Source organism: Acidocella aminolytica 101 = DSM 11237 (assembly GCF_900129125.1).
Lineage (GTDB): Bacteria > Pseudomonadota > Alphaproteobacteria > Acetobacterales > Acetobacteraceae > Acidocella > Acidocella aminolytica.
Window position 1 is genome coordinate 1 of sequence record NZ_FQVJ01000030.1, and the last position, 44,370, is coordinate 44,370.

A 44,370-nucleotide genomic window follows, 5' to 3' on the forward strand; every position below is an offset into this window, starting at 1 on the left:
GATCCGCAACTGGTTCGTCAAGCGGCCACGCTGGCATGTTCACTACACACCCACCTCAGCGTCTTGGATCAATCAGGTCGAACGTTTCTTCGCTTTGTTGACAGATCGAGCCATCAGACGCGGCGTGTTCCGCTCCGTCGCAGAACTCGAGCGCGCCATCACAGCCTATATCGATACCAACAATGCCAATCCAAAGCCGTTCAGATGGACCAAGAGCGCCGACGATATCCTCGCCTCAATTCAACGCTTCTGCCTGCGGTCCCTCACAAAAATGCCCAAAATGAAGACAAATTCCGAATCAGGACACTAGGGACATTGCATCGTCTTGTGGGATGAGCACGATCTACCCCTGCACGATACCTACTTTCTCTACGACGAGCACCCGTCCCGCTCCGATCAGTGTGGCATAGTCATCGTGCATAGGGCTAGGCTCACTGCCGATACGTACAACGCAGGGCGCATAAGCCGCCTGCACTATCTCATGGTAGCCACTTTGCGCGGCTTGATCGGTCATGGCAGGCTTTCTCGCCGCGGTTGCGCCATTTACGAACTGTTTCATCGCTGAGGCCATCCCGTTTGGCCACAACGCTCCTCGGGTCAAGAGACCGCGCGATCTCCGCTCGAACTGCTGGAGTCGTTCGTGCTTGCAGAAGGATCTGCATCATCACAGCTTTTTGCTTTTGAAGGGCGTAAAGCGCCACGCACTATGGGCGATAGCCCAGCTTACTTGGCGCCAAGGACATTCCGCAACCAGACACATACTCAAGGGACAGATTGGGGCCCCGTCAACATGCCTCCCGCCCAGTCTCAGTGGCCTCACACCCTGCTGACGAGATCTGCCGGGCAAGCCACCAAGGTCGAGCACTGTTGCAGCGTAATGATGTGTGTACTCCGCATAACCAACGTCCGCTACCGGAGATCAACAAAAATGCCGACCGACTGTTTGAGATCAGCGCCCTAGTCTTTCTGTTGATAGCCAAGCAGCATATGTTGGCAGATTAACCCCGCCCCGGTCGCATTAGGCTCGTCCTGTGATCAGGCTTATTCAGCAGGACACAGAAATTGCCGATTTATCCGGTGGATCCTTAGCCACAAAGGTTAACAAATCAATCTTTTTTTAAGGATTTAATGTATTAGACTTAATAGCAATATCGACAAGTAGATTAGATTTGAAAGTGAAGATAGGTGGGATCAGTTCATGGAATTTTTGGAAACCGAGGCTCATGGTGTTTCCTCTTTGACGAACTTGACTAGCCAAGAAAGTCCAGAGAACGTCTTTCTCGGGCGACAACCTATTCTTGGACGCGACCGCGAACTTATTGCCTATGAACTGCTGTTTCGTACTAGCTTCAATAATGCTGCGATGGTCGTCGATGACTTTGCTGCAACAGCACATGTGATCGACAGCGCTTTTCTCTCCCTTGGTATCCAGCAGGCTATCGGTAAAAAGACGGCTTTTATCAACGTCAATGCCGATATTCTTAAAAGTGATATCATCAACATTCTCCCACGCGAACAGGTAGTGCTTGAAATCCTCGAGCATGTCGATCTATCGGACGAACTGATCAAGCATTGCCAACAGATGAAGCAGAATGGCTATCGTTTAGCATTAGACGACGTAATAAATTTACGACCAGAGCATATATCGATGTTATCAACAGTCGACTATGTAAAATTCGATATCCGTGAAATCCAACTTGACGAAATGCGGCCGCTGATCGAGATGGCTCACGCCCATAGCGTGAAAGTAATCGCGGAAAAGGTAGAAACCGAAGAAGAATTCCAGACTTGTCATGATTCCGGAACGGATTATTTCCAGGGATATTTCTTTGCCCGTCCAACCGTTATTAGCGCTCGCGCCGCCCGGCCGCCGAGGCCAATTCTCATTTCCCTTCTAAAATATCTACACACGGAAGTTGATGTCAGAATTATTGAAAGCATGATCAAAGGGGCTCCTGATCTTACAGTGAGGCTGCTGCGGCTTGCCAATGCTGTCGGAATGCGATCACCAGTCAAGATCAGTAGCATTCGAGGCGCCATTCTACGCGTCGGCATAACACAGATCCGGCGTATGGTTTCGATCTCGTTGCTAGCGCGCTCCCAGTACAGCGACATTTCTGTCGATCCGATCGTGCAGGCTGCCGCCATACGCGGTCATCTTATGGAGAATCTCGCGTTGGCGAAAGGTCTTAGCGCCCTGCGTGAAGAAGCCTTTATGGTTGGTATCCTGAGCCTCGCCGCGCCGGTATTCGGTGCGTCGATGACAGAGCTCTTGCAGGTACTGGATCTTGATGACTCTCTACGGGAGGCACTGGTGTCGAGGTTGGGCCCGACCGGGGAACTGCTTACCTTTGTCGAAGCTTGCGAAAATTTTGATGCTCCAGAATCGCAAACTCTTCTTAGGCGTCTTTCGCCAGCCGAGTTAAAGGAAATCAACCGTATGCAGGCCGAAGCCGTTATCTGGGCAAGCAGCCTCTAATTATCGATTTGGGCTGAGACTTGTTGGGCCGTTCCAACATAACAAATCTCACCCCAAATTAACCGCCAGACCACATTAGACGCAAAATCTCTCGCATATGGCACATGCGCACTCTTCTCGCTGGTATCAATCCCATTATCCGCAACAGTCAAAGAGGCAAACCAGACGTAGCTAACAAAGCTGCCATAACCACCTGATCGCCAGGGTGGCATCAAATCAGAATCATGGCCGAGAATACCTCCGTCTCCCTGGTCACAATCATTCCAGCATGGCGGACACATTCATCTCGAAACCAAAAGGCGGCATGCTCCGGAATCATCACCAATGACTTCCCCAAACTTCGTTATCGGCGCGGGCCTCCCAATTAAATATCCCTGCAACAGAGAACACCCCGCCGTCCGAAGAATTGTCGCTTGCTCCTCGGTTTCCACTCCTTCAGCGACCACTGAAACGTTCAACGCGCGGCCCAGCCCCAAGACAGCCATCACGATCGCCTCTGCTTCACCGAGCCGACCGAGATCACTTACGAAAGATCGGTCGAGTTTAATTTTGTCGAAAGGGAACATTCGCAGCGTTGCCAGCGATGAGTAACCAGTTCCGAAATCGTCAATGGATATCTTAACTCCCAACGCCTTAATGCGTGCGAGTACGTTGGTCGCCGCATGGACATCGGATAACAAGAGCGACTCAGTCACCTCAAGTTCGAGCCGCTCGGGCTCGAGCCCACTTTCGGCTATTGCTGCGGCGACCAAGTCAGGAAGCCCGCCATCCTGGATCTGAATAGCAGAGATGTTTACAGCAACTCTCAGCTTTTTCGCCCAACCGGCCGCTTCGCGGCAGACCTCGCGTAGTACAAAGGTCCCAATCTCGATTATACTGCCTGTTTCCTCGGCAATTGGGATGAATACTGCAGGCGACACCTCGTCCCCGCTCCTTCTCCAACGTACCAGCGCCTCAAAGCCTACAATACGGTCAGAGGAGATTTCGAATAGAGGTTGGTAATGCACAGCCATTTCCCCTCGTTCGCAAGCACCGCGTAAATCGGCCTCCATCCGTCTGCGGTTGAGCTGTGTATCATTGATATCAGCGTTGAATACCGCGAAGTCATTACGTCCGGAAGACTTAACTTGGTAGAGCGCCATATCAGCATGCGACAGTAGCAATTCGGCAGTAGCTCCGTGATCTGGTGCCAACGCGATACCGATTGAAATCGAGCCAGCCAGTGTATGGCTCTCGGTTTCAGCCAGTCGATTCCTCACTGCGCCAAGAAGGCGCCCGGCCAGCGCACAGGCGTCCCCTACATCATCCACGTTTGCCTGCAGGACGACAAATTCGTCACCGCCGATGCGAGCTATCAGGTCGTTTGCTCGAGCTTCCTGCTTCAAGCAATTAGCTAGGTCTATAAGCAGGCGATCACCTACCGCATGGCCAAGCAAATCATTAACACTTTTGAAACGATCAACATCAATGATGTGAATAGCAAATTTATTACCTTGACGACGGCTAATTTCGAGCGAAACCTCGATTAGTTCATTTAAACGTCTACGGTTGGCGAGGCCAGTCAGAGCGTCGTGATCGGCGAGATAGCGGATTCGTTCATTGGCGCGGCGGCGATCCGAGATATCTTGGGTAATCACGAGGTACCCAGAAATGTCTTCCTCATCGCGCAGAGCGGCAACTTCGGTGCGAAACCAAGAATTGCCATTTTCTTCCGGCCATTCAAGCGCACCGCCATTACCCTGAAAGAGTTCGGCGACAGCCTGACGGTAGCCAATAGCCACGCGATCGACAAACCACTTGGTCCCGTACATCGATGCAGCACTAACATCCGGCAAATGACGCATACGACCGATGGGTACTACTTCCTCATGAGGCAGGAGCAATTGCCACGCAGAAAGTCCGGCGATCCTCTGGACCTCATCTAGCGCACCGGCATAAGCGTGGCTACGCTCGACTCCGCGTTGTGCAGTTTCGAGCATGAAATTCGTCAGCAGCGTCAATTTTTGGACAGTTAGATCTGTACTCTCTGTCTTTAACCGAACAGAGAGATCCCCTGTAACAACGCCGCACATCGATTGGCAAAGCTCCTCGATCGCAACGCGGTCAACCTGTTCCATATTATCCATGCGGGCTAAACCGCTTGCGCAGGTTTGAGTCGCACTTCGATGACAGAAGCAACTGAGTCGTGATCTCCATCAACAAAGATAATTTCGGCTATTTCGCCGCGACGGGTGGCAAGGCTACGGGCCAGTGCACAGTAGAAGTAGCTCAGCCGATTACTTGAACGATATTGAAGCCTAACTCCATCAGGTAAAGCAACAACTCGGAATTTGTCCGCCACCTTGCGCTGCGCGCTAGACCGTAGACCACAGGCGAGGCTGTTGTGAATGTCTGGCTGCATTAGCAGAAATCCTCGGGTATCAGGAGCCGCTTGAAAAAAACCTGAAAAATTCTGTTCAGCCCATTCGATGAAAAACTCGGCGATACTGTCAAAAACGCTTTCTGTCGTTGTGCCCATTTCGACCGCAGCGGCGCCAACCAGCGCGCAGCAAGCCTTGTCATCATATTCGGCATCAATTCTGAATGTATGCCCGTAGGGAAACCCTGCCCTCACGAGAATTGCCTGCCTCGTATCTAAAGCAACTTCCTGCTTGAGATACTGATCGATTGTGTGAGGAATGATACCTAGCATAGAAACACTATGCTCACAAATTATTGATCTTCTATTAGCAAGCTAAGCCGGTTACCTCGCAGAGAGCATCCCCAGTAATCGCGCAGGGATTCCGGCTTAATATCAGCCACCGTTCGGAGATGAAATCGGCTACCGGGCGGCAATTCAGGCAATTTCTTCAGGGGATTACACTCTAGATCCCATGTTTTGCTTTCCAATAAGAGCCGGCAGGGGAAGGCCGGATTTTTCCGCTGAGATTTGTCCCCTACGTACATTTGCTGATGAGCCTTGCTCAAGCACCGACCACTCTAGCCTGAAACAGGCGAGTTTCGCGCCCGTACATCAACCGCTAGTGTCTTGATCGACAAATAGTCTAAATTCTGACTAAACCTTGAACGCGGAGAGGCTGGAATGGCCAAGGGGCATGCGACTTCTGTCATGTATGATGCTATTTAAACAGTTGTCCTGACCGGGCTGATTCGCAAACATGGAGCACCACAGTTGCTCGCCTTGCGCGCCCGCATTGTGCTTGCTGCGGCGGAGGGGCTGACCAACAAGGAAATTGCGATGCATCTGAATGTCTGCGCCTATACCGCTGGCGTGTGTCGAAATCGATTTGCCCGCGATGGTCTGGATGGGCTGTACGATGAGCCCCTTCCCGGGGCACCGCGCCAGATTGGTGACGATGAAATTGCCCCCACAATCCGTAAAACCCTGGAGACGTGGCCGCAGGTAGCCAAACATTGGAGCTTGCGGACTATGGCGAAAGCTCGTGGGTCATTCACCATCCGATTCCCCCAACCCGGCCGATAAGGCAACGACCACGAGTGTCGGATTTGAGTATGCCCCCATCCGGGTTGGACGACTAGGAAAGACGCATACAGTCCATCTAATATTTTAGACGATATAGACAGAAGCCTGTTCTACCGCTCTAGCTAGAGCACTTTAATCCATCCGGCCATATAGCCATCACGGTCGGGACCATCGAAGCCGTGGGACATCGCCCAATGGCTTGGTCCATCGCATTGAAATATACAGTGCCAGCGGAAGTTGCCAGCTTTCTCAGGAGTGAAGGTATAAGTTGTGATGGCAGGCTTAATGCTGCCATTTGGCTCGTCAGTACCGGGCTTGATCATGATGTTCATAAGCCCCGGCGCGGTCATTGAGTGGTGGCCGTCATCGAAATTGATCACTGTAAACGTAACCGGCACCCCTACCTTAAGCACGAAAGATGATGGGGCGATCGTGTCATGATGCTGCTTATCCGGGCCGATGAAACCCATGCTACCCGGTAGGACATAAACTGTATAATGCTGTCTCGTTACATTGGCGAAGGCTGTCCCAATTGCTGTGGGAGTTCCAGGCTGACTGGCTGCCAGAGCAGGTTGTACTACTGCAACGCCCAAACCTAATACCGCGCAGGCGATAAGACCTGTTTTCATCTCATTTCTCCCATGAATTTATACCCAAAATTTTCGCGATTATACACCGTCAGAACCTCAGAGAAGAAGGGTTTATATCGATTATGCGCCTTAGTATTGACTTCAACCCCCGGGCGTCATCAGAATCAGCTTCCCAATACTTACGCCGTCCACGAGCACTAGGGTCAAAACCCAATAAATCTATTGTTATTTCCTTAGTTTGATGATTCGCTACTCCCGATTCGGGGGGCGCATGCGACGGAATTTATTTTGGCTGTCTGACAAGCAATGGGCGAAGATTGAACCGCTTTTGCCAACTGACGTGCGCGGCAAAGCGCGTGTCGATGACCGGAAGGTGCTGAGCGGCATCTTGCATGTGCTGAAAAGCGGTTGCCGCTGGTGCGATTGCCCGCCGGACTATGGCCCTCCGACGACGATTTACAATAGGTTTGTGCGCTGGGCCGAGCGGGGCGTTTGGGAGAGATTGTTTCAAAATCTTGCCAAGCGTGGCCGTTCGACTGGCACGCAAATGATTGATTCCACTCATATTAAGGCGCACCGCTCGGCATCGGGCGGAAAAGGGGGGAGCAAAAACAGGCGATTGGTCGGTCACGCGGCGGCCGCAACACGAAAATCCATGCAATCGCAGATGCTAAAGGACGTCTTCTTTCCCTCACCCTGACAGGCGGCGAGGCGCATGACTGCCCGGTCTCTGAACCGCTGATCGACACAACCAAGGCGCCCAAGAAATTCCTCGCCGACAAAGCCTATGACAGCGCTGAACTACGCAAGGCGCTGAAAAAGCGTGGTACAAAGCCAGTTATTCCAAATAAGTTCAACCGCAAGAAGCCTTTCAGCTTCAGCAAAAAAGCTTACAAAGAGCGCCACCTTATCGAAAATGCCTTCTGTCGACTGGAAGACTTCAGACGTATTGCAACGCGTTACGACCGGCTCGCCAGAAATTTCGCCGCGTCAATCTATCTCGTCGCCGCAGTTGTCTGGTGGATATTATGAGTCTGGGCCCTAATAACATCTGCGATCATTGTGCAGTGATCAGGATCTCCAGCTAAATATACAATAGGTAGGGCGTCGTTCATCATCATACAGAGGATATTAGCAATTAGCCTCGCGTCGATACTTGCCGATCCAAGCACCTGGCGATTGTCCGCGATGCTGAGCACTATCTCTAAGGTCACAGCAAGAGCATCATAACGGAAGATGGTTGGGAAATACATCACTTCGCTACGACTGACAAAACAACAAATTCGCTTGACCCTAGCGGCTAGAAGGCCAAGGTCTAGAACCTGATTACACACCTCCTGCACGGCGATCAGCTTGTGTTTCGTGTCTACGGCAAGCTGGGTATTGTAGCCGACTCCCACCTTCGTCATGCGCGCCATGGCGCGAGCATCGGGATCGGGCAGTGATATTTGGTCTTCGCCATTGCGGCCTAGTTCATACAACAGGGCCTGACGCCGTTCGCGTTTACCCTTGATTGCTGTGATCTTTTCGGCAAGCTTCCCGTCTCCACGGCCAGAGCCGCCACTATTGCCGCCAACGCGCTCTTCCGCGGCGTCGCCGTCATCAAGACGCTTTATGTAACCGGCCAGCTTCTTGTCGGCCTCGCGGATGAACTTCGACAGCGAGGCGCGGGGAAATTCTTCTCCTTGTTTTAACTGCCTTAATCCGTGCGCCATCGACGTCCAGCAGTTCCCGTCCAAACAGGTCCAACTCGCGGCATAGGAAGACGAACTCGCGGAATACCTACCCGGATGGCCAGCGACGGCAGGTAAGGACAAACGCTGCTGTAAGGTGGGGTATGGGCAGCGTCCCATTTGGAATGGATCATCCAATGCCTCAGGCTCCGAGAATCTACTATGTTTCTTCTGCGCTGGAATCCTGACCTTTCAAGCTGTGCGTAGATGACGGAGGTGTATCCTTTTTCTTAAAAACAGCGCGATGGTTAGGCGGAGGCAACAATGTTATTAACCGAGCAATTACAATCGCGACATAAAATTGACCAGTAACGGCTTCGAATGCTGTTAGGATTCGAGCAAAAGGATTGACCGGCAAGATATCTCCGGATCCAAGAGTAGTTAAGGTCTGCAAGCTAAAATAGATCGCGGCATTTGGATTTAGGGCGAGATGCGAATTGTTCGAAAAAGCCCCAGGATCGCCCGCGCTAATCAAAAGATATATATTAGACCAGATGCAACCGATAATTAGATACCCAGCCATGGCAGCACTTATTGTTTCCAGGTTAACTTCGTCGGCTATCAGAGTTTTCCGACCGACAAGAAGCAACACGGTAAAGAGTAAGGCAGTCAGGAGAGCAGATGACACCCATGTGTAGTCAACAACTCCGAGCTCTGGCTGGCTTACCAGCCAGCCTAAAGCTAAGGCTAGGACAATGAAGAAAGTCGAACGCTTTTTTCTGGTATGATGAATTGTGCCAACGACGAGAAGGGCAACGGCAGGGGCCAATATAAAACTACTTCTATTCCACGCGTCCATAATGGGATTGATGGCGATAAGCATCACAATGGACGACAAAAACAAACTGGCTCGATGGGCATTAATCCAATGCAAAAGTCGCTTCCGGTAATGGTCTAATATCAGTGTCCTCATGTAGTCTCCTTCCGCCGAAGCTGCTCGGCGCAGATGGTGTGGACGGGTGTCCTGAAGCATCCTCACCTGTTCCAGCAGGGGTACGAACACGCAAGTGTTTTTATGCATGCTAGCCGTGAACAGATATAAGCCGCAGCGTAAAGGTCGTCCATCTACATCCTTTCAGCGGATCGCAAAGAGGGCTGGTGGTTTTGCGTGACAAGATGAAGAGTAGCCCGAAAAATCTATAATGAATGGCCGCTTACCTAATTTTTCGTTCCAGATCAGCCAGACTGTTCACGGGTCGAACTCACCCGTTCGGTTGGCCGCATGACCATCAAGGTGATCGTCGCCGTAACGGAGTTCGAGCAAGATCTGCTGACTGACCGCACATAAGCTAGAGTCCACTAAGCCAGAGCGAGCGGCAAGATGATCGGTTGGCCTTCATCTTTGACGAATGAACCAAAAGCTACCGTGAGTGCGAAGGCGGGGTATCAATTTCATCTCTGGTGTGGAAATATATTGTTAACCGTCAAGCGATGGGGAGTGTCTTTGAATGAAGTATGCCCCATCAACGTATCACCCGGAGAATCTTATTTCCGAAATCGACTCTGTATTTTTCACACATTTCGGATGTGGCTTGGTAAAGCGCTTGTACAGCATTGCGGTCTGTACCGGCCGGAAGATCAAATATGACGATTTCGATGATCATGATATTCGCTCCGGCTGAATGAAACGACGCTCCTCCTGCGTGACTCCTCCATAACCATAGGCTGAAGCTCTACAATCGATGACATGAATATTTGAGTGCGGGTGCAGATTGCCAATCATCTCAGACAGTAGAGCGAATGCCTGCCTGTGAAATGCCGCCTTTTCCGCCTTGGTGTTGGTTTCATCTGTGATTGTCACCTCAAGCTTAAAAGCGTTTTTACCAAGAGCAGAAAGTGACTGACCTCCAATAAACCAGTCCTCGTGGGGGAGATACCAAACTTGCACGGCAGTCCGCTCTAGCTCTTTTTTTAAGATTTGACAGGTAACTTCCGCGACTTTGGCCGCTAACTTTTCACTCAATTCGCGGTTTGGGTGACCTGCGACAGTCAGAATGATCCCGGGCATGCTCGGCTCCTCAAGGTAATTGCCGACCCGGCTTGAAGGAAAACTTGCCATTTGAAAAGCCGGAAATTAAGGTGTCAGCCATCGGCATTTCCGGTTGATGACTATGGCCCGCCCTTTTGACCTTGAACTTCTCAACACTCTCATCGCCGTCTCGGAAGCTGGAAGCATTTCGACAGCTGCACCTCGACTTGGGCGATCACAGTCGGCGATCAGCGAACAGATCAAGAAACTAGAAGAGATGTGTGGGCTTTCGCTTTTCATCCGAGGCAAAAATGGAGTGAAGCTGACGCCCGCGGGCGAGCGGCTAGCGGAGCACGGACGCCGACTCCTGGCCCTAAGTGACGCAGCCCACCGGGATCTCCATGGTCTGCAGCTTGAGGGCGATCTGCGATTTGCCATCACCGACTATTTCCGCCCCTTAGCACTTCCAAGAATCCTTCGGCGAATCCGGGATCAATTTCCTAGGCTGCGTTTGCACGTTTCCATCCGCAAGAGCGCGCTGATCGAGCACGAAGACTCCACCGAAGATTTCGACATCGGCCTGTCAATGACCATCCTAGACACCGAAGCCAGGCGAAAAGAAGCCGCGCGACGCATCATTCTTCGAACTGAGCCATTATCGTGGGTTGCACACAAGGCTTTTCGCCTTCCGAATGACGGCGTGCTGCCACTCGTGGTGATGCCAGACTCGTGTTCTCTCCACCGCTTCACGGTCAGACGGTTAGACCAAAGCGGTGTTCAATACTCAGTGATGCACTCGGCCTCGGGCATTGCGGGCTTGCAACTGGCTCTGGCGGCTGGTCTTGGCGTGACATGCCTAAACGCTTCCGCCATCCCTGAGGATGCCGAACCTTACGGCGGCTCGACGCTGCCGGCATTACCACAGGTCGCCTTTACATTGGCGCCGCCACGAAACGGAGAGGCCGATGTCGTTTCTGGCGTACGAAAATTACTGATCGAACAAATGAGATAGGCTTGGCATACCGTCAATTAATTAAGAGGCGGCACAATATGTGTTGCCGACGACGTTACTGGTCATTTTTGCAGGACCAGGGGGGGCGCGGGCACGGCGCCAATCTGCGGGGTAACGGTCCCGATACTGCTTCTGATCCTCGATCCACCGGGCTGCCAGCTGCGCCATAACCGCCTCGATCGCGGGTTATTGCGCGGCGATTAGCGGGCCAGCAACTGCAACGCATCTCGCTCCCGGCGCTGCGCCCGTGCGCAGATGGCGCGTTTACGCGATGTATCGTTAAACGGCTCGATACAATAGTCGGGCTTGAATCTTGTAGCCGGGCCTCCCCATCAATGGGAAGCCGCTCCAAACGGCCAAGTTGTAATTCCCGTAGGCTTGTCCGACCAGACAATTCGACACACCCTGCAAATCTGCATGAACCACACTCTTGCTGCCCGCAGGCGCAGCAGCAGCGTTTTGTCTCACCTGTCGGAGATACGCCGAACTGGATGCATATGCGCGAGGCGGCAAGAAGATCTCGGTGATAATCGGGGCGCCGAGAAACAAGGCCAACCATCCGGGCCAACTTCGATGCGACATCGCGTCCTCTCCTGCTTGTCGCCTTTTATTCCCGTCGACTATCCGGTGATCGCAACGATCGCCCACACTGAAAGGTAGGTGATGAAAAAACCGGCGGCAGGCCCGATCAGCCAGCCTCGAAGGATTCCGAAGACCTGTTTCGTCTGGATCGTCTGCCGCCCACGCGCGAGGCCAGTGCCAGCCATGGCGCCGATCAGTGCCTGATTCATCGAGGTGAAATAGCCGAAGCTCACCGCGACAAGCACCACCAACGCCTGAACGGACTGCGCCGCCGTCGCCATCACGCGGTCCATCCGGACGACATCGAAGGCCACGCGTTCAAGCAGCGGCCGTCCCCAGGTCAAGACACCGAGGGCAAGTCCAAGTCCGCCGAGCACGCCCGAAAAGAGCGGCCCCGCCATGTGGATCGACAGGAACACGGCGGTCGCGTTCGAGACATCGTTGGCTCCCATCGCGACGGACGCTACCGCGCCGACGATCACAAGCAGACGAGAGATGACCAGCGCCATGCCGTCGCCCTCGAACCGGCAAATGCGATCGAATGTCCGCGTCAGGACATAACCGAGGACGCAGGCGACCAGCGGTGCCATGATCCATAGGACGACAAGGACGAAGATGCTGCGCCAGCGGATGCCCAACCCTAGCTGCACCGCCGCCCCGATGAGGCAGAAGACCAGAATCTAGATTGTAGAGGTCGGTATTCGAAGCTGCGTGAAGAGGGTTGTAAGAAGGAAGGCGACAGCAATCACGGTAATTGCGCCGATCATGCCGAGTTGATCGGTCACGATGCCATGACCAACCTGCTCAAGGACACCGCGACTGAGGAAGCTGGCTCCGAGCAGCGTCATGAGCGCCATCAGAAGCAGGGCGGGCCGCAGCCTTATGCTTCCGGAGGCGTAAGGCATGCCCATGCAGGCGCCCGTATAGTGTGCGCCCATACTCCAGGCGAAAGCGAACGCGATGGCAGCGAGACTGAATGTGCTGATGGAGATCACGTTACCTGCCCTGCTTGAGACACAAGAAATTCGGCCCATCGTTTAATATCGGTACCTCGATAATGACAACCGCTGAACCCGAATTCCACGACCTTCTGGGCGGCTTCATCCGGCTGCACATCCTCCACCGCACTGCCGCTGTTGAGATCAGCGCCGGGACGATAAAGGCGTTGGTAGCAGATCCGGCGGGCTTTCGAAGTGGCAGAGACTTTGCGGCCTGGCTGGGCCTGACGCCGAAATCGAACTCTTCCGGCGGCAAAGAATAGCTGGGGAGAATCTCCAAGTGCGGCAGCAAACAACTACGGACCTTACTTGTTGTCGGAGCCACATCGATCATCAAGCAGGCCCGACGCGGCTTGGCAGTAACAAATGGATCACCATGCTGCTGGCGCGACGGCCCTACAAGGCTGTTGCCGTGGCATTAGCCAATAAGATCGCACGCACGATTTGGACATTGCTCGTCAAAGGAGGAACATAATCGAGTGGAAGATCAGCAAAGCTGCCGTTACCAACAAAGGCCGCACACAAAATAACGGCCATGCGGTCATTCAATGCCAGACCTGTCGCTCATTCCAACTCATCGCGCACTAGGCTGCGGTTTTTTCTGGAAGCTTTCCCGATAGCGCACCGGCGTAATGCCGAGCCGTCGCTGGAAGGCGGCCCGCATCTGTTCAGGCGTGGTGAAGCCGCAATCGAAAGCTACCGCCTTCATCGCCCGGTCGGTCCCTTCAAGCAAGTTGCGCGCTTGATCGAGGCGAACGCTCTCGACGTAGTCATGCGGCGTTATGCTCAACTCCCTTATGAATATGCGCGCGATGCTGCGCGGACTGGTCCCCGCGATCTCAGCAAGCCGCTCGACTGAGAGCGGCTCGGCAAGATGCTCCAGGACGTAGGCTTGCACGCGGCCGATCGGCGTTTCCGGATCAGTGCGCGGCTGGAGCAGTGGGCTGAACTGCGATTGGCCGCCCTGACGCTGCGCCACCACCACCAGCCGCTTGGCACAGGCTAGTGCCAGTTCGGCGCCGAAATCCTCGCTCACCAGCGCAAGTGCGAGATCGATCCCGGCCGTGACGCCCGCGGACGTCACCAACGCGCCGTCGCGGATGTAGATCCGGTCCAGCTCGATGTGTGACGCTGGGAACATAGCGGCGAGTTGACCGGCATTCTGCCAGTGCGTCGTCGCTATCCGGCCGTCGAGCAAGCCGGCATGGCCGAGCGCGAAGGCGCCCGTGCAGATCGACCCGTAACGCGTCCCGCGCACCCCCCATTGCCGCAGCCACGACGACATCGCCTCATCCTCAGGAGCGTTCGGCAGCGCTGGACCGCCAGCGACCAGGACTGTGTGGAAGGGCCTGCACGCCTGCGCGAATGTGACATGCGCCATCATCATCATGCCGTTCGACGCCCTCAGCGGTCCCGCCTCGGCGGCGATCAGATAGCAATCATAGCCATCCACGGCGGGGATTCGCGCATTCGCCTCGGCGAAGACATCGAGCGGTCCCGCTACGTCGAGCGCCTGTACACCGTCATGGACAATCAAGGCGACGTTTTTCCTGCCCAAGGTTGCAGCTCTCCCATGCGCTCAACTCATTTCGCAATCTTCGCGATCAACACAACCCGCCGCGCGGACCCATCGGCAGCTTATCCACCAAGATTGGCAGGATATCAATGATTGTGATGTTTGCCGCCAATCTGAGGTGATGCGACAACGATCGGGCCAGGCGCAGGGATCATCCCCTTACCGAGACGCTGCTTCATCCCCTGCGCCGGCACCGACTTCAACAACGGACGATTAGCGCGTCCACCGTTCGTGCGGGGCCCGTTCGCGGCAACCTGGCGTGCGACCGCAAGGCTGGAGAGCTACCATGGCTGAAAACAGACGCTTTACCACCGCCGCCGGCGTTCCGGTGGCCAACAACACAGATATCATGACCGCGGGTCCCCGCGGTCCGGCACTGCTTCAGGATGTCTGGTTGATTGAGAAGCTCGCGCATTTCGATCGCGAGGTTATCCCCGAGCGCCGGATGCACGCCAAGGGCTGGGGCGCCTACGGCACCTTCACCGTCACCCACGACATCACCCGGTTCACACGCGCCAAGATCTTCTCGGAAGTTGGCAAGAAGACCGACCTGTTCACGCGCTTTTCGAGCGTGGCGGGCGAGCGCGGCGCCGCCGATGCCGAGCGCGACATCCGCGGCTTCGCGGTGAAATTCTACACCGAAGAGGGAAACTGGGATCTCGTCGGCAACAATACGCCGGTTTTCTTCTTCCGCGACCCGTTGCGCTTCCCGGACCTCAACCACGCGATCAAGCGCGATCCGCGCACAGGTCTGCGTTCGGCCGACAACAACTGGGATTTCTGGTCGCTGCTGCCCGAGGCGCTGCACCAGGTGACGATCGTTATGTCCGAACGCGGCCTGCCGAAGAGCTTCCGGCATATGCACGGCTTCGGCAGCCACACCTTTTCGATGATCAACGCCGCCAATGAGCGCGTGTGGGTCAAATTTCACTTCCGCACCCAGCAGGGCATCCAGAACCTGACTGACGCGGAGGCCGGCGAGATCGTTAAGAATGATCGTGAAAGCCATGGCCGTGACCTGTTCACAGCGATCGAGTGTGGCAACTTCCCGAAGTGGACAATGTTCATTCAGGTGATGACCGAGGAGCAAGCGAAGCATCACCGGCATAATCCGTTCGATCTTACCAAGGTGTGGCCAAGGGGCGCGTATCCGTTGATCGAGGTTGGCGAGTTCGAGTTGAACCGCAACCAGGAAAACTACTTCGCCGAGGTCGAGCAGTCGGCCTTCTCGCCGGCTAACGTCGTTCCTGGGATCGGCTTCTCGCCAGACAAGATGCTACAGGCGCGGCTGTTCTCCTATGCCGACGCGCAACGCTACCGCCTGGGCGTCAATTTCAACCACATCCCGGTCAACGCGCCCAAATGCCCGTTCCACTCTTACCACCGCGACGGCGCGATGCGGACCGACGGCAATCTGGGCGGCACCAGGACCTATTATCCCAACAGCGACGATCTCTGGGCTAACCAAGCCGCCTTCGCGGAGCCGCCAATGTCGGTCGATGGCGACGGCGCACGCTGGGATCATCGCGTCGATGATGATCACTGGGAGCAGCCGGGCAATCTGTTTCGCGCCATGAATCCCGCGCAGCAAGAAGCGCTATTCGGCAACACCGCCCGCGCGATGGGCGATGCCGCAGATCACATCAAGCGACGCCACATCGAGAATTGCACCCGCGCCGACCCGGCCTACGGCGCCGGCGTCGCCGCTGCGCTCGGCCTCGCGCTGGTGGCCCAGGCTGACGAATAAACTTTTCAACAGGAGTGAAGACCATGACCGATACCCTTCTGCACACCGCCGGGATCCACGGCATCAAAATTCCGGACAGCACGCTCGGCCACGCCATTACCGCGTTCATCCGCGACACCGAGACCGAACTGCTCTTCAACCATTCCAGCCGCGTCTACTTCTTCGGCGCACTCGCCGGCCAGCAGCGCAACCTGAGCTTTAACCACGAACTGCTTTATGCTGCGGCAATGTTTCACGATATCGGGCTGATGGAGCCGCACAGCAGCGAGCACCTGCGCTTCGAGGTCGACGGCGCCAACGCGGCGCGTGATTTCCTCAACAGCTACAACCTCGACCCTTCCGACATAGAGAAGGTCTGGACCGGTATCGCGCTGCACACCACGCCGGGTGTCCCAGAGTTCATGCACCCGGTGATCGCACTCACCACCGCCGGCGTCGAAATGGACGTGCTCGGCCTCACCTATGACAAATATGACGCGTCCGTCCGCGAGGCCATCGTGGCCGCATTTCCGCGCACGCCGAATTTCAAGGAAGACATCATCAATGCCTTCTATAACGGCATCAAGCACAAGCCCGATACGACCTTCGGTAATGTGAAGGCTGATGTGATCGCCGATAAGGAGCCACACTTTCACAAAGGCAACTTTTGCTCGGTAATCCGTCAATCTCGATGGAAGGCGTAAGATACGAGAGCCCGGAGAAAGCCGGGCTCTCGTACATCGACACGACGGCAGTTAGTCGCGCCGTTGCTTCCGAAGAACCCGCACGTCAGCAAAATCTTCCAACTTGGACGGTCACGCGGGTTGAAGGAGCGTCTACTTTCAAGATGGGGCATAGGGCCATTTATTGACGTCATGGACGCTGCCCAGGCAGCGGATAACTAGGGCCTGTGGTCATTTGAGTGAGGGATTCCTGCGCGCGGCTTTTCCTGATTCATAGGCGATCAGCAATTTGAAGGGCTGATCAACGGGGCGTTACGGGCTGAAGGCCGAGCAATGGGTGCGGATTGAACATCTTCTTCCTGGTAAGGACGGAGATGTTGGTGTGACAGCGAAAGATAATCGCCTTTTTGTTGAAGCCGTTTTGTATCATTACCGCTCTGGGATACCCTGGCGCGATCTGCCGGATCGGTTTGGCGATCCGTTGAACATTCACAAACGGTTCAGCCGCTGGGCGAAAAGCGGTGTCTGGGAACGGGTCTTTGCTTTTTTAGCTGCTGACGCTGACAATGAATACGCGATGATCGACAGCACCATTGTGCGCGCCCACCAGTACAGTGCCGGCGCCAAAAAAAAGCGGGCGAAGACCAAGCCATCGGACGATCTCGCGGCGGGTTGAGCACCCAAATACATGCCCTGGTAGATGCGCATGGATTGAGAATGCTCAAGTCGGTGCGTTCCTTGCCTATGCGAGCCGTTGTGGCCAAGCGCTGATCGACCGGCAACTCTACTTGCCGGAAGCCTGGGTCAACGCTGCTGAACGGCGAAATGCCGCCGCCATACCGGAGGAGATCAGCTTCCTTACCAAGCCGGCGATCGCGCGTGACATGATCACGGCTGCACTCGATACAGGAATGCCTTGCGCCTGGGTGCTGGCCGATGCGCTTTACGGTTCGGATTCGAAACTTCGTCATATGCTCGAAGCGCGCCGACAAGCCTATGTTCTCGCAGTCCGGTCCAACCATTGCCTGCGCATGGTCAAGGAACACGAGGGCCGCTCCTACGCGAGCGTCCGAAGCTGGCGCGTGCACGTTGGGTTCTGCCGCTTCATGCCCATGGGAGAGCGCGGCCTGCTGTGACAGCCCCCGGAACCTTACCAAGGTTTCCAAGTTGGATCCGTGGTCGAGGGAGCCCACACATATGCAGTTCCGGCCCCATGGCGCTATACCGGTATGCGTACACTCAGATTGGGACCACACGATCTATTCATGGATACGATCTGGCTTGAGGATTTCCTGGCTGTCCTTAACGAAGGCAGTTTTTCACGGGCAGCTGAACGCAGAGCGGTTAGCCAGCCAGCCTTCAGCCGGCGCATCAAGACACTTGAGATTTGGATCGGCACCCCTCTATTCGACCGTACGACGCATTCAGTGAAATTGACAAAAGCCGGAGAACATTTCCGGCCAGCGGCAGAGGACATGCTGCGGCAACTAAATCAGGCGCGATATGACGCGCTGATCGCCGCTCAGCTTCAGTCCGAGACGCTCAAGCTGGCGGCGACCCATGTGTTGTCTCTAACCTTTTTCCCGGTCTGGTTGCGTAAGCTTGAAGCCCAGGCTCCGTCGCCAGTAACGGTACAGTTGACCGCAGACCATATGGCGGCGTGTGAGAAGGTGATGCTGGAAGGGCGGGCGCAGTTTCTGCTCTGCCACGACCATCCCGCCGCGGCGACCAAGCTGGCGAGCAATGCGTTCCGCTCCGTCGAGGTCGGGCAGGATGTACTGGTGCCAGTGACCCAGCCCGCGCTGTTACAGGCTTACGGCGAAAGCAACTTGCCCTACCTCGCCTACACGTCGGAATCAGGCATGGGCCGGATCCTTGCGGCGAGTTGGGCGAAGACGGGCCGAAAACCGCCAGCGGACCCCAGTTTTTCCTCGCATCTCGCCAGTGTTCTGGCGGCCATGGCGCGCGATGGCCGGGGCATGGCGTGGTCGCCGCTCAGCTTGGTGACCGACGATATCGAAGGCGGGCGGTTGGTCCGGCTCCGGCAGGGCGCGGACGACGTGCCGATGGCAATCAGGCTGTTTCGGCCAAGGGCGCGCCAATCGCCCGCCGCCGAAGCGCTATGGAACCGGGCTCTAAAGCTCTCTAAAGTGGCTTGAGGAAGGCGAGCAGCTCACTGGTCGTTTCCTCGGGACGTTCCTCCTGCAGGGTATGGCCGCAATCGAAGGCGCGTCCTCTCACATTCAACGCCTTCTCGCGCCACGTCTCCAACACATCATAAAGTTCCCCAACTGTGCCCATAGCGCCCCAGATGGCCAGCAAGGGCGCCTGAATCCTCACCTCCTCGTCGGCGGCGTCATGGTCAAGATCGATGCTGGCGGCGGCGCGGTAATCCTCGCAGATGGCATGACGCGTGCGCGGATCGCTGTAGCAGCGCAGATATTCGGCAAAAGCCGCCGGCTCCGTCGCGCCTGGGGTTTTGGTCTGCCCCTCGATATGGGTCCTGAGAAAAAATTCCGGGTCAGCGGCGATCAGCCTCTCCGGCAGCGGTGCCGGCTGGATCAGGAAGAACCACCAGAAATACCGCGAGGCGAAAGCCTTGTTGGTTCGCGCATACATCGTCACGGTTGGGGCGATGTCGATGACGGCGATTCGTTCCACGGCATTGGGATGATCGAGTGCCATCCGGTGGGCAACCCGTCCACCACGGTCATGCCCTACAACGGCGAAGCGCTCAAACCCCAACGCCCGCATCACCGCGACTTGGTCCTTCGCCATCTCGCGCTTCGAGTAGGCAACATGATGTTCACCGCCTTCGGGCTTGGAGCTGTCCCCATAGCCGCGCAGATCGGGAGCAATAACGGTAAAATGCCGGGCCAACGCCGGCGCTACTTTTCGCCAGGTCACATGCGTCTGCGGATGGCCGTGGAGCAGAAGCAAAGGCGGCCCCTCCCCGCCAGCGGCGGCCCGTATGGCAAGCCCGTCCGCAAGCTGTATATCAGCCAACCTGAACCCTTCGAGGAAGGGTGAATTGCCCCGTTCAATTACAGCAGCCATGGATTTGCCCGCAGATAGGAATGTTCGAAGGCTTTGATATCCTCCTGGTAGCGCAGCGTCTCGCCGATGGCATCCCGCCCTTCGATCAAAGCTTCCTTGCGCGGGATGTCGATATCGAAGCGGATGCCGGCGCAGCCTGACATCTCAATGCTCTGGCTAGGCAAATCGATCGTCAGGCGGTTGGCTTTCGGGTTGCTGGCGCAGCCCATGATCTGGGCCAGCGCCGCTTCACCGACCGTGATCGCCAGCAAGCCGTTGCGGGCGCAATTGTCGAAGAAGATGCCTGCGAAGCTGGTGCCTATGAGAGCGCGGATACCCAGCTGCCTTAGCCCCCACACCGCATGCTCACGGCTGGAGCCGCAGCCGAAATTCTCACCCACAACCAAGAAGCGGGCCTCCCGCCATGGGGCCTGGTTCAGTACGAATCCAGGATTTTCCTGACCCGCCGCGTCAAAGCGCAAATCATGGAACAGGCCACGGTCGAGCCCGCTGCGGTCAACGCCCTTCAGAAACTGCTTGGGCATGATCACGTCCGTATCGATATTCGCCGCCGGTATCGGCGCCGCGATTCCGGTGACGCTGACAAAGCGTTCCATTGTCCTGCTCCTCAAAGCGTCCTGGTATCGGTCAGGCGGCCACGTATCGCGGCCGCTGCGACCATCGCCGGGCTCATCAAATGGGTGCGACCGCCCGCCCCCTGACGCCCTTCGAAATTGCGGTTGGTGCTGGAGGCGCAACGCTCGCCCGGCGCCAGCACGTCATCATTCATGGCGAGGCACATGGAGCAGCCTGATTGCCGCCACTCGAAACCCGCCTCAATGAACACGCGGTCCAGCCCCTCCGCCTCCGCCACGCGTCGGACGGCACTGGAACCCGGTACCACCATGGCCCTGACGCCGGAGGCAATACGCCGCCCCCGTACCACCGACGCCGCATCGCGCAGATCCTCAATGCGCGCATTGGTGCAAGAGCCGATGAAGGCGCGGTCGATGGCGATGCTGTCGAGCTTTATTCCCGGCCGCAGGCCCATGTAATCAAGCGCCCGCTCCATGTCCCGGCGACGATTTGGGTCCAATTCATGGGTGGGGTCGGGCACGGCATCGCCAATGGGTAGCGCCTGGTCGGGACTCGTGCCCCAGGTGACCATGGGCTGGATATCCGCGCCATAAAGCGCGATCTCCCGGGCGAACGGCGCTTCCTCGTCGCTGCACAGCCCCTTCCATGCCTCGACGGCCTGCTTCCATGCCGCGCCACGCGGCGCGCGCGGGCGCCCCTGGAGATAGGCCAGAACCTTTTCGTCGGGTGCCATCACCACGCCGCGCGCGCCGCCTTCGACGATCATGTTGCAGATCGTCATGCGCCCCTCGACGCTGAGTGCGTCGATGGCTGCTCCCGCGAATTCGACCGCGTATCCATTGGCACCGGAGGCGCCGATCTCGCGGATAAGCGCCATGACGATGTCCTTTGCCGTAACGCCTGGGGCGAGCGTGTCGTTCACGATCACGCGCATGGGCCTGAGACGCCGGTAGATTAGCGTTTGAGTCGCCAGATAATGCTCGATGTCAGAGGTGCCGATGCCGAAGCCCAGCGCTCCGAAGGCACCGTATGTGGTGGTGTGGCTATCCCCGGCGGCGATCACCATACCGGGCAGAACAAGCCCGAGTTCCGGCATGACTACATGCTCAATGCCCTGGTTCTCATGCAGGATGTCGAACAGCTCAATGCCGAAATCTCGGCAGTTTCTTTCGAAATACTCCGTCTGCCGCGCGGCCTGTTCATCCGGCATTGCCGCCGTACGGCGCGGCGCGGTCGGGTTGACATGGTCTACCGTGCCAAGCGCCGCACGCGGCCGCCATACTTCGCGGCCAGCCTCCCGCAGCCCTGTGAAAGCTTGCGGGCTCGTATATTCGTTGAGGACGGTGCGATCGACATAAAGCAGCACCTGTTGGCCCGCCTCGTCCAGCCAGCGGATCGTGTGGCTGTCCACAAGTTTGTCATACAGGGTGCGCGGGTCGGGCACGTGGATTATCTCCAATGTTTGAACGGGCAACCGATGCCACTCTACCGTGCTGAATATACGCCGAAAATTCCGCACGGTTATGCAAACTATGCATCAATTCATTTGGTATCGGCCTTGGAGTTCTGGGCACACCTCGGGCTAGGCGGGAAACCTAAGCGGTCATTAGCCACTGCATCGACGGGCTCTGGAATCCAGCCCATCGACATTCATTACTGAACTTCATCAGCTTAGCTGCTTACCAGAGGCGGACACCGTATTCAAAACAGCTCAACACTTTTCCAAAACAAGTCCGGTCAGTCGTCAGCTCGCAAACAGGTTCGAAGATCGCTCCCCAATGGCGTGAGAAAATACGGCAGCGCATAAAATTTTACACCGTCTCATCAGCTCATCCACTGTCCACCATCCACATTGAAACACTGTGAAACGATGTAATCCGCCTCCGGCGTCGCGAGAAATATCGCCATGCCTGTCAAGTCTTCAGCGCGTCCCATGCGGCCAAACGGAACTGATGCTCCTACTTCTTTCTTCTTCTCTCCGGGAGCCTTGTTTTCGTATTTCGCGAAGAAGGCATCGACGCCATCCCAATGCTCACCATCAACCACCCCCGGCGCAATCGCGTTTACGTTGATGCCGTGTCCAATCAGGTTCAGTCCCGCACTTTGAGTCAAGGAGATCACGGCAGCCTTGGTTGCACAATAAACGGCAACTAAGCCTTCGCCGCGCCGCCCTGCCTGACTAGCCATATTGATAATCTTGCCGCCTTTTCGACGTGCGATCATATGTTTAGCCACCGCCTGCATTGTGAAGAGCGTGCCAGCGACATTGACCGCGAAGGTCCTGTCATAGTCTTGTCGCGTGATTTCAGCGATGGGCGCTGCGGTGAAAAGGGCCGCATTATTGATCAAAATGTCGATGCCATCAAATGCTTTGGCAGCATCCTCTACGGCCTTGTCGATACTATCCTGCTTAGTGACATCCATCTCGATGGCAATAGCTGATTCTCCAAGCTGGGTTACGGCTTCCCTCGCCCGTTCGATGTTAATATCGGCGATGGCCACCCGCGCCCCCTCGCGCAGATATGCCTTAGCGAATTCAAAACCGATTCCGCGCGCGGCCCCAGTTATTAGGGCTGTCTTGCCTTCAAGTCGTTTTCCAACAGACATTTTTATTACTTCTCCATTTATAGTTCAATCTGAAAATTGCGTTTGCAAGCGAGCTATTTTTGAATCGTTTACAGCCATTTTGATGGCACACACATGGTACATCTCGTCGACAATCTCGGGCAGTACCAAAACGACCCGAAGACTGATCTGTATGTCTCTGTATCGATACTTGGGCATGGATCAGGCGTTCGTGTCTAGGACGGGGTCGTCACATAGAAGAAAGCTCTACAACGCGGTGCATTCAAACGGATGCGATATCGTATCACGAAGGCCGTTAAAATCAGGCGTGCTTGGGGCGTCAGTTAAGGCATCAAACGCGCGTGCCGCTTTGAGGTTATGCTCCCTGAACTTGGTATCATCTGGCGTCGTCGAAAGCCCGTAGCAAGGCATCCTTGTAGACCTCGCCATACAAGAAAAGTATCGATGGCGCTCTGATCAAGATGCCGCACAGATAATGGGGTAATCGTCGAAATATAACATCGTTCTTCCTCCCAGCTGCATATCAGCCAAAAAGAGGATATCTAACTTGCAATCAGCCCCGATAGAGCTAGCGATGTAAAAAACTGATGATATTTTGTCATAACGTCATCTGTTTCATGAGCGTGACAGCTTGCGATAACTGGAGGGTGTCATTCCGCGCACTTCGCGGAAGGCACGGTTGAAATTAGACAGATTTTTATATCCAACCTCGCTGCAGATCTCGGTAACGGGCAGATTTGTCTGGGCCAGCAATTCGCATGCTTTGGCGGTTCGAAGCACGGCCAAATGGCGAGTGAAGGTATTCCCGGTCTTATCTTTAAAGAAACGAGAAAACGAAGATTCAGTCATCCCGGCAATGTCTGCGAGGATGGAGAGGCGCAAGTCCTGCCCAAGGCTGCTCGACAAGTAGCGGAAGACCTCGTCTAGGGTGCTGCTGGATTTTCCGTCCAGCTTGGGGGCAAAGCCAGCCGAAGACAATAGAATATATTCTTTTGTGTGAGACAGAAGATGCAGGAGATCCAACAGTTTCGCTAATTTTTGAAGGCCGCAGCTTGTTCCGATCGCCTCCATCATAACGGCCCCAGCTTGCCGTGCCGCACCTTGGAAGATCATCCCACGCCGAGCTTCCGTCAACAGCCGGCCCAATTGTGACATTTCAGGCATTACAGAGCTAGCTGATTTCAGGCGATCCCCGTCGAATTGCAGGACGACATCGCGACCTTTGATCACCTGCCCGTTGCTCAGCGGGGTCACCCAGTTGTGTGGCAACTCCGCTCCGATGAAGAACAAATCACCGGGAGAAAAACGTCCGATATGGTCACCAACATAGCAAGAGCCCTCCGCATTGCGGATCAGATGCACCTCGCATTCCTTGTGAGTGTTCCAGACAGCCCGCGAAAGCGGATAGTCATCACAGCGCCAAACAAATGATTCCGATGGGAGCGGCACGATGGGCTCCGTGACAGGCGGACTTGGTTTCCATTGCGTGAATGTCATCGTGGTAGCGGGCAAAAGGTTCAGAAGGTGATCGCGAAGTACCATTATATTACAGGTTTAAGCAAAGATTGTCAGCCTACTCCTCCGTGTGAGGCATTCACGGCATCGGATGTGGGGGCTGTGGAACCCGGGGCTGGCGCGCCCCGCGCTTATCGCGGGTGATCCGCCGCTGCAAGCTAAAGTGCGTCGTCAATGAGGCCAAGACAAGTCGGAACGCGCGGGAATCTAAAATCCACGCCAAGATCGAGCACTGCTTCAGTATAATGAAGCTTGTGCTAGGCTCCACCAAGGTCTGCTACCAAGAAATCAATAAATACGCCGATTGGCTGATCTCCACCTGCGCGCGGGTCAATCCGTTCATAGCCAAGCGGTCTGTTGGCAGGATAGCCGCTCCTAGTTGCCTACCCCCTTGGCTGCAGCAGCAAAAATCTAGAGTTTCCGATCTTGGAAGATTCTGCAAATGCCGTCCACGGCTTGGCCCACTCAGAATGGATCCTAAATTGGTAACTTGTTCAACGGCTCATTATAAACGAAGTTTTGTTAGCCGCATTTGGGTCATCGCACGAGTATGGCGAAAGCCAAGTTTTCAGACGGTTCTCAAGTCTATCCAAATGCCCTGACCGGATCCTCAATTGCAATGCCAACCTGCTGCCCCACTCGAAGGAGAAGCGGTCCACTAACCCTTGCAATGAGGTCCAGGTCTGACATCCGAAGACTTATCGAGGCGTCATGACCATAATAATCAATTGCAGTTACCGTAGCAGGAAGCGACGTCCCTTCAGAGCACGGATCAATGCGAATCTGCTCGGGGCGTATCAGCACTTCCCCTGAACCAGCAGGAAGTTCGGAGCTGAGAGCCAACTGGCCCAGTGCGCAGTCCACACTTCGGCCCTGAATTAATCCGGGGATCAGGTTAGTCTCTCCCAGAAAGCGGGCCACGGCCGCGTTTTTTGGTTTGTTGTAAAGTGTTGCGGGCGTTGCAACTTGGGCAAGATTGCCGTCCAACAACACGGCGACTTCGTCGCTGAGCGACAGTGCCTCTGCCTGATCATGGGTCACCAAAATTGCTGTCGCTTTAGCCAGCCGCAGTGCCTCGAGTATCGCCTTTCGGGTTTCCGCCCTCAACCCGGCATCCAATGCCGAAAACGGTTCGTCGAGCAGCACGAGTTGCGGCTGCGGGGCCAAGGCACGGGCGAGCGCCACCCGCTGCTGCTCACCGCCGGAGAGCTGGTACGGCGCTCGATCGGCATAGGCTTGTGGTAGTCCAACGAGATCGAGCAGTTCGTTGGCGCGGATACCCCGACGGCGTTCGGTGCGCGACAGTCCGAAGACGATGTTCTCACGCACGGATAGATGCGGGAAGAGCGCGCCATCCTGCGCGACGTAGCCGACGCGCCTGCGTTCAGGTGCCATGTGCAGGCCGGGCCGCGCCACAACCTCGTCGCCGATGCGGATTGTACCGGCGTCACAGCGTTCGAAACCGCAGATGAGCCGTAGCAGCGTCGTCTTCCCGCTGCCGGATGGGCCGAGCACCGCGAGCAGATGCGCGGGCGACACCGTTAGGTCGATCGCGTGCAGGATGGTTCGGTTACCAAATGTCTTTTTGAGGTTGCTGACAGTGAGGTCAATCATGGGTTCATGCCACGGGTGCTGTGCGGTCAGATATCTGGCTTGGTTGGTGGGACTGTGCCGGGTCGCCGACGCGGCTTTGCCCGAACTGTCGGGCGAGCAACCAACTGGCTGTCAAGGAGAGTGCCATCATGATGGCAGCGTATGGGGCCGCTGCGGCAAAGGCGAGGGTCGAGGTGTCCGCCCAGACCTGCGTCGCTAGGGTCTGGGTGCCAATCGGAGCGAGCAGCAAGGTTGCGGTCAGTTCCGTTACCACCGCGATGAAGACCATCGCTGCCGCTGCCCCGAGACCAGGCCCGGCCAGCGGCAGCATGACGCGATATGCGACCTGGAAGACGTTCAAGCCCAATGAGCGCGCCGCCTCCTCCAGCCCCAGTTGCGCGTGGGCGAGTGCCGCCCGCACACCAACGACGGCAAGGGAAAGAAACTGGATGCCATAGACCAGGATCAGCAGCGCTGAACTCTGATAGAGCGGATGGAGGTAATGCACGGTGAGGAAGACCATGGCGAGGGCGATGACGATCCCCGGCATCCCCTGCGTCAGGTAGCTCGTGCGCTCCACCAGCGTTACCGTCCGCCCGCGATAGCGCGTCGCCAGGAAGCCGATCGGAATCGCCAGCACCATCGCGATCAGTGTGCCGCCAAGACCGTAACCGAGCGAGGACAGCGTCGCCGCCGTCAGCAAGGCCGGCGATACTTCGGCTGGCGTGATCGCGGCGGCACCGTGCTGGGTCATCCAGTAGAGCGTGGTGATGAGCGGCATACCAGTCGTGACAACCACCAGCGCCGCCAGGAGGGCGACCACAACCCATTTAATTTGCCCCAGCTCATGGAGAGAGGCAGGCCGGCGGACGCCACGACCGATCCGGCCGTAGCGCGCGCTGCCGCGGATACGCAGCTCCGCCATCAGACAGAACAGACACAGCACGATGAGGATGCTCGCCAGCAGCGAGCCGGTAGCGCCATCGAAGCTGGCCCTGTACTCGATATAGATTTCGGTCGTGAAGGTACGAAAGCGCAGCAGGGCGAAGGCCCCGAACTCGGTTAGGACGTTGAGCGCGACGAGCAACGTGCCACCCAGGAGTGCAGGATGCAGTTGTGGTAGCACGACACGGACGAAGCACACGACCGGCCCGCAGCCAAGCGCGCGGGCCGAATCCTCAAGCGCCGGGTCGAGATTACGCAATGAAGCGGCGACGGGGAGATAGAGTAGCGGGTAATAGGCGCAGGTCACCACCAGCACGGCCCCGGCGAAACCTTCCAGCGCCGGGCTGATCGATATCCACGCATAGCTGGTAATGAAGGAGGGAATGGCTAGCGGCACGGCAAGGAGCACGGCCCATGCCTGCCGCCCCGGTAGCCGGGTGCGCTCGACAAACCAAGCCGCCCCCGTGCCGACGACGATTGCCAGCGCGGAGGATACTGCCGTCAGGCATACCGTATTGAGCAAAAGCGTGCCGACCAGCGGGCGTAGGAGGAAGTGTGCGGCCTGCCCTCCGCTCACCTCTGTCGCCCGCAGGATCGTCAGTCCGATTGGCAGGAGTACCAGGAACGCGCCAACCGCTGCCGCGCCGAGGAGCAGAAGGGGCGGTCGCGCGTTTGCCCACCGCATTAAAGAAGGCCGGCTTCGTGAAGCAGCGTCACGACTGACGCGTCGTCGCCGAGTTGTGAAACGGAGATAGCAGGCGGCTGAAGCTCGTTGAAGGGCTTCAGCACCGGGTTCGGGGCGATGCCTGGGCGCAACGGGTATTCAAACGTGACCGGCGTGTCGGCCAGCATCTTCTGTGCCGGAGCGCTGACAAGGAAGGCGAGGAAGCGCTGCGCGTCCTTCGGGTCCTTGCTCGTCTTCAGTACGCCGGCGCCAGAGATGTTGATCAGGCCGCCGACGTCGCCATGACTGAAGTGATAGATATCGCTATGTGTCTTTGCCTTGCCCAGTTCCTGCTGCAGGCGTGCCCAGTAGTAATTGTTGATGATGCCGGTGGCCACGGCACCGCGGTTGACAGCGGCGACGACGCCCTCGTCATCGTCATAGATCTTTGCGTTTGCTTTGAGTCCCTTGAGCCAGGCTAGTGCGGCGGCCTTGCCGTGCGTTACGACGACGGCGTTGACCAGCGGCAGGAAGTCGTTGTCGCTGGGCGCGATCGCGATCTTCCCCTTCCATTTCGGCTTCGCAAGGTCCATCAGGGATGCCGGAAGCGCAGAGGCGGCGATCATCGACGGATTGTAGGCGAGCACGTTCTCACGGGCGAGAACGCCGACCCAGGTGCCGTCCGGCGCGTTGTACTTGGAGGGGATCTCGGCAAGGGTCGACGGATCCACCTTAGCAAGCAGCCCCTTCTCCGCCAGCATCGCGATCTCGGGAGAGTTCTCGGTAAAGAACACGTCGGCCGGCGAGGCTGTGCCTTCCTGGATAATCTGGGCGGCAACCTCTGGCCCGTCACCGGAATGCACTTTAACGCCGATTCCGGTCTTCTTCTCGAAAGCCGAGACGAGCATGTTCACCGTCTGCTCGTGTTGCCCACTGTAGAGCACCAGCGTGGCGGCGACGGCTGGGTGCGGCGTGCAGGCGAGAAGCCCGCAGGCGGCAAGGGCTGCTACTCCCAGGCCAGCAAAATTCGACCGCGACCAGCGGTGTTCGAGCAACGACATCAGGCATCTCCCAGGCAAATTGGTAAAACGTATGAGCCCACTCATACTTGCGAATAAGTCTCATTATAATCCATAAGCTCATGTTTTCCGTCGGTCAATGGGTTGCAAATGAGAGTCGTTCTCAATAATTGCTACTGGCAGATGTTCAACTGGAGGACCACAGGCAATGAGAGATGAGAACAACGGACGGCGATGGGCTTGGGCTGGTTTGGCCCTGGTAGCGACCATGCTGGTACCAGCGACGGCACTCGCCGATGGGAAGGGGGGCGAGTTCCTCTCGAATACCCGGCATCACGTGACACTGGGCTCCATGGTGCCGGCGAACGGCGACCAGAACCCCTATGCAATCGTCGTCGCACCGGTCTCGGCCGGCAAGGTCCAGAAGGGTGACGTGCTTGTCACGAACTTCAACGACTCGAAGAATCTCCAGGGGCTTGGCACGACGATCATGGACTACAGTCCGGCCACTAAGAAAGTCTCGGTTTTCGCCAAGATCGATCGCAAGCTCGCAGGCTGTCCGGGGGGCGTCGGTCTGACCACCGCCATGACGATGCTCAAGTCCGGCTGGGTCATCGTCGGCAGCTTGCCAAGCCAGGATGGGACTACAGCGACGAAGGGGCCCGGCTGCCTGATCGTTCTGAATTCCCATGGGGCAGTTTCCGGTACGATCAGCGGTCCCAACATCAATGGGCCATGGGGGAACATCGCCACGGTTGATGACGGCAAACATGCCACGCTCTTCGTGAGCAATGTCGGCTTCGGCGTCGGTGCCCCCACGGATAACAGTCCGGTCGTCAAGAAAGCGACCGTACTGCGCCTCTCGCTGGATATCCCACCGGGCAAACCGCCGGTTGTCACCAATCAAATGGTCATCGCCGATGGCTTCGGTGAACAGGCCGACAAGAGCGTCTTCATCATCGGTCCAACCGGCTTGGCCTTGGGTAAGAACGGTGACCTCTTTGTCTCCGACGCGCTTGGCAACCGCATCGCCGCTATCCCAGATGCTCTGACCCGTACCTCAAGCGATGGTACCGGCACCACAGTGACCTCGGGCGGATTTCTGCAGCGGCCGCTCGCGCTAACAATGACGCCGGGGGGGCATCTCCTAACCACCAATGGTCTAAACGGCCAAGTCGTCGAGATTGATCCAACGACCGGAAAGCAACTCGCTGCGCAATGGATCGACGCTGACGAGGCTCAGCAGCCGCCAGGCAGCGGCGACCTCTTCGGCATCACGCTGACGCCCGACGGACATGGCTTCTACTACGTAGAGGACGACATGAACACGCTGATGCTGGCGAACTGAGACGGGAGTGACGATCATGTCCAGATGTCCGTTTTCAACACGGCGCGGCTTTCTCGGAGCGTCCGGCGGCGCGCTGGCGGCCCCCCTGCTCACGAAGGCTGGCAAGGCGGCGGTGCCTGGTATGACCGCCGCCCCTGCCAGTGATATGTCCGACGGTGGGGCCATCCCGTTTTTCGGCAAGCACCAGGCCGGGATCGCGACGCCCCAACAGACTCATCTTGTGTTCGCGAGTTTTGACATCATCGCCCAGAGCCAGTCGGACTTGGTCCGATTGCTGCAAGATTGGACGCAGGCGGCGGCTATTATGGCTGCCGGCGACCTTGTGGAGCCGGCAGACGGCAACGCGTCCAAACCGCCAACCGATAGCGGTACTGTACGCGGGCTTGGCCCTGGGCGCCTGACACTGACATTTGGTTTCGGCCCAGGGCTTTTCGAAAAGGATGGAAAGGACCGCTACGGCTTGGCTGCGAAACGGCCCGCCGCGCTCGTCGACTTGCCGCGCTTCAATGGCGACCAGCTTGAGCCGGCGTACACCGGCGGTGATCTCTGCATCCAGGCTTGTGCAGATGACAGCGCGGTCGCGTTCCACGCCATCCGTCAACTTGCCCATATGGCCGCTCCAAACGACGCGGCGGATGGCTATGGTGGCAAAAAAGCGGGCGCCACCCTCGCCTACAATGCCAAGCCGGGTGTCGCCACACTGCGGTGGTTGCAGACGGGGTTCCTGCCAGATTATCCGGCCGGGGAAACGCCGCGCAATCTGTTCGGCTTTAAGGACGGCACTGAGAACCCGGGGCGCCCCGATCCGGCCGAAATAAGCCACGGGAAAACCATCGGTAACGGCTCCCTAGGTGAAGCAGTATGGGTCGGGAATGAGGGGCCGGTTTGGATGCAGGGCGGCAGTTATCTCGTCGTTCGCCGTATCCGAATGGCTCTGCAGCATTGGGACAACACCGCGCTTGACTTCCAGGAGAGCATATTCGGCCGGAAAAAGGTGAGCGGCGGGCCGCTGACTGGTGGCGGAGAATTCACCCCCCTCAATCTCGACGCCACCGATGCCGACGGCAATCCGGTGATTGCTGAGAATTCGCACGTACGGCTCGGTGCCGCTTCGACGAATGACGGTGCGCGGATTTTGCGCCGTGCTTATTCTTACAACGACGGCCTCAAGATGATCGCCGAACGTTGGCCGCCCTGGAGGCAGGGCCTCGAATACGAGGCTGGGCTGATCTTCGTCGCTTTCCAACGTGATCCTAGAACCGGGTTCATCAAGATCTTCGACAGAATGTCGAAATTCGACATGATGAACCAGTTCACAACGCATACGGGCAGCGCGATTTTTGCTTGCCCGAGCGGCATCGCAAAGGGCGGGTTCATCGGAGCGGACCTCTTCACCTGAACCTTCGCTTGCCCTCCTCCCTGGCTCAGCAAACTCCACTTCCTGTTGATTATGGATGGCCCGCCTGTCCAAAGATATCGCGTATGGGACCTGTGCTCGGGGAGGATTGCAGCGGCTCGGTTTATTTGATTTTTTATGATAACGAATTAGAGATTGAAATGCCACGTCGTCGGATCGGGCAGCTAGCCTTGCATTTTCCTGATAGCAACGTGGTAGATCGCCCTTGAGTCAGTTCGTGGTCTTAAATAATTAGGTGTCTGATTGCGGAACGTCATTTGGATCAGTAAGCTAGGCTAATGCCATGTCTTCGGGCATACGGTTGCGCAACCAGCCTCACGGGAGCTGAGGGAGTCTGGGCAGAAATGAACACAGGAACTTCTTCTCAAGCTGAAGAGAGACCCTTAATGCTCCAACGTAGTTTCATTTCAGTTCAAACAATGGCAGTGGTTCAAAGCCTCATGCCAGAGACTGTTTGGAATTTTGCGCTCTGACGCGTTTTGTTAGGCCCTTGGGAAGCGATCTTCGAACATGAACTTCTGACAGCATGCCATTCGTGCACAGAGCGCCTCCACTCGGTGGATGCAGCATTCAAAGTCAGATAGATTGGTTTCGCTGCTGCCTTGTCCCCGCGCTCATATTCTTCTCAACGTCATCCTAAACAGTCGGCTCGTCGATCGCCTAAGCAAAATGCCCAGCGGAGCCACCGACTTTCGTTATAACCCGTCATGGCTTGATGGGGGAGAACCTACACCAATCGGCGGAGCCATAGGTGGAGGCGTCAGGCCACCAGGCTTGCCGTGCCTTTGTCATGTCCACCACCATGCCGCTCTTGTCAAATAGATCATTCAGTGAATATCCAGCCATCAACTGGTCCAGAAAATCTCTGTAGATGCTCATACACGTGTCCGCTATTCAAGCAGCTACAACGCCAGAGTACAAAATTGAGGATAGTCCAAAAAACCACACCGCCCGAAGCTCACCGATGAGCTACTATCAAGGCTCAATCCAAGTTATACTTAAGATTATTTAAGTTTCTGACCACTTCTTATCAAAATAAAACTCTTCGATAATTTGCAAAAATGATCTCTGTAAAACGAAGAAACCAATATTAAATAAAACAACAAACAACTTTGCCAATATTAAACTTGGAATAGTTCGTTTTAGTTTTTAGTTCCAGGAGACCGCTCACGACCAGGACAATTATTAATGCCATCTATTGACGCAAACTCATTCTCTGTCACCAACACCTTTTCCAGAAAAATCCTCGCTACATTTGGATTGATTGGTGCATTTTCTTTCACTGTACCGGCACTTGCTCAGACGCCACAAGGTCAAATGCCTATGCAAGGAGCAACTGGGCAAGCAGAAAAATACTCTAACAACACAATCAATTCAGTCGCTCATGCTATGCACGATGTTGAAAAAGTTAGGAAGCAGTACCTTCCTGAAATGCAGGCAGCTCAACAACACAAGGACCAGCAGAAAATACAGCAACTGAATAATGCAGCATTGAAAGCAGAGAAGCAAAAAATCATATCAAACGGCATTTCGATTCAGAAATATCAAGAAGTTGTGACGTCCGCCGAAAAAAATCCAAAATTACGCAAGAAAATCCTAACAGCTTACAACTCAAATTCAACGAAATAACTCATCTTGACGGGTTGAGTCCGCTGCAAGGAAGGGACGCGTACAACCGTGTCCTGCCCTGCAGATGACGGCTTAAAAGCTCTGCTCCTCTACCCCGCATGCAGCATGCCGCTCGGTCGGACTTTGCTGCGCAGCCAACCTCTTAATGACCGTTTGCGTTTCTGGCAGTTTCAACGCAGGGCCAAGGCGCAAGAAAGCCGGGGTAGACGGTATGCGCTCACCGTGTTGCCGCCCCGGCGTTGTTGGAGATGGCCAGTATAATATCTACCGGAAGCCAAATAATGACATGTAAACATATTGTTGTGTCGATGGAGTCGGCCGCGGTTCATTCGGACACACCAAAAAGGGAGACGCTAAATTTTTGTATCATAGTCGTAACCGCTCTGGCCAATATTTTCTATCGGACGAAGAAGATAGCCATCCGGGTCCATAACTAAAAACTGGCACTGGCCAACTTCAACGAATTCGACACAGCACCACGCTTCCTCTGGCTCCTGGAATAGCGACCATCTCACGATTTCCAGTCGTTCCAAGATCGGTCAAAAGCGTGGGCATCCTAATCTGAAAATTGATGCTATGGCCCAGCGGCGCCACGAGCGGCCAGGTTACTCATTGGTCGTCTGCCGTATTACGCTGCTTAAGCATAACCTGGGCGCCATCCAGGTCCTGATACGCGAAGCCAGCCTCCGGGCGATCATAAGCCACGGAAAAACCGATCAGTTCGAACCAGAGTGGTAAGCTGGCATCCAAGTCCGACACTACGAACTCCGGATCAACTTTGCCCAACTTTCCATTCTCAGAATACCTCTGAAACCTGCCCGACCGTCGCAATTACCCGCTCCTCTGATCATCGTCGACCCTGCCCAGGCGTATGACAATGGCGCGCTTGTTCCAAGAACCCGCCACTCTTCAGACCATAATCGTATATATAGACCGGAGCGGGCTACGGACGGGCACCTTTGGTTTCCAGGACTTGGGTGGGCCCGGTGACGAGAGCGCCTACGTAGCTGCGGTTACCGCAGTCCGCGAACAGGTCGCTGGAGCCAAAGCACACGACCAAGGCATGCATCAAACTTGGATATATGCGGATCACCTGCTCCATGCCGAAGCCCCTCGATTGTGCGTTCACTATCCCATAATTTCTTCGATGAGCTTACGAATTTCCGGCTGGCTCATCGGAGAAGTTTCCCGTTTACGATCTTCTGGTGCACTCGGGCCGCATTGTTCAATAGGGCGAGCAAAAAACGCTCTAGAAATGTTGGATGAATTTTGGATTTGAGTTTTCATTATTTATCCTTTGTCGCATAATGCGACGTTAATCGATAAGCTGCCACGCTCTTTATTATGTTATATGAAGCACGCGACAGTTAAAATTGGTGAATATTGATTAAGCCTAAAGGGAGAGTTAGACGAAGCTATCGGGCGGCACAAACTCGCCTTATAGCGATATACGTGAAACTGCCTTATTCGGCTTTAAGATTATCCGCGGCATTCTTGCCGTTGCTGCGATCCTAGACGATGTCGAATGTCATCTTCTGGCCGTCTTAAGGGTTGCGAGGCCGGCCCACTCTACCGCAGAGATATGAACGAAGATATCACCGCTGCCAGATTCAGGGCTAATGAAACCATAGCGCTTAGTCTTATTGAAGAATTTAAAGGTACCAGCTGTCATGACATTTTCCTTTCAATCGATCAAAAAGTTAAAGACTTCGGCGAAGGATATGCCGAAGTAGGGGTAATCGATATTGTATAGGAAGTTCGTCAGAGGCGCGTTTGGCGCGGGAAACAAAGCTCAAAATCAAGACCGAGAGTCAGCATATAGCCCGTTTGGCGCTTTTGATCAAGTAGGGCGCTGAGCCGCCGCTCGGTCCTGGTCAGGCGGAAGTTGCTCCATGGATAGTCCGTAAAAACGGGCCAGCCCCCTGTAAAGCAGAAAGCGCCCCCAGGACACGCGCTTGCAGGCGCAACTTAGCCCCTCGAGAGCAGCGCGCTCATCTGGCGGGAACCATTCCGGGCCTGTGCAAGACAGTTCGCCTCACCGAGCGCGGCACGACGCCGACAGCCCGGAACGCTGCCGAACGGGCCGATAAACTCAATTCCGTCCGCCTGACGCCAGCCACCGCTCACAGGCTGGTCAATCAGCCCTAATACAGGCACACCATCCCCTACCAGGCCAAAGAAGGAGTGATTCTGCTTGTCGGCCTCGACCAGTGCCGCCGCCCAGCGTTGCGCCTCGCCCGGCTCGACACTGAAGTCGGGCGCCAGGGCAGGTACATTTCTAACATAGACGCGGGCACATAACCCCTCTGCAAGATCAAGATCGACGAAAATCCCGGTCTCGATCTCGACCACCTCGGAAGGATGAGCTGAGAGTATGGGGGTTGAACAATACGGGATCGAACAACTTAATCTGGCCTCGTTACCAAGTCGTGCTCCAGATTACCGGCGTGGCGGCAGATGGAAACAAAGTCAAAACTCGTCCCAGCTAGGTTCGGCACCAACTGCAACAAGATCCCCGGAATTGCCCAAGGGCCGTTTCGGGATGGAATGTTGTACTCGGCTATGACGTTCCTGAGCATGCAGCTTTGTCGGCTTCCTGCTCAGTTCGGGCTCCACTGACGGTTGGGCACGAGAAGTCGCGCCGATATGGAATTGACCAACTAGACCTGCCAACTCCCGGGCCTCCTGAGTCAGGCTGTGACTCGCCGCTGTGGTTTCTTCAACCATCGCCGCATTCTTCTGGGTAACTTGATCCATCTCGTTAACCGCCACATTCACCTGGCTAAGCCCCGATGACTGTTCCCGCGTAGATGCCGTAATCTCGCTAATCATCCCGTTCAACTTGGTAACGTGTTCAGCAATCCCCTGCAGGGCTTTCCCCGTCTTGCCGACCAGTGCCACACCGGTAGCGACCTGTTGGGTCGACGAAGAAATGAGCGCCTTGATCTCTTTCGCCGCCTCAGCCGAGCGTTGTGCCAAAGCCCGAACCTCTGTCGCAACAACGGCAAACCCGCGCCCAGCGTCGCCGGCCCGTGCAGCCTCGACCCCAGCGTTTAGGGCCAGAAGGTTGGTCTGAAACGCGATTTCGTCAATAACACCGATGATATTGCTGATCTGACTGGACGAATGCTCGATTTCCGTCATTGCGTTCACAGTATCGGTGACCACGATGGCCGAACGCTCTGCGTCGTCCTTTGCCAAATTAACGACATTGCGTGCCTCACCAGCACTTTCAGCTGTATTCGCTACGGTCGTGGTAATTTGATCCAATGCCGCAGCGGTTTCTTCGAGGCTCGCGGCTTGCTGTTCGGTACGCCTAGAAAGATCGTCGGATGCCTGGGAAATCTCGCCCGAGCTACTTTTAACGTTCTGTATGCTCGCCGAAATTGCAGCCATCGTCGATTCCAACTGCTCAAGAGATGAATTGAAATCTTGACGAACTTCCTGAAAATCAACAGAAAAATTCTCGATAATTCTGTATTTTAGATTTTTACTCGCCAGCTCTTTCAAGCCAGTTGTAATGCCATTGACTGCTCGCACACGGTCAGTAACATCGGTCGCAAATTTTACGACTTTTACGACCTTGTTGTTAAGGTCGAAGATCGGATTATACGAGGCTTGGAGCCAGACCTGCTTTCCTCCTTTGCCAATGCGCTTGAACTCCGCCGCGATATATTCTCCCGACGCAAGTTTCTTCCAGAATTCCGCATATTCAGGTGACTGTCCATAATTCTGCTCAACAAAGATCCGGTGCTTTTGCCCCTTGATTTCGTCAAGGCGATAGCCCATGGCTTTCAAAAAATTCTCATTTGCCGTGATAATTTTGCCATCCACCGTGAATTCTATCATCGCCTGTGCACGTGAAATAGCATCAAGAATGGCTGTCTCGGCTGCAATTCTTAGCTTATCGGCCGTAACATCTGTTGCCTGCTTTATAACCTTAACAACAGTGCCGCGTGAATTACGAACCGGATTATAGGATGCCTGAAGCCATACTTCATGCCCATCTTTAGCAATACGCCGATATTCAGTGGCTTCGTATTCGCCGCGCCTCAGCTTTTTCCAGAATTCTTGGTACTCTGCACTTTGCGCATAGGCTGGATCAACGAAGAGACTGTGATGCTTACCTTTGATCTCCGAGAGATTGTAGCCGAGCAGTCGGCAGAAATTGTCGTTTGCGGTGAGGATAGTTCCATCGGGGCTGAACTCTATAATCGCAAGCGATAACGAAAGCGCCTTCAAAGTAGCTTGCGTGTTTGTCTCGATAAACCGGAACATTGGGCACCTTTTATAAGGTTATTATAGCAATCGTTCTAAAATTGAATTGTTAATAAACAGTTATTCTAACATCATTGTGAACGCTATATATCTATATATGGTTTCAATAAGGGGCGCCAGCTGGGGCGGTGCCAAGCTAAATGCCGGCCTAGACTTGGCATAGCCATAAGAAAAATGACTGAATTTTTGCGTTAGTTAGCTGCAAGTTGACCGGCAGAAATTTTCCCTAGGGCCCCGAGGAGTGAGATCGAGGGGCGAGGATATTTCGGAATAGCTGGGCGCCATCATCTGAGAATCGGTCAGCAGCGTTGCCAGGAGTTAGCCGCCATCGTGGCGTGAGTGGCGGCTTCGGACCGTTCCCGCCTGAAAGGTAAAAAGCAGCCCTCCAAACTCATTCACATCTTGGTTTGCTCGACGTCAATGAGGTTAATGTCGTCTGGACGCCGGCTATAGAACTGGATGTGGGTACTGGCATGAATGGCCATTACGGGAGCGTTCTCCAGAGCACGACCAATCTTCATATAAATAGCGCCAATCGTTATGATTTCTAACTACGATCTTGCTCCAAGCCACCTAGCGCGCCGCCAGACCAGGACATAGGTACTGGCCGCTGACAGGTGATCTCCTGATCGCTGATGGTTGCCTTGTCGATAATGAACGCCTTATGAATGGCACACGCCCTCGCGCTGCAGGCGTATACCTAATTCACCGCCTGTGGAGGCGTCTGATTGTGAGAGATCTCATATAAACGCTGTTTGCATTTCGATAGCAAAAGGCGGCTAATCTTTTTCCAACCAAGAACGCCCCCTTATCGTAAAGTAAATCAGTTGTCAGCGCGCCCTATCCCCCCGCCAGCTGAATGAACCGCCCTAGAAATTGACGCGTTCGAGAGCGCGCAGGTGTTTATTTTGACGCCTGTCTGCCGATACTCTCCAACTCAGCCAGCGCATGGTCCGGCAGAACAAAAGAAGCAGCCGCTAAGTTCTCATGCAGATGCGCACGAGAAGACGTACCGGGGATTAGCAGGATATTGGGAGAACGCGTCAGTAGCCACGCCAACGCCACTTGCATTGGCTTTGCCTCTAGCTTTGCTGCCACACGGTTCAGTGTGTCTGACTGCAGGGGCGTGAAGCCGCCGAGCGGAAAAAAGGGCACATAAGCAATGTTTTGTCGAGCGAGATCATCGATCAGCGCCTCATCCTCACGATGGGCAAGATTGTAGAGATTCTGCACGCAAACGATCGGCGCGATGCGCTGTGCCTCGGTGATCTGTTTCGGCGTGGCGTTGGATATCCCGAGATGGCGGATTAGCCCCTGGCGCTGGAGTTCCGCCAAAGCGGTAAAGAATGGCTCGACCGAACCTTCCTTGGGCCCATGGACCGCTCCCATCAAACGCATATTCACGACCTCCAGATAATCCAGACCCAGATTGCGTAGATTATCGTGTACCGCCTGGGTCAATTCAGCCGGGCTGTTGGCAGGTAGCCAGGAAGCATCATTCCCTCGCCGCGCGCCGAGTTTAGTCACCAAAGTCAGTTCGGCTCGATAAGGGTAAAGTGCCTCTTTGATGATCTCATTTGTGACATGGGGACCATAAAAATCGCTGGTGTCGATATGATCCACCCCAGCTTCCACTGCTTCGCGCAGCACAGCCAGAGCTTCTGCGCGGTCCTTGGGCGGGCCAAACACGCCTGGCCCGGCCAGTTGCATAGCGCCATAGCCCATACGGCGCACTGTACGGCTGCCCAACTTGTAGGTGCCTGCTTTGTCTAGATCGCTCATTCCATCCTCCTTGATGATGTTCCCGGTGATCTGGTGATTGACCTTCTGCACGATAATAGGGTGAAATCGGCACAGGTTGTACGGATTTTTGGACAATGACGAAAGAGCTACAGGATGTGATGGCGTTTCTTGCCGTGGTGGAAGCCGGGGGCTTCCGCGAAGGAGCAAGGCGACAGAGCATTCCGGCCTCCAATCTGAGTGAGGCTGTGCGCCGGCTGGAGACCAGACTTGGGGTGCGCTTACTGCATCGTACGACCCGCTCAGTGGCGCCGACCGAAGCGGGCGCACGCTTGGCGGAGCGGCTAAAACCCGCACTTGGCGAAGTGGCGGCGGCCCTGGATATAGTCAATCATTATCGCGACCGCCCGGCAGGCACGCTGCGCCTCAATGTACCGGGTAGCGCGGCAAGACTGGTGCTGCCCGAGATCGTCACGCCCTTCTTACAAGCCTATCCAGAAATTCGATTGGAGGTAATGGTAGAGGACGGCTTCGTTGATCTGCTTGCCGCTGGCTGTGATGCTGGGATCCGCTATGATGAACGGCTGGAGCAGGACATGATTGCAGTGCCAATCGGCCCGCGCATCCAACGCTTTGCCACAGCCGCCGCCCCCTCATATCTTGCAGCACGTGGCACCCCAGCCCATCCACGCGATTTGCTTACCCACGCTTGCCTGAGGGGTCAGTTCGCTAGCGGCAATGTTCCAGTCTGGGAGTTTGAGCGCGAAGGCGAATTAGTCCGCATTGACCCGTCTGGGCCGCTGCTCGTACGGCTGGGCGCCGCGGTGGAATTGGCTGTCGACGCGGCGGTTCGCGGATTGGGCATTGTGCATTTGTTTGAAGATTGGCTGGCACCGCATCTGCAAAATGGAACGTTGATACCTGTGTTGCCCGATTGGTGGCAGCGTTTTTCGGGACCGTTTCTCTACTATCCTGGCCGCCGATTGGTCCCCACCCCTTTGCGCGCCTTTCTCGATTTCATTCAGCGTCGGTAGTGTTTACTCCGGCAAGATGCCGATTTCGACATGATGCCGCCCAGGGTGCGGTATCTCTCTGGCTGAGATTTTTGTGACACTCGCGTCGTGCTGACGTCAACCTTTCTCTTTTGTTTTGGTTCGGGTTTTGCGCATGCTCTCACCGTGAAGGTTGAGGCGGTGAGCGTTGTTGACGAGGCGATCCAGGATGGCGTTGGCGTAGGTGGGATTGCCGATGACGGCGTGCCAATCTTCCACTGGTAATTGGCTCGTGATGATGGTGGATCGGCGGCCATAGCGTTCTTCGAGGATTTCCAGGAGATCATGGCGGGCCTGGGCGTCGGGCGGCCACAGTCCCCAATCGTCCAGAAGATTGCGCGCAACATTGCTCGACGAAATCGGCTATTTGCCAATCAGCGTTTCGGGGCTACCTTGTTGTTCCGCCTGCTTACCAGGCTCTACGAGCGTACCTGCCTCGTCATCACAACCCATTTGAGCTTAGGCGAATGGCCGCCGTCCTCCGCGACGCCAAGATGACCATCGCCCTACCCCGTCAACTGACCCACCATTGCCACATCTTGAAGACCGGCTATGTCCGCTTCAGTCTCAAGAACAGCTCAATCAGTAGTCTCAAAAAAGGAGAGAAACCAACCGTTTACCCATTCTGAAATCCACATCATAACCGCCAGGCAGGTCAGATCTCAGCGGAAAACACCATGTTCCCAATTGAGAGCCATCTGAATGGCGCGTATCTTATCTGGCGATTCGTTCAACCCTAAGAACATTAGTAGTCCCAGCAACGCCAAATGGCTGCCCTGCGGTGAGAGCAAGCAGTTGCCCTTCCCGACCTACACCTTCATTGAGGACCAAGCAATTTGCCACCTTCAAAACATCCGTCATACCGTTCATCTTCGCTGTAACCCTTGGTCTTACACCCCAGGATAAGCAAAGAGGCCGTGCAACCTCTAGACTGGGCACTAAGCAGAGCAGCGGTACACGCGGGCGCTCGGCTGAGGCCCGGAAGCCGGTATTTCCGGATGTGGTGTAAGCGACAATTGCAGCAGGCTGTAATGCTTTAGCGGTTTCGCGCAGGGCCGCACAGATAACATCAGAGACATTGGCACGAGAGACGACCCTGCCCTTCTCTGCAGCCTTCCAAAACTCTTCATCAGCTTCGACATCACCAATGATACTAGCCATCATCTCCACCGCTTGTCTGGGAAAACGGCCTGAAGCCGACTCAGCTGAAAGCATGACCGCATCGGCACCCGCATAAATCGCTGTCGCTACGTCAGAGACCTCTGCACGTGTGGGAGTAGCAGCGGCAATCATTGATTCGAGCATTTGAGTCGCCACGACCACTGGTTTGCCTAGACGACGACAGGTACTTAAAATTCGACGCTGTATACGTGGAACCATCTCCACCGGCATCTCAACCCCGAGATCGCCACGTGCGACCATAATTCCGTCTGAGCGCTCAACAATCTGTTCTAGGCAATCAACTGCCGAAGGCTTCTCTATTTTCGCCATAATACGTACATGTGGACCGGCCAAGTTACGTAACTCATCAATATCTTCAGGCCGCTGAACGAAGGAAAGCGCGATCCAATCAACACCAAGTTCTAAGGCAACCTTGAGATCAATGTAGTCTTTTGGTGTAAGCGCGGAGACGGGCAAAGTCGCACCAACCACACTCACCCCTTTACGCGGCAATAAACAACCCCCAACTATTGTGCGAGCTGTGATATGTCCATCATCTGCTTGAACAACCTCAAAGCGCATTTTGCCGTCATCAATCAACAACACCACCCCAGGCCGTGCAGCTGAGAAAATCTCAGGATGCGGCAGGGGAATGTCTGTAACGACATCACCTTTGCCGGCTGGGGTAAAGATCACCTGATCGCCCTCAGCCAAATCGAGATGTCCAGGCTCTAATGATCCAATACGTAGCTTCGGTCCCTGCAGATCCGCTAGCACAGCTAGCGGATGTCCAAGTACGCCCTCCACTTCGCGCACAAAAGCCATGCGTAAGCGGTGATCCGCATGTGTTCCATGGCTAAAATTAAACCGAAACACATTAGCGCCTGCCTGTGCCAGAGCTAGAATTTCGTCATACCCTGTGCTGGATGGCCCCAGGGTAGCGACAATCTTGGCATACCGATGCGTCGTCATAATCTACATCATATCCGTTTTCTGAGGCTAAAAAATGAAGCCTGTATTGATGAAATTCGATGTACGCTCATGCAGGATGCTACCAAGTAGCGCCTTTCCCGCGGTACTATCCTTGGTGGCGATCATCGAGCGAATTGAGAATGAACGCAATGCATCTGTTACTGACAGAGTGCCCTCAGCGCTATCTTTTCGACCGGTAAAAGGAAATATATCAGGTCCACGTTGACACTGGCTGTTGATATTAACGCGGCAAACTTGATTAACAAGAGGATCAACAAGTCGACCAACAATTTCGGGAGATTCGCTGAAGATACTAACTTGCTGTCCATGTTCAGATGTCCTGACATAGGCAAGAGCTTCTTCGATATCGTCAAATGGTGTCACCGGTACGATCGGACCAAACTGCTCCTCACGATAAAGACGCATGGAAGGTGTCACCGGATAAACTATAGCAGGCATAAAAAAAGTACCAGCTATATCACCGCCGCCTTCGTTCAAGATTCGTGCACCATGACCTATAGCATCATCAATGTAATCCCGCATCTGCTTGACTTTTGCCTGGCTTGGTAATGGCGTAATCATTACTTGCCTCTCCCACGGCATGCCAATTTTCATTTTTGATATAGCATGTAAGAGCTTCTCAAGAAATTCATCTATAATCGATCGATGCACTAAAAGTATTTTAAGTGCGGTACAACGTTGCCCATTAAAGGAAAGTGATCCCACAAGACATTCACTAACTGCTAAGTCAAGATCTGCATCAGGCAGGACAATAGCCGCATTCTTCGCGTCAAGCCCCAAAATTGCGCGCAGTTGATTGATCTTAGGATGCAACTTCTTTAAATGTCCTGCGACTTTGCTAGATCCTATCAACGCTAGTGTATTTATTTGACCAGATTCAAGTAGCAGAGGTACAACCACCTCACCTTTTCCATAAACAACATTGAATATACCGGGGGGAAATGCGGTTCTAAATGCTTCCAGAAGGGGAGCAAACAGTAGAGAACCAAAACGAGGCGGCTTAAAAACGACCGCATTACCCATTATTAATGCTGGAATCAGCAGAGCAAATGTTTCATTCAGAGGATAATTATAGGGTCCCATGACAAGCACGACGCCTAATGGCGTACGACGCACCTGACCAATTACACCCTCAACGATTTGAAAGCGTGAATTCGAATTATCAAGCTCTTTAAGTGCACTAATTGTAGAGCGGATATAATTAACTGTACGATCAAATTCCTTTTCTGAGTCAGATAAGCTCTTGCCGATCTCCCACATTAGGATTCGTACTACCTTATCCCGTACTTCGATCATGAGATTAGTAAACCGCTCCATACAGGCGATTCGGTATCCGACCGTCGCCGTGGCCCACTTACCTCTACCTTCATTATAGGCGGTTACTGCAGCCATTAAAGCGGCTTGAGCTTCTTCAACTCCCCCCGCCGGACGGCTACCCAAAACAATTTGTTGCAACCCATTATCAGTTTTGGCGCAAACTGGCGAGTAGACGGTGACAGGATCTCCAGGAAACTTCTGATACTCACCTCCGATTAGTGTTGAACATAGGGTGATAGGCTCAGAAAGCCTTACTTCCTCTGGAATATTATCCATTGTTAGAAACATACCTATCTCCAAACCGACGATTGAGAAATTTTTAAAGGCCAATTTATCGTAAAAAATTTCTAATTTCGGCGTATTATTCCGAATTAAATAAGCTTATCTCCTAGGTTTAGGTTTTGTCGATTTCTAAAAATTTCAATTTTTTATGCAATAAACGGTGATCTACGAATCCTCTATTATTGCCGACCAGATTAGCCTATTCCAACATCAGTAAATCTATAGGCTATTCATAGTCGGCAACAACTAAACTCCTGATTAGAAAGCGTACTTCAGATAGAAACGGCTGCTGAAGTACGGGTTGTTGTAGTGAACATTGGACTCAGAGCTGTTCTGGGCAAACGCGGCATCGGTATCCCAGGCAAC

At 55.1% G+C, this 44,370-nt stretch carries 44 protein-coding genes and 4 pseudogenes; 17 read left to right on the plus strand and 31 right to left on the minus strand.

What is annotated here, in order from left to right; translation table 11 throughout:
* Nucleotides 1–310, plus strand: a pseudogene (locus BUB54_RS14365) (IS630 family transposase); the annotation flags it as partial.
* 33 nt (nt 311–343) lie between these two features.
* Here BUB54_RS14365 and BUB54_RS20880 read toward each other — a convergent pair.
* Both BUB54_RS20880 and BUB54_RS14370 read right to left on the minus strand, forming a co-directional pair.
* On the minus strand, nt 344–559 hold the full coding sequence (locus BUB54_RS20880) for a hypothetical protein (RefSeq protein ID WP_175556521.1): 216 nt from the start codon (nt 557–559) through the stop codon (nt 344–346).
* Nucleotides 486–665, minus strand: a pseudogene (locus tag BUB54_RS14370) (IS481 family transposase); the annotation flags it as partial. The pseudogene BUB54_RS14370 and the gene BUB54_RS20880, both read right to left, overlap by 74 nt.
* Nucleotides 666–1,198: 533 nt before the next feature.
* On the opposite strand from BUB54_RS14370, the gene BUB54_RS14375 reads away from it, so the two are divergent.
* On the plus strand, nt 1,199–2,479 hold the full coding sequence (locus BUB54_RS14375; RefSeq protein WP_048880462.1) for an EAL and HDOD domain-containing protein: 1,281 nt from the start codon (nt 1,199–1,201) through the stop codon (nt 2,477–2,479).
* A gap of 281 nt (nt 2,480–2,760) precedes the next feature.
* Here BUB54_RS14375 and BUB54_RS14380 read toward each other — a convergent pair whose 3' ends face one another.
* On the minus strand, nt 2,761–4,605 hold the full coding sequence (locus tag BUB54_RS14380; protein WP_048880463.1) for a putative bifunctional diguanylate cyclase/phosphodiesterase: 1,845 nt from the start codon (nt 4,603–4,605) through the stop codon (nt 2,761–2,763).
* 5 nt (nt 4,606–4,610) lie between these two features.
* On the minus strand, nt 4,611–5,171 hold the full coding sequence (locus BUB54_RS14385; protein WP_048880464.1) for a heme NO-binding domain-containing protein: 561 nt from the start codon (nt 5,169–5,171) through the stop codon (nt 4,611–4,613).
* A gap of 480 nt (nt 5,172–5,651) precedes the next feature.
* Between BUB54_RS14385 and BUB54_RS14390 the strand changes: the two genes are divergently transcribed.
* Nucleotides 5,652–5,963, plus strand: a complete 312-nt coding sequence (locus BUB54_RS14390; RefSeq protein ID WP_048880465.1) for a helix-turn-helix domain-containing protein — start codon at nt 5,652–5,654, stop codon at nt 5,961–5,963.
* Between the two features lie 122 nt (nt 5,964–6,085).
* Here the strand turns inward: BUB54_RS14390 and BUB54_RS14395 are convergent, their stop codons facing one another.
* Nucleotides 6,086–6,592, minus strand: coding sequence for a cupredoxin domain-containing protein (locus BUB54_RS14395; RefSeq protein ID WP_139284926.1), 507 nt, complete (start codon nt 6,590–6,592; stop codon nt 6,086–6,088).
* A gap of 232 nt (nt 6,593–6,824) precedes the next feature.
* Between BUB54_RS14395 and BUB54_RS20015 the strand changes: the two genes are divergently transcribed.
* Nucleotides 6,825–7,585 (plus strand): IS5 family transposase gene (locus BUB54_RS20015; protein ID WP_139284927.1). Its coding sequence is split into 2 segments (ribosomal slippage): nt 6,825–7,164 and nt 7,164–7,585, totalling 762 coding nucleotides; the frame shifts between segments, so codons are not numbered across the junction.
* Here the strand turns inward: BUB54_RS20015 and BUB54_RS21195 are convergent.
* The 4 genes from BUB54_RS21195 to BUB54_RS14420 all read right to left on the minus strand — a co-directional run bounded on the left by BUB54_RS21195 (nt 7,549) and on the right by BUB54_RS14420 (nt 10,294).
* Nucleotides 7,549–8,268 (minus strand): hypothetical protein, encoded by a 720-nt coding sequence (locus tag BUB54_RS21195; protein WP_052948315.1) that lies wholly within the window; start codon nt 8,266–8,268, stop codon nt 7,549–7,551. The genes BUB54_RS20015 and BUB54_RS21195 overlap by 37 nt on opposite strands.
* 178 nt (nt 8,269–8,446) lie before the next feature.
* Nucleotides 8,447–9,199, minus strand: coding sequence for a potassium channel family protein (locus BUB54_RS14415; RefSeq protein ID WP_048877992.1), 753 nt, complete (start codon nt 9,197–9,199; stop codon nt 8,447–8,449).
* A gap of 550 nt (nt 9,200–9,749) precedes the next feature.
* A complete protein-coding gene (locus tag BUB54_RS20885; RefSeq protein ID WP_158320080.1) occupies nt 9,750–9,890 on the minus strand; it encodes a hypothetical protein in 141 nt (46 codons plus the stop codon).
* On the minus strand, nt 9,887–10,294 hold the full coding sequence (locus tag BUB54_RS14420) for a tautomerase family protein (protein ID WP_048877991.1): 408 nt from the start codon (nt 10,292–10,294) through the stop codon (nt 9,887–9,889). Before BUB54_RS14420 ends, BUB54_RS20885 begins: the two co-directional genes overlap by 4 nt.
* 103 nt (nt 10,295–10,397) lie before the next feature.
* Here BUB54_RS14420 and BUB54_RS14425 point away from each other — a divergent pair, with 103 nt between their 5' ends.
* Nucleotides 10,398–11,267 (plus strand): LysR family transcriptional regulator, encoded by an 870-nt coding sequence (locus tag BUB54_RS14425; RefSeq protein WP_048877998.1) that lies wholly within the window; start codon nt 10,398–10,400, stop codon nt 11,265–11,267.
* A 620-nt stretch (nt 11,268–11,887) separates the two neighbouring features.
* Here the strand turns inward: BUB54_RS14425 and BUB54_RS22110 are convergent.
* Together BUB54_RS22110 and BUB54_RS22115 are read right to left on the minus strand one after the other, a co-directional pair.
* Nucleotides 11,888–12,439 carry an inorganic phosphate transporter gene (locus tag BUB54_RS22110; RefSeq protein WP_244890790.1) on the minus strand — a complete coding sequence of 184 codons (552 nt, stop codon included), beginning with the start codon at nt 12,437–12,439 and terminating at the stop codon, nt 11,888–11,890.
* 90 nt (nt 12,440–12,529) lie between these two features.
* Nucleotides 12,530–12,844, minus strand: a complete 315-nt coding sequence (locus tag BUB54_RS22115) for an inorganic phosphate transporter (RefSeq protein WP_241869327.1) — start codon at nt 12,842–12,844, stop codon at nt 12,530–12,532.
* Nucleotides 12,845–12,906: 62 nt separating this feature from the next.
* On the opposite strand from BUB54_RS22115, the gene BUB54_RS21200 reads away from it, so the two are divergent.
* A complete protein-coding gene (locus tag BUB54_RS21200; RefSeq protein ID WP_199444672.1) occupies nt 12,907–13,110 on the plus strand; it encodes a transposase in 204 nt (67 codons plus the stop codon).
* Between the two features lie 133 nt (nt 13,111–13,243).
* Here the strand turns inward: BUB54_RS21200 and BUB54_RS21205 are convergent, their stop codons facing one another.
* Both BUB54_RS21205 and BUB54_RS14450 read right to left on the minus strand, forming a co-directional pair.
* A complete protein-coding gene (locus BUB54_RS21205) occupies nt 13,244–13,384 on the minus strand; it encodes a hypothetical protein (protein WP_199444671.1) in 141 nt (46 codons plus the stop codon).
* Nucleotides 13,385–13,421: 37 nt separating this feature from the next.
* Nucleotides 13,422–14,405, minus strand: a complete 984-nt coding sequence (locus BUB54_RS14450) for a GlxA family transcriptional regulator (RefSeq protein ID WP_048877988.1) — start codon at nt 14,403–14,405, stop codon at nt 13,422–13,424.
* 304 nt (nt 14,406–14,709) lie between these two features.
* On the opposite strand from BUB54_RS14450, the gene BUB54_RS14455 reads away from it, so the two are divergent.
* The 5 genes and pseudogenes from BUB54_RS14455 to BUB54_RS14475 all read left to right on the plus strand — a co-directional run bounded on the left by BUB54_RS14455 (nt 14,710) and on the right by BUB54_RS14475 (nt 18,991).
* Complete coding sequence (locus BUB54_RS14455; RefSeq protein WP_048877987.1) at nt 14,710–16,170, plus strand: catalase; 1,461 nt, start codon at nt 14,710–14,712, stop codon at nt 16,168–16,170.
* A gap of 23 nt (nt 16,171–16,193) precedes the next feature.
* The gene (locus BUB54_RS14460) at nt 16,194–16,853 is read left to right on the plus strand and encodes an HD domain-containing protein (protein WP_048877986.1); all 660 of its coding nucleotides are present in this window, start codon (nt 16,194–16,196) and stop codon (nt 16,851–16,853) included.
* Between the two features lie 298 nt (nt 16,854–17,151).
* Nucleotides 17,152–17,543: pseudogene (locus tag BUB54_RS22120) on the plus strand (IS5 family transposase); the annotation flags it as partial.
* The gene (locus BUB54_RS22125) at nt 17,543–17,968 is read left to right on the plus strand and encodes a transposase (protein WP_408735455.1); all 426 of its coding nucleotides are present in this window, start codon (nt 17,543–17,545) and stop codon (nt 17,966–17,968) included. The pseudogene BUB54_RS22120 and the gene BUB54_RS22125, both read left to right, overlap by 1 nt.
* 129 nt (nt 17,969–18,097) lie before the next feature.
* Nucleotides 18,098–18,991 carry a LysR family transcriptional regulator gene (locus BUB54_RS14475; protein ID WP_048877984.1) on the plus strand — a complete coding sequence of 298 codons (894 nt, stop codon included), beginning with the start codon at nt 18,098–18,100 and terminating at the stop codon, nt 18,989–18,991.
* On the opposite strand, the gene BUB54_RS14480 is transcribed toward BUB54_RS14475, so the two are convergent.
* The 8 genes from BUB54_RS14480 to BUB54_RS14515 form a co-directional block, all read right to left on the minus strand.
* Nucleotides 18,978–19,889: an alpha/beta fold hydrolase gene (locus tag BUB54_RS14480; protein ID WP_048877983.1), complete on the minus strand. Its 912-nt coding sequence runs from the start codon at nt 19,887–19,889 to the stop codon at nt 18,978–18,980. The two genes, BUB54_RS14475 and BUB54_RS14480, sit on opposite strands and share 14 nt — an antisense overlap.
* Nucleotides 19,877–20,485: a 3-isopropylmalate dehydratase small subunit gene (gene leuD / locus BUB54_RS14485; protein ID WP_048877982.1), complete on the minus strand. Its 609-nt coding sequence runs from the start codon at nt 20,483–20,485 to the stop codon at nt 19,877–19,879. Before leuD ends, BUB54_RS14480 begins: the two co-directional genes overlap by 13 nt.
* 11 nt (nt 20,486–20,496) lie before the next feature.
* Nucleotides 20,497–21,909 (minus strand): 3-isopropylmalate dehydratase large subunit, encoded by a 1,413-nt coding sequence (leuC, locus tag BUB54_RS14490; RefSeq protein WP_048877981.1) that lies wholly within the window; start codon nt 21,907–21,909, stop codon nt 20,497–20,499.
* A gap of 380 nt (nt 21,910–22,289) precedes the next feature.
* The gene (locus BUB54_RS14495) at nt 22,290–23,072 is read right to left on the minus strand and encodes an L-iditol 2-dehydrogenase (protein ID WP_048877980.1); all 783 of its coding nucleotides are present in this window, start codon (nt 23,070–23,072) and stop codon (nt 22,290–22,292) included.
* 594 nt (nt 23,073–23,666) lie between these two features.
* Nucleotides 23,667–24,593, minus strand: a complete 927-nt coding sequence (locus tag BUB54_RS14500) for an AraC family transcriptional regulator (protein ID WP_217652510.1) — start codon at nt 24,591–24,593, stop codon at nt 23,667–23,669.
* Nucleotides 24,594–25,151: 558 nt separating this feature from the next.
* Complete coding sequence (locus BUB54_RS14505) at nt 25,152–26,180, minus strand: ABC transporter ATP-binding protein (RefSeq protein ID WP_048877979.1); 1,029 nt, start codon at nt 26,178–26,180, stop codon at nt 25,152–25,154.
* Between the two features lie 4 nt (nt 26,181–26,184).
* Nucleotides 26,185–27,789: an ABC transporter permease gene (locus BUB54_RS14510; protein ID WP_048877978.1), complete on the minus strand. Its 1,605-nt coding sequence runs from the start codon at nt 27,787–27,789 to the stop codon at nt 26,185–26,187.
* A complete protein-coding gene (locus BUB54_RS14515) occupies nt 27,789–28,829 on the minus strand; it encodes an iron ABC transporter substrate-binding protein (protein ID WP_052948313.1) in 1,041 nt (346 codons plus the stop codon). Before BUB54_RS14515 ends, BUB54_RS14510 begins: the two co-directional genes overlap by 1 nt.
* 310 nt (nt 28,830–29,139) lie before the next feature.
* Between BUB54_RS14515 and BUB54_RS14520 the strand changes: the two genes are divergently transcribed.
* Nucleotides 29,140–30,135, plus strand: a complete 996-nt coding sequence (locus BUB54_RS14520) for an NHL repeat-containing protein (protein WP_244890791.1) — start codon at nt 29,140–29,142, stop codon at nt 30,133–30,135.
* A 16-nt stretch (nt 30,136–30,151) separates the two neighbouring features.
* Nucleotides 30,152–31,534, plus strand: a complete 1,383-nt coding sequence (locus BUB54_RS14525) for a Dyp-type peroxidase (RefSeq protein ID WP_048877976.1) — start codon at nt 30,152–30,154, stop codon at nt 31,532–31,534.
* A 723-nt stretch (nt 31,535–32,257) separates the two neighbouring features.
* Here the strand turns inward: BUB54_RS14525 and BUB54_RS20895 are convergent.
* Entirely contained in the window at nt 32,258–32,431 is a 174-nt protein-coding gene (locus BUB54_RS20895; protein WP_158320078.1) for a hypothetical protein, read from the minus strand.
* A gap of 309 nt (nt 32,432–32,740) precedes the next feature.
* On the opposite strand from BUB54_RS20895, the gene BUB54_RS14530 reads away from it, so the two are divergent.
* A complete protein-coding gene (locus BUB54_RS14530; RefSeq protein WP_048877975.1) occupies nt 32,741–33,181 on the plus strand; it encodes a DUF4168 domain-containing protein in 441 nt (146 codons plus the stop codon).
* Between the two features lie 609 nt (nt 33,182–33,790).
* On the opposite strand, the gene BUB54_RS21580 is transcribed toward BUB54_RS14530, so the two are convergent.
* The 3 genes from BUB54_RS21580 to BUB54_RS14540 all read right to left on the minus strand — a co-directional run bounded on the left by BUB54_RS21580 (nt 33,791) and on the right by BUB54_RS14540 (nt 34,802).
* Nucleotides 33,791–33,967, minus strand: coding sequence for a VOC family protein (locus BUB54_RS21580; RefSeq protein ID WP_241869326.1), 177 nt, complete (start codon nt 33,965–33,967; stop codon nt 33,791–33,793).
* A gap of 342 nt (nt 33,968–34,309) precedes the next feature.
* Nucleotides 34,310–34,468: a hypothetical protein gene (locus BUB54_RS20900; protein ID WP_158320077.1), complete on the minus strand. Its 159-nt coding sequence runs from the start codon at nt 34,466–34,468 to the stop codon at nt 34,310–34,312.
* A 241-nt stretch (nt 34,469–34,709) separates the two neighbouring features.
* Complete coding sequence (locus BUB54_RS14540; RefSeq protein ID WP_373318300.1) at nt 34,710–34,802, minus strand: cold-shock protein; 93 nt, start codon at nt 34,800–34,802, stop codon at nt 34,710–34,712.
* Here BUB54_RS14540 and BUB54_RS21585 point away from each other — a divergent pair.
* Nucleotides 34,764–34,934, plus strand: a complete 171-nt coding sequence (locus tag BUB54_RS21585; protein WP_244890792.1) for a hypothetical protein — start codon at nt 34,764–34,766, stop codon at nt 34,932–34,934. The genes BUB54_RS14540 and BUB54_RS21585 overlap by 39 nt on opposite strands.
* 215 nt (nt 34,935–35,149) lie before the next feature.
* Here the strand turns inward: BUB54_RS21585 and BUB54_RS21590 are convergent, their stop codons facing one another.
* From BUB54_RS21590 to BUB54_RS14555, 3 genes are all read right to left on the minus strand, one after another.
* The gene (locus tag BUB54_RS21590) at nt 35,150–35,533 is read right to left on the minus strand and encodes a hypothetical protein (RefSeq protein ID WP_048877974.1); all 384 of its coding nucleotides are present in this window, start codon (nt 35,531–35,533) and stop codon (nt 35,150–35,152) included.
* Between the two features lie 117 nt (nt 35,534–35,650).
* Nucleotides 35,651–37,459, minus strand: a complete 1,809-nt coding sequence (locus BUB54_RS14550; RefSeq protein WP_048877973.1) for a methyl-accepting chemotaxis protein — start codon at nt 37,457–37,459, stop codon at nt 35,651–35,653.
* 903 nt (nt 37,460–38,362) lie between these two features.
* Nucleotides 38,363–39,241, minus strand: a complete 879-nt coding sequence (locus BUB54_RS14555; RefSeq protein ID WP_048877994.1) for an aldo/keto reductase family oxidoreductase — start codon at nt 39,239–39,241, stop codon at nt 38,363–38,365.
* Nucleotides 39,242–39,336: 95 nt separating this feature from the next.
* Here BUB54_RS14555 and BUB54_RS14560 point away from each other — a divergent pair, with 95 nt between their 5' ends.
* Complete coding sequence (locus BUB54_RS14560) at nt 39,337–40,233, plus strand: LysR family transcriptional regulator (protein WP_048877972.1); 897 nt, start codon at nt 39,337–39,339, stop codon at nt 40,231–40,233.
* Between the two features lie 96 nt (nt 40,234–40,329).
* On the opposite strand, the pseudogene BUB54_RS14565 reads toward BUB54_RS14560, so the two are convergent.
* Nucleotides 40,330–40,584: pseudogene (locus tag BUB54_RS14565) on the minus strand (ATP-binding protein); the annotation flags it as partial.
* Between BUB54_RS14565 and BUB54_RS22130 the strand changes: the two are divergent.
* Nucleotides 40,477–40,749, plus strand: coding sequence for a hypothetical protein (locus BUB54_RS22130; RefSeq protein WP_052948312.1), 273 nt, complete (start codon nt 40,477–40,479; stop codon nt 40,747–40,749). The pseudogene BUB54_RS14565 and the gene BUB54_RS22130 overlap by 108 nt on opposite strands.
* Before the next feature lie 216 nt (nt 40,750–40,965).
* Here the strand turns inward: BUB54_RS22130 and pyk are convergent, their stop codons facing one another.
* Nucleotides 40,966–42,384 carry a pyruvate kinase gene (gene pyk, locus BUB54_RS14570; protein ID WP_048877971.1) on the minus strand — a complete coding sequence of 473 codons (1,419 nt, stop codon included), beginning with the start codon at nt 42,382–42,384 and terminating at the stop codon, nt 40,966–40,968.
* Between the two features lie 27 nt (nt 42,385–42,411).
* Entirely contained in the window at nt 42,412–44,052 is a 1,641-nt protein-coding gene (locus BUB54_RS14575; protein ID WP_217652511.1) for an NADP-dependent glyceraldehyde-3-phosphate dehydrogenase, read from the minus strand.
* Nucleotides 44,053–44,370 lie beyond the last annotated feature (318 nt).

Bases quoted from the DNA above. Each gene is read 5' to 3' on its own strand.
- BUB54_RS20880 (WP_175556521.1), bottom strand. From the start codon at position 559: ATGAAACAGTTCGTAAATGGCGCAACCGCGGCGAGAAAGCCTGCCATG.
- BUB54_RS14375 (WP_048880462.1), top strand. From the start codon at position 1,199: ATGGAATTTTTGGAAACCGAGGCTCATGGTGTTTCCTCTTTGACGAAC.
- BUB54_RS14380 (WP_048880463.1), bottom strand. From the start codon at position 4,605: ATGGATAATATGGAACAGGTTGACCGCGTTGCGATCGAGGAGCTTTGC.
- BUB54_RS14385 (WP_048880464.1), bottom strand. From the start codon at position 5,171: ATGCTAGGTATCATTCCTCACACAATCGATCAGTATCTCAAGCAGGAA.
- BUB54_RS14395 (WP_139284926.1), bottom strand. From the start codon at position 6,592: ATGAAAACAGGTCTTATCGCCTGCGCGGTATTAGGTTTGGGCGTTGCA.
- BUB54_RS21195 (WP_052948315.1), bottom strand. From the start codon at position 8,268: ATGGCGCACGGATTAAGGCAGTTAAAACAAGGAGAAGAATTTCCCCGC.
- BUB54_RS14415 (WP_048877992.1), bottom strand. From the start codon at position 9,199: ATGAGGACACTGATATTAGACCATTACCGGAAGCGACTTTTGCATTGG.
- BUB54_RS20885 (WP_158320080.1), bottom strand. From the start codon at position 9,890: ATGATCATCGAAATCGTCATATTTGATCTTCCGGCCGGTACAGACCGC.
- BUB54_RS14420 (WP_048877991.1), bottom strand. From the start codon at position 10,294: ATGCCCGGGATCATTCTGACTGTCGCAGGTCACCCAAACCGCGAATTG.
- BUB54_RS14425 (WP_048877998.1), top strand. From the start codon at position 10,398: ATGGCCCGCCCTTTTGACCTTGAACTTCTCAACACTCTCATCGCCGTC.
- BUB54_RS22110 (WP_244890790.1), bottom strand. From the start codon at position 12,439: ATGGCACCGCTGGTCGCCTGCGTCCTCGGTTATGTCCTGACGCGGACA.
- BUB54_RS21200 (WP_199444672.1), top strand. From the start codon at position 12,907: ATGACAACCGCTGAACCCGAATTCCACGACCTTCTGGGCGGCTTCATC.
- BUB54_RS21205 (WP_199444671.1), bottom strand. From the start codon at position 13,384: ATGGCCGTTATTTTGTGTGCGGCCTTTGTTGGTAACGGCAGCTTTGCT.
- BUB54_RS14455 (WP_048877987.1), top strand. From the start codon at position 14,710: ATGGCTGAAAACAGACGCTTTACCACCGCCGCCGGCGTTCCGGTGGCC.
- BUB54_RS14460 (WP_048877986.1), top strand. From the start codon at position 16,194: ATGACCGATACCCTTCTGCACACCGCCGGGATCCACGGCATCAAAATT.
- BUB54_RS14475 (WP_048877984.1), top strand. From the start codon at position 18,098: ATGGATACGATCTGGCTTGAGGATTTCCTGGCTGTCCTTAACGAAGGC.
- BUB54_RS14480 (WP_048877983.1), bottom strand. From the start codon at position 19,889: ATGGCTGCTGTAATTGAACGGGGCAATTCACCCTTCCTCGAAGGGTTC.
- leuD (WP_048877982.1), bottom strand. From the start codon at position 20,485: ATGGAACGCTTTGTCAGCGTCACCGGAATCGCGGCGCCGATACCGGCG.
- BUB54_RS14495 (WP_048877980.1), bottom strand. From the start codon at position 23,072: ATGTCTGTTGGAAAACGACTTGAAGGCAAGACAGCCCTAATAACTGGG.
- BUB54_RS14500 (WP_217652510.1), bottom strand. From the start codon at position 24,593: ATGGTACTTCGCGATCACCTTCTGAACCTTTTGCCCGCTACCACGATG.
- BUB54_RS14505 (WP_048877979.1), bottom strand. From the start codon at position 26,180: ATGATTGACCTCACTGTCAGCAACCTCAAAAAGACATTTGGTAACCGA.
- BUB54_RS14510 (WP_048877978.1), bottom strand. From the start codon at position 27,789: ATGCGGTGGGCAAACGCGCGACCGCCCCTTCTGCTCCTCGGCGCGGCA.
- BUB54_RS14515 (WP_052948313.1), bottom strand. From the start codon at position 28,829: ATGTCGTTGCTCGAACACCGCTGGTCGCGGTCGAATTTTGCTGGCCTG.
- BUB54_RS14520 (WP_244890791.1), top strand. From the start codon at position 29,140: ATGGTGCCGGCGAACGGCGACCAGAACCCCTATGCAATCGTCGTCGCA.
- BUB54_RS14525 (WP_048877976.1), top strand. From the start codon at position 30,152: ATGTCCAGATGTCCGTTTTCAACACGGCGCGGCTTTCTCGGAGCGTCC.
- BUB54_RS20895 (WP_158320078.1), bottom strand. From the start codon at position 32,431: ATGAGCATCTACAGAGATTTTCTGGACCAGTTGATGGCTGGATATTCA.
- BUB54_RS14530 (WP_048877975.1), top strand. From the start codon at position 32,741: ATGCCATCTATTGACGCAAACTCATTCTCTGTCACCAACACCTTTTCC.
- BUB54_RS20900 (WP_158320077.1), bottom strand. From the start codon at position 34,468: ATGAAAACTCAAATCCAAAATTCATCCAACATTTCTAGAGCGTTTTTT.
- BUB54_RS21585 (WP_244890792.1), top strand. From the start codon at position 34,764: ATGAACGAAGATATCACCGCTGCCAGATTCAGGGCTAATGAAACCATA.
- BUB54_RS14550 (WP_048877973.1), bottom strand. From the start codon at position 37,459: ATGTTCCGGTTTATCGAGACAAACACGCAAGCTACTTTGAAGGCGCTT.
- BUB54_RS14555 (WP_048877994.1), bottom strand. From the start codon at position 39,241: ATGAGCGATCTAGACAAAGCAGGCACCTACAAGTTGGGCAGCCGTACA.
- BUB54_RS14560 (WP_048877972.1), top strand. From the start codon at position 39,337: ATGACGAAAGAGCTACAGGATGTGATGGCGTTTCTTGCCGTGGTGGAA.
- pyk (WP_048877971.1), bottom strand. From the start codon at position 42,384: ATGACGACGCATCGGTATGCCAAGATTGTCGCTACCCTGGGGCCATCC.